This is a genomic window from Paenibacillus sp. B2(2019), from assembly GCF_008370385.1.
In the GTDB taxonomy this organism is placed as follows: Bacteria; Bacillota; Bacilli; order Paenibacillales; family Paenibacillaceae; genus Paenibacillus_AQ.
In genome coordinates, this window is record NZ_VTZR01000011.1 from 1 (window position 1) to 57,671 (window position 57,671).

General features: G+C 46.5%; 49 protein-coding genes and 1 riboswitch (1 of these 50 running past the window's edge). Of the genes, 13 read left to right on the forward strand and 36 right to left on the reverse strand.

Annotated features, from left to right (window positions below):
- Positions 1 to 133 precede the first annotated feature (133 nt).
- From PAENI_RS08400 to PAENI_RS08425, 6 genes are all read right to left on the reverse strand, one after another.
- Entirely contained in the window at positions 134 to 2,086 is a 1,953-nt protein-coding gene (locus tag PAENI_RS08400) for an AraC family transcriptional regulator (RefSeq protein WP_188114506.1), read from the reverse strand.
- A gap of 254 nt (positions 2,087 to 2,340) precedes the next feature.
- Positions 2,341 to 2,757 carry a hypothetical protein gene (locus PAENI_RS08405; protein ID WP_149644954.1) on the reverse strand — a complete coding sequence of 139 codons (417 nt, stop codon included), beginning with the start codon at positions 2,755 to 2,757 and terminating at the stop codon, positions 2,341 to 2,343.
- A 34-nt stretch (positions 2,758 to 2,791) separates the two neighbouring features.
- Positions 2,792 to 4,531: an ABC transporter ATP-binding protein gene (locus PAENI_RS08410; RefSeq protein ID WP_149644955.1), complete on the reverse strand. Its 1,740-nt coding sequence runs from the start codon at positions 4,529 to 4,531 to the stop codon at positions 2,792 to 2,794.
- Entirely contained in the window at positions 4,528 to 6,309 is a 1,782-nt protein-coding gene (locus PAENI_RS08415) for an ABC transporter ATP-binding protein (RefSeq protein WP_149645073.1), read from the reverse strand. The genes PAENI_RS08410 and PAENI_RS08415 overlap by 4 nt, the downstream gene beginning before the upstream one ends.
- A 171-nt stretch (positions 6,310 to 6,480) precedes the next feature.
- On the reverse strand, positions 6,481 to 7,506 hold the full coding sequence (locus tag PAENI_RS08420; protein ID WP_149644956.1) for a helix-turn-helix transcriptional regulator: 1,026 nt from the start codon (positions 7,504 to 7,506) through the stop codon (positions 6,481 to 6,483).
- A gap of 258 nt (positions 7,507 to 7,764) precedes the next feature.
- The gene (locus PAENI_RS08425; protein ID WP_042191434.1) at positions 7,765 to 8,079 is read right to left on the reverse strand and encodes a hypothetical protein; all 315 of its coding nucleotides are present in this window, start codon (positions 8,077 to 8,079) and stop codon (positions 7,765 to 7,767) included.
- 234 nt (positions 8,080 to 8,313) lie between these two features.
- On the opposite strand from PAENI_RS08425, the gene PAENI_RS08430 reads away from it, so the two are divergent.
- Positions 8,314 to 8,634 carry a hypothetical protein gene (locus PAENI_RS08430; RefSeq protein WP_042191436.1) on the forward strand — a complete coding sequence of 107 codons (321 nt, stop codon included), beginning with the start codon at positions 8,314 to 8,316 and terminating at the stop codon, positions 8,632 to 8,634.
- A 258-nt stretch (positions 8,635 to 8,892) separates the two neighbouring features.
- Here the strand turns inward: PAENI_RS08430 and PAENI_RS08435 are convergent, their stop codons facing one another.
- The 8 genes from PAENI_RS08435 to PAENI_RS08470 all read right to left on the reverse strand — a co-directional run bounded on the left by PAENI_RS08435 (position 8,893) and on the right by PAENI_RS08470 (position 18,107).
- Positions 8,893 to 10,626 carry a family 10 glycosylhydrolase gene (locus tag PAENI_RS08435; protein ID WP_188114507.1) on the reverse strand — a complete coding sequence of 578 codons (1,734 nt, stop codon included), beginning with the start codon at positions 10,624 to 10,626 and terminating at the stop codon, positions 8,893 to 8,895.
- A gap of 37 nt (positions 10,627 to 10,663) precedes the next feature.
- Positions 10,664 to 12,310: an extracellular solute-binding protein gene (locus PAENI_RS08440; RefSeq protein ID WP_149644958.1), complete on the reverse strand. Its 1,647-nt coding sequence runs from the start codon at positions 12,308 to 12,310 to the stop codon at positions 10,664 to 10,666.
- Positions 12,311 to 12,344: 34 nt separating this feature from the next.
- Positions 12,345 to 13,235 (reverse strand): carbohydrate ABC transporter permease, encoded by an 891-nt coding sequence (locus PAENI_RS08445; RefSeq protein WP_076285991.1) that lies wholly within the window; start codon positions 13,233 to 13,235, stop codon positions 12,345 to 12,347.
- 95 nt (positions 13,236 to 13,330) lie between these two features.
- Positions 13,331 to 14,257, reverse strand: coding sequence for an ABC transporter permease (locus tag PAENI_RS08450; protein ID WP_042191444.1), 927 nt, complete (start codon positions 14,255 to 14,257; stop codon positions 13,331 to 13,333).
- A gap of 24 nt (positions 14,258 to 14,281) precedes the next feature.
- Positions 14,282 to 15,580, reverse strand: a complete 1,299-nt coding sequence (locus PAENI_RS08455) for a 6-phospho-beta-glucosidase (RefSeq protein WP_149644959.1) — start codon at positions 15,578 to 15,580, stop codon at positions 14,282 to 14,284.
- Positions 15,577 to 16,554, reverse strand: coding sequence for an N-acetylglucosamine kinase (locus PAENI_RS08460; protein WP_149644960.1), 978 nt, complete (start codon positions 16,552 to 16,554; stop codon positions 15,577 to 15,579). Before PAENI_RS08460 ends, PAENI_RS08455 begins: the two co-directional genes overlap by 4 nt.
- A 21-nt stretch (positions 16,555 to 16,575) precedes the next feature.
- Positions 16,576 to 17,565 (reverse strand): LacI family DNA-binding transcriptional regulator, encoded by a 990-nt coding sequence (locus PAENI_RS08465; RefSeq protein WP_149644961.1) that lies wholly within the window; start codon positions 17,563 to 17,565, stop codon positions 16,576 to 16,578.
- A gap of 317 nt (positions 17,566 to 17,882) precedes the next feature.
- Entirely contained in the window at positions 17,883 to 18,107 is a 225-nt protein-coding gene (locus tag PAENI_RS08470) for a helix-turn-helix domain-containing protein (RefSeq protein WP_019908812.1), read from the reverse strand.
- 246 nt (positions 18,108 to 18,353) lie between these two features.
- Here PAENI_RS08470 and PAENI_RS31780 point away from each other — a divergent pair, with 246 nt between their 5' ends.
- The 8 genes from PAENI_RS31780 (at position 18,354) to nagA (ending at position 27,468) form a co-directional block, all read left to right on the forward strand.
- Positions 18,354 to 18,521 (forward strand): hypothetical protein, encoded by a 168-nt coding sequence (locus PAENI_RS31780; RefSeq protein ID WP_179085837.1) that lies wholly within the window; start codon positions 18,354 to 18,356, stop codon positions 18,519 to 18,521.
- A 566-nt stretch (positions 18,522 to 19,087) separates the two neighbouring features.
- Positions 19,088 to 19,987, forward strand: a complete 900-nt coding sequence (gene efeO, locus PAENI_RS08475) for an iron uptake system protein EfeO (RefSeq protein WP_094872648.1) — start codon at positions 19,088 to 19,090, stop codon at positions 19,985 to 19,987.
- Between the two features lie 5 nt (positions 19,988 to 19,992).
- Entirely contained in the window at positions 19,993 to 21,324 is a 1,332-nt protein-coding gene (gene efeB / locus PAENI_RS08480; RefSeq protein WP_149644962.1) for an iron uptake transporter deferrochelatase/peroxidase subunit, read from the forward strand.
- A gap of 58 nt (positions 21,325 to 21,382) precedes the next feature.
- Positions 21,383 to 23,182, forward strand: a complete 1,800-nt coding sequence (locus tag PAENI_RS08485; protein WP_149644963.1) for an FTR1 family iron permease — start codon at positions 21,383 to 21,385, stop codon at positions 23,180 to 23,182.
- Between the two features lie 290 nt (positions 23,183 to 23,472).
- Positions 23,473 to 24,450: a LacI family DNA-binding transcriptional regulator gene (locus PAENI_RS08490; RefSeq protein WP_149644964.1), complete on the forward strand. Its 978-nt coding sequence runs from the start codon at positions 23,473 to 23,475 to the stop codon at positions 24,448 to 24,450.
- Positions 24,451 to 24,686: 236 nt separating this feature from the next.
- A complete protein-coding gene (locus PAENI_RS08495; protein WP_042191459.1) occupies positions 24,687 to 25,565 on the forward strand; it encodes a MurR/RpiR family transcriptional regulator in 879 nt (292 codons plus the stop codon).
- A complete protein-coding gene (gene nagB / locus PAENI_RS08500) occupies positions 25,565 to 26,293 on the forward strand; it encodes a glucosamine-6-phosphate deaminase (protein ID WP_076119467.1) in 729 nt (242 codons plus the stop codon). The genes PAENI_RS08495 and nagB overlap by 1 nt, the downstream gene beginning before the upstream one ends.
- The gene (nagA, locus tag PAENI_RS08505) at positions 26,281 to 27,468 is read left to right on the forward strand and encodes an N-acetylglucosamine-6-phosphate deacetylase (RefSeq protein WP_149644965.1); all 1,188 of its coding nucleotides are present in this window, start codon (positions 26,281 to 26,283) and stop codon (positions 27,466 to 27,468) included. Before nagB ends, nagA begins: the two co-directional genes overlap by 13 nt.
- Positions 27,469 to 27,557: 89 nt before the next feature.
- Here the strand turns inward: nagA and PAENI_RS08510 are convergent, their stop codons facing one another.
- The gene (locus PAENI_RS08510; RefSeq protein ID WP_188114508.1) at positions 27,558 to 28,661 is read right to left on the reverse strand and encodes a YhcN/YlaJ family sporulation lipoprotein; all 1,104 of its coding nucleotides are present in this window, start codon (positions 28,659 to 28,661) and stop codon (positions 27,558 to 27,560) included.
- A 201-nt stretch (positions 28,662 to 28,862) separates the two neighbouring features.
- Here PAENI_RS08510 and PAENI_RS08515 point away from each other — a divergent pair, with 201 nt between their 5' ends.
- Entirely contained in the window at positions 28,863 to 29,933 is a 1,071-nt protein-coding gene (locus PAENI_RS08515) for a glycosyltransferase family 4 protein (RefSeq protein ID WP_149644967.1), read from the forward strand.
- Between the two features lie 64 nt (positions 29,934 to 29,997).
- Here the strand turns inward: PAENI_RS08515 and PAENI_RS08520 are convergent, their stop codons facing one another.
- The 11 genes from PAENI_RS08520 to PAENI_RS08570 all read right to left on the reverse strand — a co-directional run bounded on the left by PAENI_RS08520 (position 29,998) and on the right by PAENI_RS08570 (position 41,213).
- On the reverse strand, positions 29,998 to 31,038 hold the full coding sequence (locus PAENI_RS08520) for a glycosyltransferase family 4 protein (protein WP_149644968.1): 1,041 nt from the start codon (positions 31,036 to 31,038) through the stop codon (positions 29,998 to 30,000).
- Positions 31,035 to 31,757, reverse strand: coding sequence for a glycosyltransferase (locus tag PAENI_RS08525; RefSeq protein ID WP_188114509.1), 723 nt, complete (start codon positions 31,755 to 31,757; stop codon positions 31,035 to 31,037). The genes PAENI_RS08520 and PAENI_RS08525 overlap by 4 nt, the downstream gene beginning before the upstream one ends.
- Before the next feature lie 31 nt (positions 31,758 to 31,788).
- Positions 31,789 to 32,364, reverse strand: coding sequence for a class I SAM-dependent methyltransferase (locus PAENI_RS08530; RefSeq protein ID WP_149644970.1), 576 nt, complete (start codon positions 32,362 to 32,364; stop codon positions 31,789 to 31,791).
- 6 nt (positions 32,365 to 32,370) lie between these two features.
- The gene (locus tag PAENI_RS08535) at positions 32,371 to 33,087 is read right to left on the reverse strand and encodes a glycosyltransferase (RefSeq protein WP_149644971.1); all 717 of its coding nucleotides are present in this window, start codon (positions 33,085 to 33,087) and stop codon (positions 32,371 to 32,373) included.
- Positions 33,084 to 34,067 (reverse strand): SDR family oxidoreductase, encoded by a 984-nt coding sequence (locus tag PAENI_RS08540; RefSeq protein WP_149644972.1) that lies wholly within the window; start codon positions 34,065 to 34,067, stop codon positions 33,084 to 33,086. The genes PAENI_RS08535 and PAENI_RS08540 overlap by 4 nt, the downstream gene beginning before the upstream one ends.
- The gene (locus tag PAENI_RS08545) at positions 34,064 to 34,903 is read right to left on the reverse strand and encodes a dTDP-4-dehydrorhamnose reductase family protein (RefSeq protein WP_149644973.1); all 840 of its coding nucleotides are present in this window, start codon (positions 34,901 to 34,903) and stop codon (positions 34,064 to 34,066) included. The genes PAENI_RS08540 and PAENI_RS08545 overlap by 4 nt, the downstream gene beginning before the upstream one ends.
- Complete coding sequence (locus PAENI_RS08550) at positions 34,900 to 35,886, reverse strand: polysaccharide biosynthesis protein (RefSeq protein ID WP_042191479.1); 987 nt, start codon at positions 35,884 to 35,886, stop codon at positions 34,900 to 34,902. The genes PAENI_RS08545 and PAENI_RS08550 overlap by 4 nt, the downstream gene beginning before the upstream one ends.
- Positions 35,876 to 36,970 (reverse strand): non-hydrolyzing UDP-N-acetylglucosamine 2-epimerase, encoded by a 1,095-nt coding sequence (wecB, locus tag PAENI_RS08555; RefSeq protein WP_076285976.1) that lies wholly within the window; start codon positions 36,968 to 36,970, stop codon positions 35,876 to 35,878. Before wecB ends, PAENI_RS08550 begins: the two co-directional genes overlap by 11 nt.
- Before the next feature lie 280 nt (positions 36,971 to 37,250).
- On the reverse strand, positions 37,251 to 38,714 hold the full coding sequence (locus tag PAENI_RS08560) for a glycosyltransferase family 4 protein (RefSeq protein ID WP_149644974.1): 1,464 nt from the start codon (positions 38,712 to 38,714) through the stop codon (positions 37,251 to 37,253).
- A 315-nt stretch (positions 38,715 to 39,029) separates the two neighbouring features.
- Complete coding sequence (locus PAENI_RS08565; RefSeq protein WP_149645074.1) at positions 39,030 to 40,145, reverse strand: CgeB family protein; 1,116 nt, start codon at positions 40,143 to 40,145, stop codon at positions 39,030 to 39,032.
- A 51-nt stretch (positions 40,146 to 40,196) separates the two neighbouring features.
- The gene (locus PAENI_RS08570; protein WP_081383023.1) at positions 40,197 to 41,213 is read right to left on the reverse strand and encodes a CgeB family protein; all 1,017 of its coding nucleotides are present in this window, start codon (positions 41,211 to 41,213) and stop codon (positions 40,197 to 40,199) included.
- Positions 41,214 to 41,544: 331 nt separating this feature from the next.
- Between PAENI_RS08570 and PAENI_RS08575 the strand changes: the two genes are divergently transcribed.
- Positions 41,545 to 42,306: an AAA family ATPase gene (locus PAENI_RS08575; RefSeq protein WP_149644975.1), complete on the forward strand. Its 762-nt coding sequence runs from the start codon at positions 41,545 to 41,547 to the stop codon at positions 42,304 to 42,306.
- Between the two features lie 147 nt (positions 42,307 to 42,453).
- Here PAENI_RS08575 and wsfD read toward each other — a convergent pair whose 3' ends face one another.
- The 3 genes from wsfD to PAENI_RS08590 form a co-directional block, all read right to left on the reverse strand.
- Entirely contained in the window at positions 42,454 to 43,869 is a 1,416-nt protein-coding gene (wsfD, locus tag PAENI_RS08580; protein ID WP_149644976.1) for a glycan biosynthesis hexose transferase WsfD, read from the reverse strand.
- A gap of 8 nt (positions 43,870 to 43,877) precedes the next feature.
- Positions 43,878 to 45,770 carry an LTA synthase family protein gene (locus tag PAENI_RS08585; RefSeq protein WP_149644977.1) on the reverse strand — a complete coding sequence of 631 codons (1,893 nt, stop codon included), beginning with the start codon at positions 45,768 to 45,770 and terminating at the stop codon, positions 43,878 to 43,880.
- A gap of 198 nt (positions 45,771 to 45,968) precedes the next feature.
- A complete protein-coding gene (locus PAENI_RS08590; protein WP_149644978.1) occupies positions 45,969 to 47,306 on the reverse strand; it encodes a 5'-deoxyadenosine deaminase in 1,338 nt (445 codons plus the stop codon).
- A gap of 67 nt (positions 47,307 to 47,373) precedes the next feature.
- Positions 47,374 to 47,472, reverse strand: a riboswitch (purine riboswitch).
- A 258-nt stretch (positions 47,473 to 47,730) separates the two neighbouring features.
- Here PAENI_RS08590 and PAENI_RS08595 point away from each other — a divergent pair.
- The gene (locus tag PAENI_RS08595; protein ID WP_076285969.1) at positions 47,731 to 48,210 is read left to right on the forward strand and encodes a DL-endopeptidase inhibitor IseA family protein; all 480 of its coding nucleotides are present in this window, start codon (positions 47,731 to 47,733) and stop codon (positions 48,208 to 48,210) included.
- Positions 48,211 to 48,271: 61 nt separating this feature from the next.
- Here PAENI_RS08595 and PAENI_RS08600 read toward each other — a convergent pair whose 3' ends face one another.
- The 6 genes from PAENI_RS08600 to PAENI_RS08625 form a co-directional block, all read right to left on the reverse strand.
- Positions 48,272 to 48,799, reverse strand: coding sequence for a GNAT family N-acetyltransferase (locus PAENI_RS08600; protein ID WP_042191497.1), 528 nt, complete (start codon positions 48,797 to 48,799; stop codon positions 48,272 to 48,274).
- Between the two features lie 206 nt (positions 48,800 to 49,005).
- Entirely contained in the window at positions 49,006 to 49,422 is a 417-nt protein-coding gene (locus tag PAENI_RS08605) for a FliH/SctL family protein (protein WP_076285968.1), read from the reverse strand.
- Positions 49,423 to 49,426: 4 nt separating this feature from the next.
- On the reverse strand, positions 49,427 to 49,729 hold the full coding sequence (locus PAENI_RS08610; RefSeq protein ID WP_042130853.1) for a hypothetical protein: 303 nt from the start codon (positions 49,727 to 49,729) through the stop codon (positions 49,427 to 49,429).
- The gene (locus PAENI_RS08615; protein WP_042191502.1) at positions 49,726 to 50,070 is read right to left on the reverse strand and encodes an alpha-helical endospore appendage domain-containing protein; all 345 of its coding nucleotides are present in this window, start codon (positions 50,068 to 50,070) and stop codon (positions 49,726 to 49,728) included. The genes PAENI_RS08610 and PAENI_RS08615 overlap by 4 nt, the downstream gene beginning before the upstream one ends.
- A 24-nt stretch (positions 50,071 to 50,094) precedes the next feature.
- Positions 50,095 to 50,382, reverse strand: a complete 288-nt coding sequence (locus PAENI_RS08620) for a hypothetical protein (protein WP_042191504.1) — start codon at positions 50,380 to 50,382, stop codon at positions 50,095 to 50,097.
- 203 nt (positions 50,383 to 50,585) lie between these two features.
- Positions 50,586 to 55,745, reverse strand: coding sequence for a glycosyl hydrolase family 8 (locus PAENI_RS08625; RefSeq protein WP_262495558.1), 5,160 nt, complete (start codon positions 55,743 to 55,745; stop codon positions 50,586 to 50,588).
- Between the two features lie 270 nt (positions 55,746 to 56,015).
- Between PAENI_RS08625 and PAENI_RS08630 the strand changes: the two genes are divergently transcribed.
- Positions 56,016 to 56,894 carry an AraC family transcriptional regulator gene (locus PAENI_RS08630; protein WP_262495566.1) on the forward strand — a complete coding sequence of 293 codons (879 nt, stop codon included), beginning with the start codon at positions 56,016 to 56,018 and terminating at the stop codon, positions 56,892 to 56,894.
- Between the two features lie 177 nt (positions 56,895 to 57,071).
- Here PAENI_RS08630 and PAENI_RS08635 read toward each other — a convergent pair whose 3' ends face one another.
- Positions 57,072 to 57,671, reverse strand: partial view of a sugar phosphate nucleotidyltransferase gene (locus PAENI_RS08635; protein ID WP_042191506.1) — the 3' portion only. Its footprint extends 132 nt past the window's final position; only the last 600 of its 732 coding nucleotides appear in the window; its start codon lies off the right edge, out of view — the gene reads right to left on this strand; the stop codon is at positions 57,072 to 57,074.

Consider the following 57,671-nt stretch of genomic DNA (forward strand, 5'->3'; position numbering starts at 1 on the left):
CCCTGTTCAATACAGAGATCATCTTCTTCAATCTGCCTAGACTTTTTTTAAATGTCCTTTACATAGGGTACAGTTTAATTCTGGCTTCGTCTTTTTATTTAAATGACTTCAGTTAGATTCAATTTCAATAAGGTTATTTAGATGAAGCCAGCTTCGATAATTTGTCGGCAATATCTTCAGCTTGTAACAAGGAGGAGTACGAATCTGCTGCAAAATATTTTTCCATATCAATCTCAATCACTCGATTGTTTTTGACTGCATCCAACATCTTCCATGTTGCTGGCAACTTAGGCGGTTCTTTGTCCTTTACTGTAAGGACAATAACATAGTCACCTACATAATCATTTACCGTTTCCCAAGAAACTTCAACACGGCTCATTTCCTTATCAATTATTTCACTTTGAACTTTTGGAGCGGGATTCAGACCCAAAATATCGTAAGTAGCTCTACCGCCTCTCTCACCCTGATTACCAATGACCATTAAAAATTTCTCTACCGTGATATAATCTACGATAGAAATAGTTGCATCTTTTGCAATTACATTATTAATTTTTTCGCGGGCAGCTATTTTACGTTTTTCGAAATCTGCCACAAACTGTTTAGCCTCTTCTTCTCGATCAAGGATTTCTCCCATAGCTGTAATCTCTTCTTGAATCGTTGCGTATTTACTTGTATCAAATAATACGGTCGGTGCGATCTTAGAATAGTTACTATAAGCATCTTTATTCCAGGTTATGATGACGTCTGGCGCTAGCTCTAATACTTTCTCAAAAGAAATACTTCCTTCTGCCCCTATATCTTGTACCGTCTCATCTAAGAAAGGTTTGAGAAACTGAGAATACTCCAGTTGGGTATTTGATGCTCCAACCGGTGTTACCCCAACGGCCAAGACTGGCCCCAAATCCCAATCAACTACAACACGTTGGGGATTGGCTGGAACATTAACATCCCCCATGACCGTTGCTATTTTCCGCAAACCCGTTTTTTCAATGGCCTGATTGGAAGGTTTACTTTGTGTTGGTTCTGCTCCCGCATTGCTATTACGGCTAGTGTTCCCATTTCCGCAAGCTGCAAGTAACAGTGTAAGCACAAGCATTAACATTAATCCTTTTTTCGTTTCGATCCCCTTTAACATCTGTTTATCCCCTTCAAGTTTTAATTGATAATGATTATCATCATCAATATAACAAGCAGAAGAATATTTGCCCATGGAGGATAAGAACTCTTGCCATGGACTATCTGAAACGCTCAAACCTGTCTTCACCTTATTTTTGTATTGAACTGGCGTCGTCCCAACCTGCTTCTTAAACAGACGGGTAAAATAAAAGACATCACTATAACCTACGTTTACAGCAATTTCCTGTACGGTGGCATCGGTTTGAATCAGTAATTCCTTCGCTTTAGCCATCCTCGTCTGAATTACATATTCAATGGGACTTCTCCCTGTCCGGCGTTTGAACTGCCTCGATAAATATTGAATGCTATAATTCCAAACTTCTGCCATAGATTCAAGTGAGATAGGTTCATAATAATGTTTGTGAATGTATTGAATGATCTGTTCCACTAAATCTATTTCTTTGGGGGCAACTCCTTGAAGCTGTAACTGCTGTACAAGTGTATATACGAACTGATAGAAATGGATTTTCGCTTGGAACCGTTCCATAGCCGGTCTGCGATTCCATTCCTCATACATCGATTCCGCATGACGATATAAAACAACCGGAGAAATAGGTTTACATGCGTATTGCAGATGAAAAGGGTTATTTATATGATAGGATTTCAATATTGTTTTACTAGCTTTAGTAGAAATAGTACCTCTATATAAAATGTAATAGTAAGTGACATCCTCATGTCCAACCTCGAACTTGATGCTACTTCCTTTTCCCGCATGTAAGACAAAGAATCGTTCTAATGAATGCCGATTACCATCCAACCAGATCGCACCTTGCCCTCGCACGACAAATATAAAACAACTAGCTGGGAGTATATGTTGCTGCTTACTCTGTCTACGTATCACATGTTGGCGAATATCCACCAGTTGAATCCATGAAGTGTCCCATATCTGGATGTATTCTTCCCAATTCACTGTTAATCCTCCCAATTCCAATAGCATGCTAATCCTTTGCAGCTGCAAATCCCTATACAAGCCAAAATCGTAAACGATAACCATTATCATTGTCAAATGATAGGTGACTAGTCAAACCAATTTTAATAGATCAAATCTGACGCTCCCGGTCGCTTAGCATAGAGGAAAATAACGAAACTCGTTGAAAAAGCCCTCTCCACCCTAAAGGGTGAAGAGGGCTTAAACTTGCCGCTTCGAAGATATAGCCGACTATATTAAATTTTCGCACCCGATAATGCTTGAGCCAGTAGCTCCTCCAGCCATTTTATAGCCTCAACCTCTTTCGCGAAGGCGCCTCCGGGACAGCCGTAGGTTCTTTTAGTAGACACTGCCGTAACCGGCTTGTAAAGAGCGAGCAATTTGGCGTTCTGCATTACAACCGCGATGCCTGAGCAATATTGAGCGATTTCATGTTTGTTCCTCTTGCACCAGTTCATATACAGCTGTGTGACTGCACGCTCCGGACGTGCGTTTTTCTCTGAAGAATGCAGCATGATCAGACCAAAGGGGGATTGACGGGAGAGCAATTCTTCCCAATAAGTGGTATATTCCTCTACCGTTTCCTGATCAAAATTTTCTCCCAGACTTAGGCTTATAATCGGCCAGTTAGATTCATCCTTTGTGATAGCCATACGTTTGCCCTCCTAAAAGCGTGAATGACGTTCCCTATGACGTGATGCGGAATCCGACGGATTGCTGCTGCAACTTCCAGAGACGGTCGTACAATCCGCCTCGTAGTAGTAAAGCTTCATGTCGTCCCTGCTCCACCAGTCGGCCATCTTCCAGCACAATAATGTTGTCTGCACCTCGTATGGTTTTCAGCCGATGCGCGATAACAATAACGGTTCTGCCCGTAATCAGCGCATCAATTCCCTTCTGGATTTCGGCTTCATTCTGCGGGTCAAGCGATGCAGTAGCCTCATCCAGCAATACAATAGGAGCGTTCTTAAGAATCGCACGAGCAATGGAGATCCGCTGCTTCTCCCCTCCGGAAAGCGTACTGCCACCCTCGCCTACCGGCGTGTCATAACCTAGCGGTAATTTCAAAATGAAATCATGGCAACGGGCCATTTCTGCTGCTTGTTGAATATCCTGCTGCGACGCGCCCGGCCGCCCAAAGGCAATGTTGTTTCCAATGGTATCTTGGAACAGGTACACATCCTGAAACACAACCGACACAGACCCTAGCAAATGTTCTGGATCAATATCTTTAATATTGCGTCCGCCTAGCAGAACACTTCCCTCGTCAGGATCATAGAAACGCGAGATCAAACGCAGCACTGTACTCTTTCCGCTGCCGGAGGGACCCACGATTGCAGTCAATGAACCTTGCGGCATTTCTATGCTTAATTGTTTGAGAACAGGCTCACCTCCATAGCTGAAGGTAACATTGTCAAAGCGAATGGTACTGCTATCGGGAAGTGGAGCTGTAGTCCCTGTCATTACCGGCTGGCGAAGCAGGTCTACGATGCGTTCACCCGCTTGTTCGTTGTACCGGAATTCAGCATAGTTGGCGAGCGCCGTCGTCAGTGGATCATAGATGCGTGTGCCGACAATAAGGAATACCGCCAGCTGCAAAATACCGAGCTCCCCGCCTAACAATAGATGCACACCTACGTATACCATTAAGGTCAGACCCGCACGAAGAAGAGCCATAGCCGTTAGAATGACCGGTCCGAATATCCCTTCAAGCTTCACACTTTCCTTCATCAAAGTTCGAAAAGAGCTATCCAGACGGACAAAGCGTTCTCCCGTCAGGTTGTAGGCTTTCATCACCCGAATACCATTCAAATACTCCTGTAGCCGATTCGCGGCGTTCAGTTTCGCTTTCATATGATTCGTCCCTAATCTGCGCCGCAGTCTGCCTGACAGGTACATAATTAGGAGGGCAACCGGCAGTGCCACGAACATGGAAAGCGCCATCCGCCAGTCGAGGAATAGTAAACCCGCAAGTGCGAATATCGGCAGTACAAAAGCCCCTGCAAGCTGTGGCAGCAGATGTGAAATTCCTGTCTCAACCAGCGTGAAATCGCCCATCATCATATTGGCCAAATCACCAGGATCCCGGCGCGTCAGGTAGCCTAGCGGAAGCTTACGCAGATGTTCTGCTAATTCCGCCCGTCCCTGTGCCGCAACATTGTAAGCCCCGCGGTATGCAGTGCGGTATGCGGGGATCTCACTCAGGAACATCAGCACCATAACAGCGGCTAGTCCCGCGCAAATCCACCAAAGCCGTTCTATCTGAAGCTCTGCACCCACCGTAATATAAGGAGCAAAAATCAACCGCACCGCCTCAATTACAAGCGCAAACGGAAGCACACTAACTATGTTAGCCAGTAAGGAAAAAAGTACAGGCTTCAGCAGCTGCTGCGGTTTGCCAGCAGTAATATTGTGCAATACCTTCATAGCTGTTCCCCTCCTTTTTCCAAATGCCAATCTCCAGCGTCACTGTAGGCATGCCACATTTGAGTGTAAAGTCCATCGAGATCAATCAAACGATCGTGATCTCCGCGCTCCACGATTTGCCCATCTCGCAGTACCAGAATTTGTGCGGCTTCACGAATAGAGGAGAGTCTGTGAGCAATAACAATTACCGTCTTCCCGCGCATAAGCTCCGTTAGTGCCAGCTGCATGTGATGCTCATTTTCCGGGTCGGCAAAAGCAGTCGCTTCGTCGAGTACAAGTACCGGTGCATTTTTGAGGATAGCCCTGGCTACCGCAATACGCTGCTCTTCACCACCGGAGAGATAGACGCCACCTTCACCAATTAAGGTATCGTATCCCTGCGGAAGCCGAGAGATGAACTCGTCGCATTGCGCAGCTCTTGCTGCAGCCTGGACTTCATCCAGCGTGGCTCCCGGTTTGCCGACGGCAATATTCTCATACAAAGTGTCATAGAACAGGAAGGTCTCCTGAAATACAAAGGCAACTGTATTCATCAGTTCATGAATCGCCATATGACGGATATCCACTCCACCGATACGGATCACACCCTCCTGCGGATCCCAGAACCGCGGCACCAAGCTGGCCACCGTCGATTTACCTGAACCTGACGGTCCAACCAACGCTGTAACCTTCCCTTGTTCTGCCCGGAAAGAGACCTCGCTGAGCGCAGCCGCAGCCCCCTCTTCTTCACTGTAGGAGAAGGTTACGTCCATAAATTCAACGTCGAAAACTTGCGGTGATAGCGGCTTTGCTATTTCTGGTACAGGCTGCTGTGCCAAAAGACGATCCATCCGCTCTACGCCTTCGCCGATATCCCGAGTGCTCGAAGCCAGCATAAGTAGCTTATAGAGCGGAGATGATACGCCTGGTGCCATAATTAGAAAGAACAGCAACACAAGCGCAAAGGACATGGAATTCGGCTGACCGCTTAGCATAAAGACACCCACCGGTAAAATAAAGGTAAACGAGGAGGCCAGCAATGTTTTGAACAGAACATAACCTGACTGATAACGGTCCGTAAACTCCAGACAATAATCACGGTATCTGGTCATATCACTGTAGAACTTTCGGAAGGAATGCACCGTCTGCCCGAACACCTTCACCGCTGGCATCCCCCGTACATACTGCACCGCCGAAGCATTGATCTGCTCCAAAGAATCATGATACTGCTTCACACTGGTTTTTCCCTTACCGCTCATCATAAGTGCTGACTGCACAACCATTCCTATGAGGATCGGCAGAAGACAGGCAACAGCTAACGGCGGACTCAGCCAGAACATCGCCACAATCATCAGCACCGTAGACGCCAGCGCGCTGACCAAATCTGGGAGCTGATGTGCTACGAAATTTTCCACCTTGTCGACATTCTGTTCCAGCGTCTTCTTCACTGCGCCGGTCGAAGTTCCATTCAGGAAGCCGAGCGGCAATCTGCCTAGATGTTCGGTCATTCGCACACGCAGATTATACTGAATACGAAAAGCCGCAATATGCGAACACATAATACCGCAATATGAGGTCACCAACCCTCCAACCAAGCCGCCGAGTGCAATCCATCCCCAGCGGATCATTGCATCACCGTCAACCTGTCCAGGAGATGCTGCATGCCGCAGTAGCTCGGCCAAGATGAAATAAACTGACAAAAATGGTACCAGCATTAGCACGGCGCTGACAGATGACAATACACCAGACAGGATCAGCAGGCCTCGCTTCTCTCCGGCAATCTCCAACAGTCTCGACATGCCATTTTTGGTTTTACTCACAGCTGTTCCCCCACTCTTTATAATTACGCACAAAAAAAGTGCACTGAGAATGATTCTCTGTGAACTAGTGTATAGGAACGCTCTTCCTGGTTGCTACCGTTTCCGGGATTATAATCAACCAAATCAGGAGCATCTGTTTTCGATGCGAGCTTACATCCTTGTTCCTAAAGAACGCTGTCTACCACTGATCAGATACTCTCCAGGACGCACACCGAATTTTTTACGAAAGGCTGCTGAGAAATGGCTGACATTCACGTATCCGACTCTGGATGCTGCTTCACTTACCGTCATATTTCCATGTTCTAGCAGCTGCTGTGCCCTTTGCATCCGTTGTTCGATCACATAGGCATGGACAGTATAACCGAATATTTCCTTAAAGCCCTTCTTCAATTTGAACTCATTGAGGCAAATAATGCGAGAGAGCCCTGCTAGCGTCGGTGGATGTAAATAATCACGTTGCAGAATTTCCTTGGCTAGTCGCAGGCTCTCCATATCATCTCTAGATAGCTTGACTGTGTGGGAAATCCGATCAGCTTCAAATAAAGATTCATTGAGATAGACAGCCATTAGCTCCAGCATTTTCCCCTCCAGATAGAGTTCCCGCATACCCTGACTATAGGAACAATCCGCAATTTGAGACAGAATCAGTCGGATAGATGGTGTGATAGCGTTTTTGCCAAAAAACAACCCAGCTCCTCCTCCGGCTTGGAGCCGTGTATCCTCGGTCAGTCCGCTGGTCATCCGCTCAAATTGTGCCGGACTCATATCTATGCTGAGGAATCTGTAGCCCGCTCCGCTAAGGTATATACAATTTTCACTTCTTACTCCGCCGTGAAGCAACACACTTTCTCCTGTATCTATGGCAAAATAGTCCTGCTTCAGCGAGGTCCCCCATTCAATTCCATGTCCCATACAGAATATCAGCTCCGTACGAGGTGTTCTAAACTCGCCCTTCGCTTCGATATCCCGATTAAATTGGAGATCAAAATCCGTCATCTGAAGATAACGCTGAGTAAGCAGGCTCCGGCAGCTGCCCTCCCCTAACTCGACCGGTGGTTTTATCTCAAAGTGGCTTCCGTCCAACTGGTAAGTAATACTAAACCCTTCGCATCTAAGCGTCTTATGGGCATCAATCGTTTCCGCTTCATTCAGACCATCGCTACGCTTCATGCTCATCCCTACTTCCCCTTACTTTGGATTAATTATATATGTATTGAGAATGATTATCAATTGAATGTTATTTTAGCAAATATGCATAAACAACAAAAAACCTTCCCACCCCTAAAGGTGAAGAAGGTTTAAACGCGTCACTTCTGAAGACATGGCCAGCTATATTTTCGGCTCCATAACCACCTGTGAACGGCCTTTATCGTTTAGTTTTTACATTACATTGGTGGTGGGGGGAAGGTGAGATGCATCCGATTGTTCACCAATTTAAATTGCTAATCCCTCCAATCGTTCAATTAGCAATGGAATCGCTACTTCAATCCAAAACTCCAGACAAACATGCCCACTGGACATACCACCATGACTGTATTTCTCACAATAGATTTGTTTATCTAAATCACCTAAGCTACTTCCTGTTAATTCCTCAAATGCGTATTTGAATATCTCTGCAAACTCCTCACCTGTACATGGATAATTCACTTCCTGAAAGTACCTCTCTAGCTCATCCCAAAGATATGGATCCCCTCTTAATCCCCACCTTTTTGGTCGCTCATTAAAAATAACTGATACTGTCTTTAGCATCCCCAGCCTCCGCCGCTTTCGAATTGGTCAACTATAACTTAACTCTATGAAACAAGTTAGAATTTCCGATATATCGTACTCACTTAATCTGTGTAAACAGTACTACTGTATCATTTTTAACCGCCAATTGTTCCAAATCCAATTATAATGTTTCTGACTATAATTAGATGATTTCAGACTGGCCAATTACTTAAAACTATTTAAAAATTCGATTAATATAGGGAGAAGATATAAATGATATTTTTTTCAGAAAATTCAAAAATACCAGATAAATATGCAGACTTTTTGAATAAGATTGCAACTTTCTTTGGGGAAGAAGAGAATTTCAAAGGTATAGTAAACGACACTATGGAAATCTTAAGACTGTCGTTTAAGGATGATATTTCCGATGCAGAATTGTTAAAGCGCGCAAGTCTTAATGGTATCATTAATGATCCGGATGTCTTTATGGAAATGATAAGTGACAATCCTGATAAAACCAAAATAAAAACAGTTTATATGGAAGAACTTAATGCTTTGTATTACACGATAAATGACATTTTCAGAACACTATGAGCAAAGAAAGAAGACATTCACCCGTATTTCGGAGATGAATGTCTTCTAACCCAATCTGCTTTGCACTGTGTTCTGCCGATTATATTACATCCTCAGATTCCAAAGTCAGCCGGTATCCGTTCTTTCTCTCCCTGACAGCAAATCCCCAGGCTTCGGGTGCTTTCCAGGAGGTCTAAATACAAATCAAGCCTCTGATATCTTTGCTTTGCCCATAGAAAATAAAGCGAATGATGATGTATAGTTGTAATTGTATTAGACTTAATCCGTAATTTTCACATTTCCAAATACGGCCTTATTTCTCGAATCATCCCCCGGATTGCTGAGCGCTATGCCAATATACACCTTGCGATTCATCGGGATCTGAACAGTTCCAACCGTCTGCCAGTTATTCCCGTTCGTCGAAATAGCCCCTTTGAAGGTATTTCCGCTTCTGGTCAGCTTTAGCCATCTTGGAGCCGAGGCAGCCGCAGTATGGTCGACCATATTGCCCGCGGTCTCTGCACGATACTGGAAGGTTGCCCCATTCTCGGGGGTAAGCATCATATCTGCGTGCTTCGAATTATGACCCAGCGACTCCCGAATCATAATGCCGGCCTTGGCCCAGCCGTCCAATCGGCTAGTGGACTGCACTTTAACAATAATCTCCGCATTGCCGCTCACGGATTGGTATATATAATTCAGTTGATCTCCATTTCCCCAAATATCCGTAGAGCTGCTGCTGAGTGTATATTGCTTATTGGATGAATTGTAGGTAACGTTCCCCGGCATGGAACCGATATTTCGTGCCTTCCATCCTGCTGGTAATTGAGCCGGATAGTCTTGTTCTACCGGAGGCGTCCAGCCTGGCGTCGGCCAGGTTTCACGTTCTTTGATATTAGCTAGCTCATCTGCTGGCCAGGCCCCGTAAGCAAAGAACGACAGACGCTTCACACCTGGATAATTCTCGCGGATTCCCTTGTAAATCTCCTGATATTGATCATCTGTCCAGTCATTATCCAGTGTGGCTACAATCTCCACGTCACTACCACTGATCCGGTCGCTCGTATCCTTCAGGATGCCGTAGGAAGTGCTGTATACCCAATCACTATTGAACTCCCAGTCATCAAAGTACGCCATCGGTGCGACAAAGTCGATATCATCTTTGAATTTGGCTACATTCTGTCCAACCTCTGTAAATTCCGGCGGCAAAATATACACACCGAGCTGCACATCCGGATTTGAGGATTCGGAAATATCCTCACGAATATCGCCTACATACTGTCCAATTTGTTCAGTTCTCCATTCATTCCACTGCTCACGCTGAGGCGAATCCGTATCGAAGTCAATGCTGAGCGGGGAATACCCAAACTGAGCCTGGTACTTCGCAACCGTGTAATCACTGACGTCCATGTTGTAATTGTCGAAGCGGATCCAGTCTAGCACAACACCGTCAACAGCATAATTCTCGATCACTTCCTGAATGATGGAACGCTCATACTGCTGCACTTCGTGGTGAATCGGATTGACGAAGTATTCGTTGCCGTTAGAACCTGTGAACGGAGTCTGAACCCCGTTAACCAGCGCTTGCATCTGCCATTCATCGTGAGCAAGGAAGGCTTGCTGATCATGGAACTGGGGAATCCAGGCATGAACCTTAATTCCTGCAGCATGGGCTGCTGTAATGACAGCCTGCAGGGCATCGAAATTCTCGTAGCCTTGCGCGATCGGAGCGATATCACTCTGATAAAATACACTTCCAGACGGAACCTCATCATCTTCATCCTGCTTCACGTTCATGCTGATGACATCGACACCGTAGCTTGTGGACAGCTGGATGAAATTATGGACATCCGCCGTGTTCTTAAACTGGTTTACGGTCCGTACAATAACTTCCGTTTCAAAAGGGGGATTACTCTCCTCATCGGCCTTAGCCGGCATGGAACCACCTACTATCGAAGAAACCAATACGAAGCTTAACATTGCTATGCATCTCGATCTCAGAGCAAATGCCATAATATCGCCTCCACAAGTATAAGATTTTATAAAAGTCTTATTTCGTCGCGTTGATTTTCTTGACATTCTCCTGCCATTTTTCGGTTCTGAACTCAAGCAGCTTATCCAGCCCCGCTTTTTGAGTGTTCTTTTTGGCTGTCTCCAGTGCCGACAATACCTCTTCATCAGACTTCGCCTGAACCATTTGTGCGTAAGCAAGGGTATAAATATCCCCTACATTCTGTGCGATGATGCCAATCTCCGTATCCGGAAGCGGATCGGTATTCACAAATTCCGTAATGTCCAGCGCGGTTTTCCAGGTCACCGTGGACTGCGCCACTGTCTCCCATGATTTCTGGTTCGCGGAAAGCAGCGCCTCTAAGCTCATTTTCGCCGTATCAATAAAGGTCGTATTACCCGCCCAGTTAAAGTCCTCGAATTTTCTCATCGTTTCGGTACGCTCGTTAGCAGGAGTCGTCTTGTATTTCTCGTTCGGAATTGGTGCTCCGTCTGCGTCCTCCTCATCCCAGTACAAGCCTTTAGGACCGAAGAAAAGCACCTTCTGTCCCTCCGGACCCGTAATCCAGTCAAAGTAAGCGAAAATGGCCTCCGGATCCTTGGCCTTTTTTGTAATGACACTGACGTTCCAACCCAGCGTCTCGAAACCGCTTACAAATACTTGTGTTTTGTCTAGTCCGGCTTTATGAATCGGCCAAATAATTTCATAACCGCTGTCCGGATTGTTCGCAGTCAGTGCACGGTGTCCCTCGGCTCCATACGTAGTGATATTGGATTCGACCATGACCGCTACCCGGCTGGTATTGACCTTTTCTTTGACCGCGTCCTGGGTTTGCTGCAGTGCATCCTGCGTAATCAGCCGTTCACGATACAGCTTATTGATATACAGCACCATCTCCTCGTAAGCGGGATCGTCCAAGATAGATGACAGCTTATCGCCTTCCGGGTATCCCATGAGTGAAATGAACTTACTGGTGGAGTTCTCCTTAAAACCGCCATACATAATTTCCAGACCTGCCCCCTTCTCGCCAACCTCCAGAGGTACAACATCCGGATACTTCTCTTGCACCAAGCGTAAATATTGATACAAATCATCAAAGGTCTCCAGCGCCGGTCTGCCGAGCTCATTATAAATATCTTTATTCACCATCCATCCTCCGTTGCCGAATTGCCCGGATGTATACCAGTTGGGGATTTGATAGATTTTTCCGTCATCTGAACGGAGCAAATTCAGGGTGGATTCCTTCACATATTTTTTGAAGTTCGGATACTTGTCATAGTAATCATCCAGCGCAATAAGTTGCCCTGCCTGCACCAGCCGTTCCACTGAGGATCCCCGGTCAGTAAAAATGACATCCGGTAAATCACCACCGACGATCATCGTGTTGAGTTTTTCTCCGGCCGCACCTCCCGATTGAATCGGTTCAACATTAACCTTACGGTTCTCCTGAATCCATTTTGTCGCCTCATTATCCCCCCATGGTGAAGTCGTAAGCCAGTCGTAATTTCCATAAAAGCTGAAGGTGACGGGCTTAATCCCGCTGCCGTCATCAGTGGTGACCTCGGTATTCAGATTTTTCTCGCTTGTGTTTGGTGAAGTGTTAGAATTCCCCCCTCCGCTACAGGCAGCGAGAAGAAGCACCAGCGAAGTCAGCAGAAGCGATACCCATTTCATACGATTGCCCATTCTTTTCCCTTCTTTCTACATAATATGGAGACTGCTATTCTTTCAATGAACCGATCATTACGCCCTTAACAAAGTACTTTTGGAGAAAAGGGTACGTCAGGATAATCGGAATAGTAGCGATCATCATCGTAGCCATGGTCAGTGACTTCGTAGTAATCGTCCGATTTCGGTTCATATGATCCAGCGCGATGGCATTCGATGAACCAATTTGGGTCATAATGTTGGAGTTCATAACCTGCCGCAGCAGGGTCTGTATAGGAAGCAGTTCGTCTTTCGTAATATAGATCGCTCCCGTAAACCAGTCGTTCCAGTAACCGACCGCAGTAAATAAAGCAATCGTGGCCAGCACCGGGCCGGAGACGGGAATAACGATTCGGAAGAAAATGCCGTAGTTACTGCAACCGTCGATTTTGGCCGATTCCTCCAACCCATCCGGCAAAGCGTTGAAAAAGGTGCGGATGACAATCATGTTCCAGACGCTGATGATGCCGGGGATAATCAGAACCCAAAAGGTGTCCAGCATACCCAAAGAGCGAACTAGTAAATAACTAGGGATGAGCCCTCCACTGAAGAACATCGTAATCATGAAGAACACCATATATTGTTTTCGAAAAAGCAATGTTTTCTTGGACATTCCGTAAGCTAACAGGGCCGTGAAGAAGACGGACAATGCCGTGCCGCCGAGCGTTCTAAGAATGGTGATCAGAAAAGAATTCAGCAGGCGATGATCCTGAAACACAATATAATAATTTTCCAGGGTAAATGCTCTCGGCAACAAGGTTACACCGCCGAGCGCCGTATCGCTCCCTAGATTAAAGGAAATGACCAGCGCGTTCCAAAATGGGTACAGCATAAGTAGCGCCAGCAGCGTCAAAAGGATATAAATAGTCCGCTGCATGATTTTGTCGCCTAGGCTTAGTCTCATTGTTCACCTCTCCTAAAAGGTTTATGGAGCATTACTTACAGTAGATACATCCCAATAAAACTTGCATCGGAAGCATTCGCTATGAGTAGTAGTACCTACCAGAGACTAACATCTGCCCGGCGCGCGATTTTGTTGGCCATCACCAGCAGAATGACACTGATCACCGCTTTGAAAAGCCCTACCGCTGTCGCATAAGAGAATCTGGCATTTAATATCCCCACACGGTACACATAGGTGTCGATAACATCGGAGTAGGGTCGCAGGATTGGATTGGTTGCAAGCAGCAAAATGTCCTCGAAGCCCGCACTAAGCAGACTGCCGATGGCAAGAATCATAAAGATGATGATAATGGGGGTAATACTGGGGAGTGTAATCAAGTGAATTTGCTTAAATCGGCTTGCTCCGTCTATGGAAGCGGCTTCATATAAAGTCGGATCAATGCCTGCAATCGCGGCCAGATAGACAATGCTCCCAAATCCGACCTCCTTCCACACATTTACACTTACTAGAATAGACCAGAAGTATTTGGGTAATGCCAGGAAGTTAACTGGCTCCCCTACCAGATTGAATCGCTCCAGCACATAGTTCACCGTTCCGTTGTCAACAGATAACAACGAAAATACAAAACCGGATACAATAACCCAGGACAGGAAATACGGTAAATAGCTGACGGTCTGGATAACGCGTTTAAAGCCCATATTACCGATCTCATTCAGCATCAGTGCAAGAAGAATCGGTGCTGGAAAAGAGATAATCAATTTAAGCAAACTAATCACAATGGTATTTCGCATCACATTCCAGAACTCCGGCGCCTCGAAGAACATTCTGAAATGCATAAATCCAACCCAGGGGCTCTTCATAATGCCGCCAAAAATATCGTATTGCTGGAACGCCATAACCACGCCATACATCGGAATGTAGCTAAAAATGAATACAAAGATAATTCCCGGCCAAACCATGGACTGTAAATCCAATTGACTGGTGAATTTCTTCCATCTACTTGGTTTCTCGGCCGTGTTCATCCGTTTTTCCTCCTCTGGACGATTCTAGTGAAACAACGGCAAAAACGCTTTGTTCTTCTCCAGCATTTCATCCAGCAGCTGTTCAGCTACGGTGACCGAAGGCACGAGCGGATGATGAACCATAGCCTGCAGGGCCATATCCCGGTCTCCATGCACAGCCGCCTCGATGGTGAGGCTCTCGTATTGCTTGACCGCGGCCAGCAGGCCTTTGACGGGCTGCGGAATTTTGCGCAGCGGAATCGGCAGCGGACCTTGTTTGGTTACCAAACAGTTCACCTCAATGGAGGCATCGTCCGGCAAGAAGTCAATCATTCCGTTATTCCTTACATTCAACGTCTGGATATCACGGGAGTCATTATAAATGGAGCGCATCAGCAGCACTGCCGCCTCCGAGTAATAGGCTCCACCACGCTGCTCCAGCTGCTTTGGCTTCTCCTTTAGCTCTACGTTCCGGTACAGCTCAAACAGCTCTTCCTCCACCTTCTTCACTACCTCAGCGCGCGATCCGGTCGTTGCTGCTGCTTCCTTCTGTTCCGCAAGCATCGCGTCCGTCATGTAGTAATAGCTCAGGTAATAAGAAGGGATGGCTTTCAAAGCATTCAGAAACCGGTGGTCCCAGGAATCAAACGGCACATTACTCGCCTTGTAGTTCTGGGGGTAATCAATGAGCTCCTGTAGCTTGCTTTTACCGTCAATTACGATATCGGATACCCAGTGCAGATGGTTGATGCCGACAAACTCCGCGTAGATCTTCTCCATAGGAAGTCCGAAGAACTCAGAGAGCCACTTTTGAAAACCGATCGGTGAGTTGCACAGGCCTACGCTTTTTACCGATGAATATTTGTGAACAGCTTCAGTTACCATACCGGCCGGATTCGTAAAATTCAGCAACCAGGCATCCGGAGCTAGCTCCTCGATGTCCTTGCAAATATCCAGAATAACCGGAATGGTCCGCAGGCCTTTCATCATCCCTCCGGGACCCGTCGTCTCCTGACCGATGACATCGTATTGAAGCGGAATTAATTCGTCCCATTTTCGCGCTTCCAGCATACCAACCCGGATTTGAGTGCAGATAAAGTCTGCTCCGGCGATGGCCTCCCTGCGCTCAAGCGTCTGGGTCACGGTAATCGGCAGTCCGGACTCAGCAATCATACGCTTGCTTAATTCCGCAATCGTATGCAGCTTCTCCCTTCCCGCCTCAATATCCACCAGCCATACTTCGCGGACGGGAAGCTCTTTATGATGCATGATGATGCCTTCAATAAGCTCAGGCGTATATGATGAACCCGCTCCGATGACAACGAGCTTCAAAGTCTCCTTCATAATAATAGCCCCTCCTTACCCAGTGATAGACGATCAAGAACCTCCTGATTCACACGCACACCGCTGCTTTCCATTGCCAAAACGACCGCGCCTACAACCGGTTCCCGGGTTAGAATCCTTAAAGTGCCATTTGGAGCCGAATGCTTCACTCTCTGTTCAATAGCCCGCCGGATGATGCCTGAGCGATCCCCCTTGGTCAATAGGCTGCCTGCAAGTACGATGTCAAAGGAATCCTCCACCATAGCCAAATGGCGGATTGTCGATACCGCTGCCAAACCGAGCTCATCCCCTTGCTTGGTTAGCAGTCCGATGGCAACCTGGTCTCCTTCATCTGCCGCTTGAAACAGCAGCTCAGCAATCTGGGGAGGCAAGTCTCTGGAATGATCCAGGTAATCCTCCCTTAACTCCGAAACACTGGAATAGCCCAGCAAATGAATTAAGCGTTCGCTTATGACAGTCTCTTTCTCTCTTCCATCATCCGCCCGAAGAACGCTACGGAATACCTCAATACTTAGATCATAGCCGCCGCCGTAATCACCGAACCGATATCCAAATCCACCACATTGGTATGTAACGCCTCGCGGATTTTTACCGGCGCAGTTCACTCCCGAGCCGCAGATCAGCACGATCCCATAATTACTCTCTGTACCTGATCGCAAGGCAATCCAGGTATCGCAGGAAATCTCAGTTCGGGGAAGGCCAAGTCTGCTGATGATTGGTCGTAAAATTCGAAAATCGGATTCTCTGTCCGCTCCAGCCAGACCGAACCAGGAATACTCCATCTGATCCTTTGTCAGCCCCGACGCAATAATCGCTCCCGATACAGCCTGTTGCAAACTGTTCTCCGCCTGCTCACGATTGTTTTGATGATTCCCGTTCCCTCCCTTGCCTACACCGATGACCGTTCCCTGTTCATTTGCAATCATTGCATAAGTTTTGCTGCCCCCTGCATCGACTCCCAAAAAGTACTTCACAGTTCGTTTCACTCCTAATATTTAGGTTAACCTTACAGATGCGGTGGATTCACGCACGAGAAGCTGAGGAGCGAGCTTCGTTACAACAGCTGGCATCACCTCCCCATTGATTAATTTCATCAGCAAATCAACACCAATGCTGCCCATTTGCGCCTCAGGCTGTCTGACTGTCGTCAATCGGGGATAAAATTCACCTACGAACTGCTGATCATCAAAGCCAACCACTGAGATATCCTGAGGTACCAGAATCCCCTCCTCACGCAGGGCTTGAACAACACCTAAAGCAATAAAATCGTCTCCTGAAAAAATGGCTGTCGGCAGCTTATCTTCACGGATCCATCTCTTGGCCACCTCATAACCGCTACTTACCGTAAATCCGCAATATTCCGTGCCGAAAGGCGTTAGTCCCGCTTCATCCAGCGCCTGTACATAACCCCGCTTGCGCTCCGCTACACTCAGGAATACCGAAGGGCCACCGATATAGGCGATCTGGGTGTGTCCAAGACCAATCAAGTGCTTGGTAGCTTCATACCCCCCTTGATAGTTATCGACGACGACACTGGGAACATCCTCATGCTGGAGCTGGTTATCCAGCAAGACAAACGGAATATTTTTTCTTTTCAGCTCCTCCACATATTCTTTTTCCTCAAGCGGAGATAACAGGATAATCCCGTCAACGCGGTCCTTCTGAAACAGGAAGTTAACGCCTTCATCCTCATTCTCGGCTATGGACAGGGCCAAGAAGTAACCTTGTTCTGCCAGCTTCCGGTTCACCACGCGAATCACGCGGTCATAGAAAGAGTCGTTAAAGTTGGTAATCGACATACCGATGACTCCCGTCTTGCCGCGCACGAGACTCCGCGCCGCCGAATTGGGCTGATAATTTAATTCCTCCATAGCACTCAGCACTTTCCGCCTATTGCCTTCACGTACAGAAGGTGAATTGTTAAGAACTCTGGATACGGTCACTACAGAGAGCCCCGACCTTTTGGCTACATCATGAATGTTCATCTAAGCTTCTATGCCTCCAAGTTCAATAGTTTAAACGTTATAACTTTTAGGGAAATAAAAAAGGACTAACTCTTCTCGCCACAACTACACCCTGACTGGAAATCGATCATTTAATGTCAGTTTCACCTTTATCGAAAGTATCAAATTGATTTTAAAAGTTTAAAGGTTTTAACTTTAACATGATTTTACAACCATTCCCAATATCCGTCAATCCATAAAATGTAGTCAAATTTAATATTCCGGACACTACAAAAAACCTTCCCTCACCCCTAGAGGTGGAGAAGGCTTAAACGCGTCACTTCCGAAGACATGGCCAGCTATATTTTCAGCTCCCCAAGCTTGATCAGCTCGACAACCGCTTGTGAACGGCCTTTAACGTTTAGTTTTTGCATTACATTGGAGATGTGGTTCCGAACTGTTTTTTCGCTGATAAATAATAAACCAGCGATATCACGAGTCGTTTTGTCCTGCACGAGAAGCTCGAAAACTTCGCGCTCACGATGAGTCAACAGAAATTTGCTGTGGTGTTCGTTCCCCTTCAATGGTGTCACCCCTCCTTGCCCTGGGTTTGTTTGGTATAACAAGGTAAAGGGATACAGTCAAAACATATTATGTATTGATGAAGTTAATGGTGCTGTCATAACTACAAAATGGGCTTAACCATCCGAAGCTTATTACACCGCTTTAGTAAGGACATTCACCCGCAAAACTTGAAATCTCTTGGATAGAATCATCTCCTTACAGGGCAAACTACAACTTGTTGTTTCTTATTAAAAGGAGGTGTAAGTATGAGCAACTCGAAAAATAATCAACCTACTAAGGCAGAGGTACAAACTACGAAATTAAACAAATTGCCACTAGTCGGTAAATTCGAACCGGAATTTTCTGCTGAGGAAGCCGCAGAAGTATTCAAAAATCATCCCACTACGGAACATGAATCCCATAATGAACAATAAAATAAAGACGACACAGAATGGGGATGTCGAATAAGTAGTTTTTTCCTATAAATGAGACGGCCCGGTTAATTATAAAAACTGTAAGCAACACATAGCAGCGATTCATCCATTATTGGAGAATCGCTGTTTTGTGTTGTTGGTCGTTGACTACCCGCTTCAACAGTGTATTCATCATCTCCTTCAGAGGGTTACGGACCCAGATGACGTTATTAGTATATTTTTCGCCTTTTGAGCTAGGTTTCGGACTCCAGTGCAGCTATTCCTCAGAAAGAGATCAATATTTGGTATTTTTTAGGACAATAGAGACTATGAGGTCCGATAGCTGCTGCGTTCGCGCAAATAAATGATCAAATCAAACGAAGTGTTAACTTGCTAATTCCCGGATGTAATTAGATATATTTCTACAAACTCAACTCCCAGTCCCGGGAGTTTTTTTATCTTGCAAAATATAACTATGAAATACATCACAATTTTATATTGACAGTAAATGTATACGGACTTATGATAAGTCCAGCATAAATGATAACGATTATCATTTACATATAAAAAAAGGGGTGCTTCATTCAATGAAATTCACATATGCCGTGCCTGCAGGTCTACTTGCAGCCTCCATACTATTTACCGGGTGTGCCAGTAACAACAATAACAGTAATAGCAACACTAGCAATAATAACTCTGCAAATGCTGCTGCTAACAGTACCAAGGCAACAAATACATCTGATACTACTACAGCAACTACTGCCGACTTTACATCAGCGGTTGAACAATATCGTACATATGTCATCGAGCAATGTGATGAATTTGTAAAGCAAACAGAAAATTTCACGAACGCAGTTAAAGAAGCAAAGATTGAGGATGCAAAGGCACTTTATGCACCAGCCCGCATGTATTACGAGCGAATTGAGCCGATTGCAGAAGCACTTGGTGATTTGGATCCGAATATTGATGCCCGTGAGAATGACGTAGATGCTGCTGAATGGCGCGGCTTCCACAAGCTTGAGAAGGCACTATGGCAGGATAACACAACCAAAGATATGACCGAAGTTGCTGACCAATTATTGAAAGATGCCCAGCTTCTACGTGCAAAAGTAGAGACCGTAGAGATCGATGCCAATCTGCTCGTTACTGGTGCTGTAGAACTGCTTAATGAGGTTTCTTCTTCTAAAGTAACAGGTGAGGAAGAACGTTACTCCCACACGGATCTGTACGATTTCGTCGCTAATGTTGAAGGCGCCCAAAAGATATACGAGCTGTTAAAGCCAGAACTGGCGAAAAAAGATGCTGAGCTGGAAAAAACGATTGGTGAACGGTTTGCAGCCTTGCAAGCTGAGCTTGCTCCTTTCAAATCTGGAGATGGATATGTTTCCTATGAAGAGCTGAAGGAAGAAGATGTGCGTAAGTTGAGTCAGAATTTGGATGCCTTGGCTGAGCCATTGTCCAACATGGGAACTATTCTAGGAGTGTGATCATCATGAATAAGCAAAATAGATCTACCGGTTTACCAGCGAATGCAGAGGGTTCCCCTCTCAATGAAGAATCCAAGAGCAATCTTATATTAGATAAAAAACTAAGCCGCCGCGATATGCTGCGGCTTACTGGCGCCACTAGCCTTGGTCTATTATTAGGTGGTGGAGGTGTTGGTGGAATTATGGCTGCGCGCAATGCCGTAGCTGAGCCAACAGTAGCCTCCGATGCTGATTCCATTCCTTTTTACGGGAGTCATCAGGCCGGCATTCTAACCCCTGCGCAAAATTTTATTTACTTCGCAGCTTTTGATCTGACCACAACGAAGCTATCCGATGTAAAAAAGCTAATGCAAGCATGGACAACTGCCGCAGCTTCTCTTACTACTGGCAGCCTCATTGGCGACGTCAATGACAACCCTAATCTCCCACCCTCCGATACAGGTGAAGTGGATGGTTTAAACCCTTCACGCTGTACGCTTACCTTTGGCGTCGGCCCTTCTTTTTTTGACAACAGATTCGGTTTATCTTCCAAGCGTCCAACCCTGTTAGCCGATCTTCCAGCATTTACGGGAGACAACCTGGATCCTAAGTGGTGTGGTGGAGATATTTGTGTCCAAGCATGTGCTGATGATCTGCAGGTAGCCTTCCATGCCATCCGAAATCTGGCACGTATCGCCCGTGGCACAGCCGTACTCCGCTGGACACAGGAAGGCTTCCAGCGCACAGGAACAGCAGATCCTAAGGGAGCGACGCCGCGTAATCTTCTAGGTTTTAAAGACGGCACAGGAAATCCAGATACTACGAACGATGCAGAAATGAACGAAGTGGTCTGGAACAGCAGCAGTGACGGTCCTTCATGGATGAGCGGCGGCACTTATATGGCAGTTCGCCGTGTACGTTTCCGAATTGAGGTCTGGGACCGTTCCTCTCTGAGCGATCAAGAAGCCACCTTTGGCCGTTATCGTCATAGCGGAGCACCTATCGGTGCAAAGGATGAATTCGATGATCTGAATCTGAAAGCGGCTGATGCTTCCGGGAAGCCCGTCATTCCGCCGGATTCACATTCAGCCTTAGCGCATGGTGACGGCACAGTCAAAATGCTGCGCCGCTCTTACTCCATTTCCAGCGGATTAGATATCGCAACAGGTCAACTCGATGCAGGATTATTATTCATCAGCTTTCAACGGGATTTAATGAAGCAATTTGTTGCGATCCAGCAGCGCCTCTCGAAAAGTGATCGGCTAAACGAATATATGACGCATACAGGCAGTGCGGTATTTGCCTGCTTCCCAGGTATTCGCCAAGGCGGCTACATCGGGGAAACACTTTTAGGCTAAGCCTGCCCTAATTTTCCAATCGAATATTCCTGTCCATTATTGAAAGGGGATTATCCCGATGTACTCTCTTAATAAACGGCTGCTATCGAAGGCAGCCGTACTGATTCTGTTTAGCATCATATGTATACTGATGCTATCTAACCCGGCGGGGGCGGAGGGTGATGGCTCGGTCGACGAGCTGCTGCCGCCAGTCGGCAGCGCGCTCGTCGAAGCCGGCCAGAGCCGCTGGGACGCGGCCGCCGCCGATGTAGAAGCGTTCGCTGCGCTGTGGCGCACCGCGAACGCGAACACGCCGGACCCGGCACTTGCCGGTCCGGCTGCCGCTGTTGACGCCGCGCTTGCAGACGCGGCGGCGGCCCTTGCGGCGGGCGATGGTGCGCCCGCCAAAACGGCACTGTCCACGCTCGCAAGAAGCGTGGATGCGTATGTCACCGCCGCCTCCGGCACGGACGGCGGTGATACTGGAGCCGCCGGCCAGGAGACGGCGGCGAAGCTGTTGCCCGCGGCGGAGCGCACGCGGGATGCGGTGCGCAGCGCCGACTGGAGCGCGGCAGCGGCAGCGTACCGCGACATCGTCAGCGGATGGAAGCCGGCAGAGCGCAACATCCGGGCCGACAACTCCGCCGTCTACAGCTTGCTGGAGACGAAGATCAGCCTGCTGCGCATTGCGCTGCAGGCAGAACCGCTCCGCGAGGAGTCGGCGAAATCAGAAGCAGAAGCCTTATATCAGCTGCTTGCTGATTACAGTGAAGGCAAAGCAATAGATGCTGGGGATACTTCCGGTAAACCAGCATCTATTGAAGGACTGATCAGCCATCTCAACAAAGCTTCTTCCACCGCCAAAGCAGGCAACAGCGCAGAAGCAGCTAATATCATGGAGCAATTCATCGTAGATTGGCCCTCTGCTGAAGGACAAGTACAGATCGCATCTCCAGCGGTCTATACCAATATTGAGAACGAAAGTGCAGCAGTCACTGGCTATCTGCTCTCTAATCCACCTAAGCTAGATCAAGCCTTAAAGATCATGGATAATATGGTCACTGAGCTGACTCCTTTGGCTGGTGAGACAACCTATAACGCTTGGGATGCTGCGCTAATTCTTCTGCGTGAAGGACTGGAGGCGATCCTCGTATTGTCTGCCCTTCTGGCCTACCTGAAACGTGATGGCAACACAAAAGCACAGAAGTGGATTTGGTCTGGCGCAGCTGTAGGACTTGTAGCGAGTATCGGATTAGCCGTTCTACTCACCTATACCATTTCCCGCGCCGCATCTGGTGGAGCACGCGAGATGATTGAAGGCATCACAGGTCTTGTAGCCGTCATTATGATGCTTACCATTGGACGCTGGCTGCATAGCAAATCAAATACCGCAAATTGGAACAACTATGTTGGACGGCAAGTGGATGGAGCATTAGCCAAGGGCAATCTCTGGTCTTTGTCCTCCGTAGCAGCGCTTGCGATTTTACGTGAAGGAGCAGAAACCACCATTTTTTATGTAGGGATGGCCCCTTCCATTAAAGTGTCTCAATTGCTGCTAGGGATCGGTAGTGCTCTAGTCATTCTAGCAATTGTAGGTTACGCAATTATTGCCTTAAGTGCGAAATTGCCGATTGCTGCCTTCTTCCGTACAGCTACACTTCTTATTTACTATTTAGTATTCCGCTTTCTTGGAGAGAGCATTCACTCCCTTCAAGTCGCAGGGAAACTACCCGCACATGTACAGGATGGATTACCTTCTATTAGCTGGCTCGGGATGTATCCAACTTGGGAAACTTTAGTGCCTCAGCTGCTTGTCCTTGCGTTCATTGTGTGGGAGATGCTGCGCAATAGAGCACCAAAAGCGTCACAAACTGTATAGCTACAAAGAAAAAAACGGTTGTCATCTTTTAACGATGACAACCGTTTTTTGTAGATTTTAAATGAAGCCGATCCTCGGACCTTTACATTAGAAATGAAACTAGATGTACCGGTCCGTCACGCCCGTTAGGTTACGCCGGTTTAGTCCGGTAATCCCTTGCAACTACAGTCTAATTTATGAAATGGATTCCATAGCAAGCTTTTTATTTGCAAAGTAATTTACGGACGATATGATAGAATAAAAAGACTAGACACTACACACAAGCACCAAAGGGAGGCTGTTGTTCTCGAATGGCTAATATAAAAGAAATCGCCCGTATGGCTGGTGTTTCCGTGACAACGGTCTCGCGAGTACTCAATAATCATCCTTATGTAAGTGAAACCAAACGAACCGCTGTTTTAAATACGATTGAAAAGTTAAACTACACGCGTAATATGAATGCCGTGCATCTAATTACCGGCCGTACCCACGCCATTGCCGTTATTATCCCTAATATCAACCTTTTTTATTTCTCTGTAATTATTGAAGGCTTAGCCCAAGAAGCGTTGCTAGCGCAATACCGCTTGATTCTGTGCCAGACCGATTATCGTCATGAAGAAGAACTCAAGGTACTGGAGATGCTGCGCAACAAAGAAATTGACGGCGTGGTAATTGTATCTACGAGAATGAGCTCAGAAGTCATTGATGAATATACAGCATATGGCCCGATAGTCATCTGCCAAGATAGAGGTGAACGCCGCTTCTCTTCTGTGTATATCGAACATTATTCCGCTTTTCGCTCCGGCCTACAGTACTTGCATGATAAGGGGTATGAACAGATAGGTTACTGTGAAGGCAGACAACATGGCAGCAGTAGTTCTATCCGGCAAATTGCCTTTAGTGACTTTCTAGCCGCTACAGGCCAGCCTTTCCAGGAAGAATGGATGATGTATAACTGTATGAATGAAGAGGACGGTGGACGTGTACTGCACCAACTGCTGAAAATGAAGAACCGGCCTAATGCCCTAATTATTTCAGGCGATCATGTGGCAGCCGGTCTAATCATCGAAGCGTGGAAGAACGGTATCCGTATTCCTGAGGATCTGGCCGTCATCGGATTTGACGACCAGCCGATCGGACGACTTTTAGGTCTAACCACCATAGATAACCAGTTACCCGAAATGGGCGTTACAGCTTTTCGGATCATCTATGATCAGATCCAAAATAATGATAGTCATCCTGTACACCGTAAGCTTGAGTATCGCATTATTGAACGTTCTACGGTATAGCACGTTTCAGGTATTGTTCAAAAACGGTCCACCTCGCAGTCTTCTGTGAGTGGGCCGTTTTTATTTAAATAGAAGAGAGACTAATAATTCTCGCATATTATCCTTATTGTATTCATTTTTACCCCTTGCATCCGGATAGATTTTGTTTTATTCTGAGTATGAAAATAATTTTCTTATTTCAAGAAGTAATTTTAAAAATAATTTTAAAAAGCTACATTAGAAGTCGAGGTGGATTGATGTCCCCAATTTTATATGCACTTGAGCATGAAAAGTCCAAGCTGTCTCAAATGGAGCGCAAGCTGGCGGAACGGATCCTGTCATCACCAGGTGAAATCGTTCATATGGGCATCACAGAACTCGCGGAGCAATGCGGTATTAGTCCTGCTACTATCACACGTTTTTGTAAGGTTCTACATTTTAAAGGCTTCCCAGATTTCAAAGTAAAGCTGGCGGCTGAAATTGCTCATAGCGATGCAGCGCCTCAGGATGGTGGTTCTTCTTATCAGGATATCGTCGCAGGTAACCCGCTTTCCGTAATTGTGGAAGCGATGCAAACGAACCACCTGACATCCATTCGGGATACTACTTCACTCCTAGATCTGGAACGATTACAAGCAGCCGTTAATTTATTGTGCCAAGCACGGCGAGTGGATCTTTACGGGATGGCGACTTCCTCCATTGTCGCACAAGATTTCTATCAGAAGCTGATCCGCATTGGCGTGAATTGCACCGCTTTCGCTGATTCCCATATGCAGATTACATCTGCCTCTTCGCTATCTGAAGGCGATGTCGTATTCGCAGTATCGTATTCCGGAGAAACCCCAGAGACTATTGATGCTTTAACTTGTGCCAAAGCCAGCGGAGCAAGCACCATCGCTCTAACCTCTTACGGCAGCAGCACCTTGGCAACTCTGGCTGATATTCCACTCTTCTCCTCTTCTCTGGAAAAAGGAATGCGCCGAGGAGATATGGCTTCACGTATTGCCCAGCTACACATCATTGATATTTTGTTTACTGGAATGGTCAGCACCCGTTTTGGGGATTTTATTCCTAGACTGGAGCAATCTTATTTGAATGTCCAACATTACCGAAACAAACGAGGAGGTCAATCTTAATGAATATTCTTAAGTTCAATAGTGATGAAGATTTTGTACAAACGGGTGCGAATCTTATCGCCAGCCTGCTTCAAAGCAATCCAAAAGCGGTGCTCGGTCTAGCGACCGGAAGTTCCCCAGTTGGTGTTTATGCCAAATTGGTTGAAATGCACCAAAAAGGACTTGTAAGCTTCTCGAAAGCCACTTCCTTCAATCTTGATGAGTATATCGGATTGCCTGTTGATCACCCGCAGAGCTATCGCAGTTTCATGAACGAGCAATTATTCAATCATATTGATATTGACCCAGGACAGACACATATCCCTAACGGCAATGCAGCAGATATGGAAGCGGAGTGCCTCGCATACGACAAAATGCTGGAAGAGAACGGACCGGTTGACTTGCAGATCCTCGGGATTGGAAGCAACGGCCATATCGGGTTCAATGAACCAGATGCCAATCTGAGCAGCAAAACCCATGTCGTTGATTTGCTTGAAGACACACGGGAAGCAAATGCCAGATTCTTCGACTCTTTGGACGATGTACCGCGGCAAGCAATAACCATGGGCATCGGCGGCATTCTGAAAGCTCGCCAGATTCTATTGTTAGTACGCGGTGCCGGCAAAGCTGAAGCCATCCGAAATGCCGTTGAAGGTCCGATTACTACCCAGTGCCCTGCATCTTTACTGCAGAGCCATCCGAATGTAATCGTCCTTGTAGATGAAGGAGCAGGAAAATGGCTGAAATAAATAAAGAACCAGGAAAATTACTGTTTGGTAAAGTGCTGACTCCCCAAGGATTAATTGAGCATGGCGTGATTGCCGTATCGGGTGAGCAAATTCATTATGCCGGCGAGGCAGCATGGCTTCCAGAGGCTTATGCGCACTGGCCAGCTGATGGTCAAGCTTCGGAAGACCTGCTCATCCCTGGATTTGTAGATGTGCATGTACACGGTGGAGCTGGCCACGACTTTATGTATAGTGATGCTGAATCTTTAAATACCATCACTAAATTTCACAGCTCCCAAGGCACAACTACCATGCTGGCTACGACTATGACTGCCTCTAAGCCAGCCATTGACCAAGTATTTGCCGAAATAAACGCATATCGCGCCACTGAGATGCCATACACACAAATCGCGGGCATGCATTTGGAAGGACCGTTCATCAGCCCAAAATGGTCCGGTGCACAAAACCCTGAGCATATTGTACTTGCCAATATTGAGTGGCTGGAACAATGGGAGAATGATTATCCGGGCATGATCCGGCAAGTCACCTTGGCTCCCGAACGCGAAGGTGCACTAGAAGCTATCCTCTGGCTTCGTAAGCATGGTATTACCGCTGCTCTCGGTCACACCGATGCTTCCTTTGAAGAGGTTATTGCCGCGGCAGATGCCGGATTAAATCAAGCCGTGCATATGTTTAATGCAATGACACCGCTACATCACCGCAAGCCTGGAGCTGCTGGTGCTATACTGTTCGATAAACGCATACGTGCGGAGATCATCGCCGATGGCATACATGTTCATCCTGCAGCGATTTCTCTAGTGGCTAATCTAAAAAAAGATAACAATTTGTTATTAATTACAGATGCCATGTCTGCAACTGGCCTAAGTGATGGTGAATATACAATCGGTGATTTACCTGTGCTGGTTCAAGATGGCATCGCCACACTTAAAGATAACCCTGCCGCTTTAGCGGGTAGTACACTTACCATGATTCGTGGCTTCCGTTATCTCATACAAGAAGTAGGGCTCAGCTTAGAAGAAGCCTCCCGTGCTGCAAGCCTTACTCCGGCGATATCCATTGGAATGGAGCGTTCCATCGGTACCTTGGAAGCCGGAAAACGTGGTGATATCCTGCGTCTTGACGCTGAATTGAATTTGCAAGGCGTATGGATTGGCGGTCGCCCAATTACCATTTAATAAGGTGGTTATATAATAAAAAAGCAACAATTCTCGCCACAAAGGTGAGGACTGTTGCTTTTTTTTGGTTTATAAAATCGAACTATTGATTAATAATTACGTGTTGGGAAAATTCGCTCAACCATCGTTCGGAATTCATCCACAAAACCCTTGATTGGATGACCCGCACGGGCCTCTTCTGCATAAACGTTAACACGCTCAACAAAGTCTGGGTTTGCTGATACATATACATCCTTAATCGTTGCATCATGTTTTTTAACTTCAGCAGCGATTTTCGCTTTAATTTCTTTAGTTACTGTATCTGTTTCTTTCATATTCATTGTGTTATTTGTATTGTTCATGTGAGTCGAATGAGTACTGTTCATGTGAGTCGAATTACTTCTGTAATTCGTACCATGCGTACTATTGGTGTAGTTTGGAGTGGTACTGCGAATACCCATTCCAGTCCCTAAGCCATCTGTCATTCCTGTCCCGGTTCCGGTTGCATTTCTGGTTCCCAGGCCCATTCCGTTACCAATACCCATCCCCATATTGACATCACGTTTCGAACCGTTGCTATTCAGCAGAGGTCCATTATTATAAGTATGGGTTCTTGTCCCAGTCGTCCCTGTACCTGTTCCCAGACTTCCCATTCCGGTTGTTCCATTTCTGTGAGTACCCATGCCAAGTGTTGCAGGTCCAGTGCTTGTTGTACCAGGGGCTGTATTCACAGTGCCTCTCAGAGCTCCGTTCGTTCCATTCGTTACGGCCCCTGTACCATTCATCCCATCGCGTCCAATCTTCACGCTTCCTGTACCCGACATTACTCCAGTCGGTCCATAATTGTGAGGAACTGTAGACGATTTGGCTCGATAAGATGTAGTACCTTTGGCTCGAAGACCAGTAGTTGTATCATGTAACGTTACAGCGACATACGCATTTTTACCTGCCAGCATTACGTTCGCAGTGCGAACTTCAGGCATAGCAGCAATACGATCAGCAAGCTCCTGACTGACCTCCATTTTTGTAATATTATGCGTACCCATTGTTCCTCCGCGCACGGAGTTTACACCGATACGTCCGTCATTTACCCCCCGGACACTATTAGTTTGCACATTAGTCTTTCCTGCCGTGTTCGTCCCACACCCTGTAATACTCACCAAGCCTAGAAGTAATGCGGCTGAGACTGACATGCTGATCTTGGATCGCATCATGAATTCATCCTCCATCTCTATTGTTGTATGTGTGCAGCGTAACAGTCGTTAGCATGACCTTCCGAAGAACAAGCTATCCTGAAAGGATTTGGAACTATGTCTGTTTACCGTCACCTGCGAATGCACATCGGCGTATCTTATAAACAGTAAGCCGTATTTCAACGAGTCGGTATTGCTCCGCAAAAGTCAGGAGGCACGTGCATGAAAGTTTTATTCACGTTTTATATACCGAGTGGCGGGGTGGAGACTTTAAATAAGCTGCGGTGCGAGAGTCTCCAGCGTAATGGGATCGAATGTCATGTTTTATATCTAATGCCTGGTTCAGGAAGCCAGAATAAGGCTAACTTTCCGGTCTTCATTTCCTCTATAGATGAGGAGATTAAAGAAGTACTTGAGACACATAACTATGATGCCATTATTGTTACATCCGATTATTTATTGCTTAAGCGTCTGCGTGAGCTCGGTTATGGCGGTATTTTGATATACGAATCTCAAGGACTTGGAAAACGGAGTCATGCGGAAGATCTAATCAAAGACGCTATTCCTTATTTCCGCTCCTACTGTAACGCTGTCTTAATCCCACCAACGGATCATTTACTGGAGCTGTTTATTGAAATCTGTCCATGGCTACATCGGTATGTCATTTCCAATATTGTTGATGTTCAGTCCTTTCAGCACATCCCTGCTGAGCCTCCCGCTGATCCGGTCATCGCTTGGGTCGGGCGTCTGGAAAGCAACAAAAATTGGCGCGAATATTTGAGAATTGCCCATCAAATTCGCCTTCACAAACCAAACCTTCATTTATGGATGTTTCATGATCCTGAATTAGCCACAGAGGATCAAAAGCAGCTCTTCCAAGAAGAATTGCAAACCTTAGGTCTGAATGACCGTCTGAGTACCTTTACCAATATTCCAAATCATGTGATGCCGATTTATTATTCCTCGATAGCCAATTCGGGTGGGTTTCTGTTATCCACCTCTGTAACAGAGGGATTTGGATATGCCGTTGCGGAAGCCATTTGCTGCACTTGTCCCGTACTTAGCACGGATTCCGACGGCGTTAGATCTTTTATTGTGCATAATATTTCAGGTAAATTTTATCCTCTTGGCAACATCCAAACGGCCGTCAATGAAGGGCTAGAGCTAATGAACAATATGCCAATGCGAAATGCACTCCGCCAGCAGGGAAGAAATTATATGGTTTCACGTTACGGTACGGAAAAATATGCGCAGTCTTTTCGTGAAATGATGAACTCCTTTGCCATCTTCTAACTGCAAAAAAACCTTCAAACCACTTTTTGTGGATTTGAAGGTTCTTTTATAATTTTGGGACATACTAAGATGGATTTCTTGATACAATCTCAAATAACATATTTTGAAATATTCGTGTACTTTTTTCCCATGTGAAATCCTGTGAAACCTCTTCACCCTTACGAGCCAATCGTAGGCGTAAAGACGGGTCTCTGATTAAGGTTATAATGTCATCTGCAAGCCGATTCTGAAACCGATAGGACATTAAACAGTTATGACCATGTGTACAATATTCCTTATTCCCACCGGCGTATACCGTAACGAGCGCTGCACCACAACGCATAGCCTCGATCCCTGGTAACGAACCTGTATCATACGTACTCGAACTTACAAAAATGTCGCTCTCACTATAGTGGAAACAGAGTTCTGTATCATTCGCTGGAGTTCTTATTTGGTAACGTTCGTCGTTCACTAGGGCTTGTAGCGTTGCAGACTCCGCTTGTTCTCCGGGATGAGAAATTAAATATATTTCAACCTCTGGATGGTGGGCTTTAACCTTATTTAATTGCTGAAGTAAATAATCCTGCTCACGGTGAGCTGAGAATCCGCCCTCTGGTTTGCGCATAATCGCGGAAATTACCAGCCTTTTATTACGATCACGGATTTTCGTATTTTTAAAAACAGGACCTACCCCGATCGGTACGATTCTCCCTTTAATCCCATGGTTCATCTGGACAATTCCTTGTTGCCAGTGTGATAGAACCAGTAGGTTGGATGCAATATTATACGATGAAAAAGAACGGCTATTGTCAGGTAAAAAGGTAGGCTCATAACAAAGCGCCAATCGAACATGAATGCCTTTCCCCTCTTCACTTGCCCGCTGTGATACCTCGACTGTGGTATAGAAGTTGGAGATAATCACATCTCCTGCAGGAAAATCGCTTGCTGCCAGTTCTCCTTCTTTTGCATAGATCAGTTTACATTTCATCTCGTATTCTACGACACCATCACTGGGTAAGAGGATCGTCACTTCATGACCCATTTCTGTCAGACGATTAGCCAGTTCCGTGAGCATACGCTGCGCCCCGCCCCTAGTTAGAGTTAGAACAGGAAATATTAATTTCATTTCCCTCTCTCCTTTTGCAACAAGCGTGATAGAACCCGGCGATGTCTTGCTTGTACCTGCTCAATCTCCTTTTTCTGCTCCTCTTTGTGAATCACTGAGCCCATTTCGTTATGAACTCGGTAATCAAGCAGCGGTTCCTCTATATAAGACCATGTATAATACGGCAAAATACGCAGCCATAGATCATAATCTTGTGTATACAACAATTTCTCATTAAATTTCCCTACTGTGCGGAAGATATCCATATGGAGAAGAACCGTACTTCCATTCACCGGACAGCCTAACATCATGGTCTCAATAAACTGGGCCCTGCTGTCAAAAATCATACTTATCGTCTCTGAAATCCGCCCACCCTGCTCGTTTACATAATAATAGGCTGTATAATTAAACAAAGTATCTGTGCTCTTGAGCATTTGCATCTGGTGATTGATTTTATTCGGATGAAATAAATCGTCAGCACTTAGCCAGGCAAAATAAGTTCCTGCGGCCATTCCTATCCCTTTGTTTAGCGCGGAGGCCGTTCCTCCATTGCTTTTTCGTATATAAATAATCTTATCCCTGAAGGGCTCAAGCTTCTCCATCCAAAGAGTAGATCCATCATCGATTACAATGATCTCTATGTTCGAATAACTTTGTTCCAAGACGCTTTGGATGGCGAGATCCACATATGGACAGTTATAAAAAGGAATGATCACCGACACTTTAGGTTCTTCACTCATGCGCTCACCTCCTTCACCTGAAGCTCGCTCTTTATACTGTTTTGCAAGCCAATAAGGCATCTACCGGAGCATGCCCTTCACCAAACGCCTCACGAAATGATGGATTTTGAGCATGATGAAAGCCTTTAAGTACAGTTACAGCATATCCCAGCTCCATAAAGTCCTCCGGCTCCCATCCGCTCCGATGCTTTTGATAATGTTCTCCTTGCAAGTGATAATGGTCCGTTCCCTCCTGCGGAAAAAAACCCCGAGGTGTAAACACGACTACACGATTATAGGCGATTCTCTCGGCCATCCCGAGTAATCTCTGTCCTTCCTTCCTTTCAAAATGTTCTATGGAATCGATAAAAGTGACTGCCGAGAACGTCTTAGGAAGAAATAATTTATCCATATGACTGGCATCCCCATGCACTGGAATAATGTGAGGTGATTTATACTCACGATGCAGTAGGTAAGGTCTGTGAATTTCTAGTCCTAGGACAACTGCGGCTTCATACCGTTCAAGCAGGGTACCGGTGCCGCTGCCGATATCCAGTATACTTTCACAGAATTTCAACTGGTCCAATAAGATTGGTAGAAAGTCATTCACTTCAATTTCCCGGTACATACCTTCTTACCCCCCCATCGAAGAGATCAAGTGTTGGAGCGGACCCTTGTAGCGAGCGTTGGTTGCAGCTGCCTCTGCCATAATGACATCGTAATACTTAAGCGTCCCCATCCCTTCATGATTACGGTAAGCGGTGAGTGACTGATTCAGCATCACAGGTGCATACCCGTTCAGAATCGCGCGGTACCATAAATCATAGTCATGTGTATAGGGAAGTGATTCATCAAAAAAACCAATCGCTCCAAATACCTCTCGTTTGAACATCACCGTGCAGCCATTAATCGGGTTCCCCTGTAAAAAACAACGTAAATAATCGAGGTGACTAGGAAACAATAGCGAAGCGTTCATCTGAACTAGTTGAGATTGAGCGTTAATAAAATTGAAGTTGGTATAGGAGATGAACAGGTTGTTCTGCTCCATGAACAGCACCTGATTATTGATTTTGTCTCGATAGAATAAGTCATCTGAGCTGAGCCAGGCCACATAGTCTCCGGTTGCATGCAAAATGCCGTGATTCAGTGCGGAGGCAGTCCCTCCGTTACTTTTTCCCAAATAATGAATTCGCGGAAAATACGGTCTAATCAGATCTGTGTGAACGGTCGAGCCGTCATCGACGACGATGATCTCGTATGGCTCCCAAGACTGTGAAAGCACACTTTGCAAGGCATGTTCTATATAAGGGCAGTTATAAAAAGGAATCACTACCGATACTTTCGGTCTCATAACATCCGTCCTTCCCAGTTCACGCGGCAATAGTCCAAAATATCTGTTAAGGACTGACTAAACTCAATTCCCGGCTTCCAGCCCAGTGAAGATACATTGTCTTCAGGTGTTGCAGAGGCATCTGAAGTTATTAGTTTATCCCCTGCCACTCCGTTAACCGGAATAGAGAGAGCAGCTTGTGCTGGTCCCCAGTCCATCGGAATTGAAGCACTGGAGCGGCTTATCAGTTGCTCCGCAATATCCCCAAGTTGCCGTTGTGTCCCTGAGTCGATTTGATAAATGGTTCCATTAGTACCTTCGCGCAATATAAAGTCATAAGCTCTTACAGCATCGCGTACATCCAAAAAATCACGTAATGCATAGCGAGATGAAAGTTTAAAGGGAGGGATTTCTTCGCCTGCATGCACTTCACTACGAACAATATGCTGTGCCAATAAAGAGCAGAAACCAGTAGAAGGACCGGGACCGATTAGGTTGCAGGGCTCAGCCAGCAGAACGGGCTGTTTAAACAGCGTCCCCCAAGCCAGAGACACCAGCTCTTCTATTGTTTTGCTGAGGCTATATGGGTGTGGGGGTCCTGCCACCACACCCGGTTTGAATTTAAGTCGCGAGCCTGCTACAAGAATTCGACTGGTAGGTAGACTTCGCATGGCTTCTAGCAAATATAACGTTGCCATCACATTCGTCTCCATAAAGAGCAAAGGGTTACGCCAAGACTCGGGCACCGAGTTGTTTCCTGCCAAATGAAGGACAGCCTCCGGTGTAGTTTCCTTGATCATCTCAGCTACGGCCTTCCGATTGCTTAAATCACAGTAATAAACCTTCACTCCTTCTGGAAACAAAGCGGAAGGCAGGGCACCCGCTGTGGATGGCGGACGCACCACAGCGGTAACCTCAGCGCCTCCTGCCAAGAACAAATGAACGGCATGTCGACCGGTGAATCCAGCAGCCCCTGTAATTAGTAGTTTTTGACCTTTCATGGGGACATCTCTGACTGTTTCATCCAGTCAGCCAGTTCTTGCAGCATCAATGGGTACGAAGGCAACGGCAAATCAACATCCGTTCTTGTATTCACTAATGTTCGATCTTGAACATGTTCATCCTCAGGGATGATTTCCACATCCTCTTTATGAAAAGCAGCCTGAATATGCTGAAGCAGCTCATACTTACTTACCGGCTTCGGATGCGCTAAATGGATCAGCCCCGATACCGTGGAATCCAGCAGCGTATCCATTGCCTTAGCTAATTGGAGTGTAGTGACTCCGTTCCACATCACCCGGCGGTATCCTGACACTTGACCATGCTGTGCCAAAAACCAATCCATCAAACCAATGCCGTCTGGGCGGATTTCCGGACCAATAATCGAAGTCCGGATCGTAAGATGCCCAGGTTGCCGCACCTCGCCAAGACTTTTCGAAATCGCATAGGCAGAGGTTCCATCAGGAACATCCTCTTCTGTGTACCCCCCGCGTGTTCCTTCAAACACGCAGTCGGTACTAATATGAATAAGTCTTGCATGAACAGCTTCCGCCATCCGCCACAAGTGGTGAGGAAGAAAGCCATTCACGTGGTAAGCCCCTATTTTGTCACGTTCTGCGAATTGATTGAGTACTCCCATCGCATTAATGATGCAATGAGGGGAGACGATATCGACCAGCTTCTCTACTCCGGCTATATCGTTCGCATCTACATACAGCCCGCCAAGATCGCTCTTATCCCGGGTTGTATGGAAGACGTGATGCTTGCCCTGGCGGCGGAAATAATCCGCCAGCATATGCCCCGCCATACCGTTTCCACCAAGGATAAGCAGCTTCATTGCAGGAAACCTCCTCGAATCAAGATGCTTTTGATCTCTTCCTGATCCATTAGATTCGTCTCGGAGCTGAAACTATTAAAAGAGACATGAGGATAAGCGCTATAATGTGCCTTTAACTCTGGCATGTTCAGCGTTGGGAGAATCACTAGATACTGTTCATCGTAGACAACGGTTGTTAAGCTTTCGAAATCGCTCATTAGAATCTCGTGTATTTTCTCCCCCGGACGAATTCCGGTCTCGATAATACTTACATTCGGCTCTCCAGAGGCCTCGATTAACACCTCAGCCAGGTCGATAATCCGGCAAGTAGGCATGGTCATGACAAAGATTTCTCCACCTAAGCTAACCTCAGAAGCTTTAAATAACAACGTAATCGCATCGCGTAGTGTGAAAAAGAAGCGGGTCATTTTCATATCGGTAATACGTACCTGTCCCTTGTCCTTGATCTGCTTCATGAACAAATGTACTACGCTGCCGTTCGTTCCGAGCACATTACCTCCACGTACGGTTACAAAACGGGTGTTTGAGCCAATTAGATTGGCATAGACGAACAATTTTTCCCCAATCGCTTTGGTCATTCCATAGAAGTTCGACGGGTTTGCAGCCTTATCCGTAGAAATGTAAATGGCTTTCTCAACGCCATTCACAATGGCTGCTTCGATCACATTCTGAGTGCCTACAACATTGGTTTTGAGCGCTTCATAGGGCTGATCTTCACAGACCGGAACATGTTTGAGTGCCGCCAAATGGAAAATATAATCAACGCCACGGCAGGCGGCGATCAGCGCATCCTTGTCGCGGATATCACCAATGATAAAGCTGAGACGTTGATCCTCGAACTCCCGGCTCATCGCCACCTGAGCGGACTCACTGCGGGAGAATACGATGATTTCCTTAGGATTTTGCGGCAGAAGTTGCCTAATCAGTTCATGCCCCCAGGAACCGGTGCCGCCTGTGACCACAATCCGTTTATTATTGAACATGCAGGTTCCCTCCAAGCAAAAATTTAACTACCTTTACCGAAACATCCGGAGTCAAGTAACCTTCCGGAGCCTCCCAATCCCGACGGAGCGCCGCCATCAGCTTGACGCTACGTAGAATACTTTTCTGGTCAACACCTGACACCACGTTACTTCCGCAATCTACCGTTTCGGGACGCTCCGTTGTTCTGCGAATCGTAACGGTTGGTACTTTCATCAAGCAGCATTCCTCCTGTACGGTCCCACTGTCGGTGATGGCACACAAGGCGTGCTGTTCCAAATAAACAAAATCAAAAAATCCGAAGGGCTCATGAAATTCAACGAGAGGGTTCATTGGAAGAGAAAATTGCTCAGTTAGTTTGGAGCGAGTGCGAGGATGAATGCTGCATATTAAACGAATTCCAAAATGCTCAGCCACTGCGTTAAGACCTGACATAATTTGTACAAGGGACTCTGGATCATCTACATTCTCTGCACGATGTGCTGTTACAAGGAAATACTGCCCTGAGGTAAGATTCAGCTGCTCCAGAATGCTGCTAGCCTGGATTTTCGGTTCAAAATGAGTCATGACCTCATGAATCGGATTTCCTGTTAACACAATACGTCTGCTTGGGAAGCCTTCGCTGATTAGATGTCTTTTGCTCTGCTGTGTATATGGCATATTAATGGTCGAAACGGCATCTATGACACGGCGGTTTTTCTCTTCGGGCACTTTTAGGTCATAGCAACGGTTGCCTGCCTCCATATGCACCACCGGAATACCCATTCGTTCGGCCAAAATCGCGCATAACGCGCTATTCGTATCCCCCAGAAGTAAGACACGGTCTGGTTGTTCTTTCTGTAAAATGCTCTCTAGCCCTCCGAACATGGCGGCAAGCTGGCCGCCGAGTCCTGCTTGCTTATCCTGCAGCACATAATCCGGCGCCCGCAGTCCCAGCTCTGCAAAGAAAATGCCGCTGAGACTGGCGGTGAAGTTCTGGCCGGTATGCACCAGGATGTGCCGCTCAGCATGTTCGTCGAGAAGCGGAATGATAACACTGAGGCGGATGATTTCAGGCCTCGTGCCTAAAATCGTCATGATCTTCATGAGTTCACTCCCCTGCCTGTTTGATGATGGTCTGACTTGGCTCAGTCGGGTGGACTGAGACTGCTAGAAGCGCGGTTTGGGCTTTTAGCAGGATTGGTAGAATAGTAGATTGAGACAATTTGCGGGATTTATACCGATCATTTGGCGGTTCCGGCTCGAATCGCGTCAATTTACGGGATTTATACCCCTCTTTTCGCTCTTTTAGCCGAATTCGCGATAATCTGGAGCATAAATGCCCCTCTTTCCGCTCAGCTTGCCTCCTTCGCGGCAAGCGAGGCACTTACCCTGCGCGCCGCCGCCCACCCCGGCGGGCTCGGCGGCGCTTGCCCCCGGCGGTGCTACGCCGCCGGGCAGAGCCCTTACGCCGCTTACGAGCAGCGCGGCGTAAAACCAACGGGCGCCCGCTTCGCCGGCGCGCCCGGGCTTTGCCGCGTCGCTTGCGGGCGACGCGGCTCGGCAGGCCCTTGCTTCGCGGCAAAGCCGGCGACGCAGCGGGCAATTCAGGCAGGATAGCGGGTGGTTCCACCACGCTGTCAGCCTCGCGCACCGGCGGTGCGCTGCAATAGCGGAGGCTCCACATCTCCGCAAGACCCTGCAGGCGGCTCCGATAAGCCGCCGGACCATAAACGGCGTCGACGCGCTCCCGCGCTTGGGCGCCTATGGTTATCGCCAGTCCCGGCTGCGCCAGCATAACGTTGACTCTTTCGGCCAGCGCGGAAATGTCCGACGCGGGCACGAGATTTTCGCCGCAGCCTGCTGAGTGCAGGATTTCCCGCAAGCCCCCGGAGTCGTAAGCGACCACAGGCTTTCCAAAAGCCATTCCTTCCAAAGCGGTCATTCCAAAGCCTTCGCGGATCAGGCTGGGAACAACCAGCACATCCATAGCGCAATAAGCAGATGGAAGGCATTCAGCATAACCAACAAATTTAAATCGGGTATACAGACCCTCGAGCTTTACCTTGCGGACACACCGATCATAGTAGCTTTTGTCACCAGCTGAACCTATGACAACAAATTTCGCACTAGGATGGACCGCGTACACAAGCACAGCCATTTTCACAAAATGTTCCAATCCTTTTTCCTTATTAATAAAGGAAGAAATATAACCGACCAGCTGCTCCTGCGGTTTAATCTTTAGCTCTCGCCGTCGTTCGCCCCGAAGCTTGCTCCAAGCCTCAATCATCATCTCTTTGTCATTCCAAGAAGGGGGAAGCTGAATCACTTTCTCCGCTCTTACTTCCTCTGGAAAGCAAGCTGCTGCCGTTTGTGAAATAGCCAGAATCTCATCACTATTCCGATGAATCAGCCCTACACTAATGGGTGTAAATTCATTGTCTGTTATCGTCTCTGATATTTTCCATACCACCGGAATGCCCAGTGAATTGGCAGCCATTGCTGGCAAAGCATGGACACAGGTACTTGTAATAATAAACGCCGGGCGCAGAGAGGTCAGCCAGTCTGTTAACTCGTGGTACTCCCTGCTTTCCTGGAATTTACGAGCATCTGCCTCGAGCCCTGCATAAGGAGTGTACATTCCGTATAAAAGAGGAATTGAGAGCAGTTGTACACTTATTCCGAAGCTTCGAGCCTGAGCAGTCAGCTTGCCGTCCTGTGGTGCAACGAGAATACAATTAAAGTACGGAGAAAGCTCCTGAGCGAAAAACAACAACAGCTTCTCCGCTCCGGTAATACTGCGTGTATTAGATACATGTGAAAAGAGGACGATTGTAGCTTTATCAGCCATGGCGTTTCGGCGCTCCCTAACGAGGGCCTGGAGCAGCCATTCACCTCCCTAAAAGTTTTACGAAGCGTTGCTCAGTCTCTTACTCCGTAGTAAAACTCGCTTCGGAAGCATTCGCTTAGCCCGAGCCTCGCCCTCTCAGCCCATAACCCACCTTTGCCTCCGTTCAGCTATACAAGCCGCTCCATCAGCTTCTTTTCATCAGGTTACAGGCATACGCTGAGGTCCGGTTCTACAGTATATCGAGGAAAAACAGATGCCGGCACGACACCTGTCCCCTGCTAAGCGCACATTTCCATATCCAGTTTAGGCCTAAGTCTAGCCGTAGATTACTGTTAGCATCTGGTGAATACGTTTTGCGTAAGTGTGATCCTTGAGCGTCCGTTCAAAAGCACGCAACGCGATCGCCCGGCGTTCCTCCTCATGGGTTAAGTAATAACGGATCTTATCCATCATTTCCTGAGGACTCGCAAAGGTCACAATTTCTTCATCCGGTTTGTAGAAAGATCCCATATCATCTCTAGCATCTACTAATTGCAACGTGCCCGTTGCTGCAATTTCAAAGGTACGTGGATTAGGAGAAACGGCAGGAATCGAAAGCGTATTGTTATTAACCACTTCATCAATGTGCGAGCGGTGGAGGTTAATGACGATTTTGGAGCCGCTGTAAGCTACTGACGTCTCTTGTGGGGACATCCATTTGCCAATTTCAATACGGTCACCGTAGAGCGGAGCCTCAGGCAGACGATCCCACCAGATTCCGTTAATCACCGTGTTATAGTTCATCAAATCAGGAAGAATCTCACGGAAGAAGTTCACCCGGTTCCAATAGGCGGAGCCAATAAAACTAACTTCCCGATTCACTGACGAACGTGTTGTAGTAGGACGGTAATGTTCCAGGTGAGCAGCAAAGGGGAGATAATGGACCTCTGGGCAACCAAGTCCCCGATAGAACTCAATACAATTACGTTCAAGTGTGAATACAAAATCGTAGTGAGCCACAATCTTGACCGTAAAGTCAGTGTAATAAGGATCATCAGTAAGCCAAATAGCTGTCCGAATGCCACTAGTGCGTATTGCATCGATCTGCTCAAGAGGTAAATCCATCCCGTCTAGCACCAATACTAGATCCGGTCTTTGCACTGCAGCCAGTTCTACTAGATTTTGACGCACATCCGTAATTGTGACTTGAGCTGTTAATTTTTGTAGTGCGCAAAGAACCGCATCATCTAAAGGAGAGTAAGGGTAGCCTTTGCCAGAAGCGACATACATGACATGAATATTCCGCACAGGAAATACTTCTTCAGATCGACCATTCAGGATCGCAAGACGCCCCCGTAAATAGCCCTCATCATACCCCCCCTTGAAACCACTCAGACGACCACGCAGCTTTTCTTCCTCCGGAGGTGTCAGAGGTAATGGGGGGGTAGGCATAATAAATTCATTATTGTTCATAATCCTCGCTCCTTTATCCCGTTATAGATTTCATACACGTGAAGCAATTACATTCAGCAAATGAGGCAAACGCGCAGTGAATGTATGGTTTCGCATGGTAGTCCGTAATCCCCGTAAAGCATAGATTCGCCGCTCTTTTTCATGCTTCAAATAGTACTCAATCTTCTGCTGCAGTTCCTTAGCGGAGCCAAAAGTATCCAGATCATAACCAGGCCGATAATAATTGCCCAAATCCTCACGAACATCCGTAAGCTGCATAGTACCGCAGGCGCTGATCTCATAGGTGCGCGGATTAATGGAGCGTGAAGGAAGGCGGTAGCTATTCCGGTTATCCTGACCCTCTTCCCACGGGCGGTGAATATTAATGACTATTTTTGCTCCACTGTAGTAGTTCGCTGTCTCCTCAGGCGGGATAAAGCCATTGCTGATAAAAGGTGTAAGTTGATCATAGGTTGCGAGGCGTTCCCAGAACCCCCCAGCGATAAGCACTTTTTTTCCCTTAAGATAAGGTGCCAGTTCGTCAAACAGCTCTGTCCGATTACGAAATGCATTACCAATAAATACAATGTCATACTGATATTGCGGGCCGGTACGCCGTGGGTAGAACATCTTTGGATTGACACATAGTGGCAAATAATGAACCGATGACACCCCAAGGGATTGATAAAACTCTACGCAACCCAGCTCATGTGTAAATACGTGATCATAATGCTTGCAAATGACTGAAGTGTCCTCTGTAAAATAAGGATCATCCACAAACCAAATGGCGGTTGGGATGCCTAGCTTTCTTATCTCCGAAATCTGTTCTAAATGATTTTCCGGGAATACATGAAGCCCATTCATCACTAGCACTGCCCCAGGCATTTCCCGTGCCGCGGTTTCCAACATCGTTTCAGGAGTACTTATTACAAGCTCACTTACAAGCTGCTGCAGCGCCTCCGTTACGCCAGTGTCGATCGCCTGAAATCCTTGAGGAACATACATTAACTTAAATGGTCGGCAGGCTTCGACCCCTGGAGTATTCAGACGCTGCACAGCCTCACACATGCCAAGACGATATCCTTCGTGATAACCGTCGCGATATTCTCGCGGATGCTTGTGTTTTTTTCTCTTTCTCGCTTTCACGGCCTTCACCCTGCCCCGTCGTATTCTCAAGACAGTATAACTATATGCGGAGTCAGCACTCGCCTCATGGACATCTGTCTTTACTAGAACTAAATTGGCAGATGTCCCCTGTCTTTTGCCCGGCTTGCCCGAACCTTAGAAGATTTCGTCCACTCACAGGATGCTGGTATACTATAAAGGTCTAGCTTGAGACTTACATCTCGTCATATCTGAGCGGAAATGATTATTTATGGCATTCACAAGGGGGGGCACTATGAATAACACCACATTGTACTTGCGCCATGCAGAACTGCTTCGTGATCAGGTTCCATCATTCCAAACCTATCCATTTCATCTGCCAGCCGTAAGAACACTGGATCGGCTTATTTTTCAAAAACCAGTAACCTTTCTTGTCGGGGAGAATGGCACAGGGAAATCTACCTTGCTAGAGGGAATTGCTGCTGCGTGGGGCTTTAATCCTGAAGGTGGAACACTTAACTTCTCTTTTAACACTCGTTCCTCGCATTCGAGTCTCTATGAGTATTTTAGAATTGCTAGAGGGGTTAGACGTCCGAAGGACGGCTTTTTTCTACGCGCGGAGAGCTATTATAATGTGGCTTCCTACATTGATGAATTAGATGAACAGCCTAGTTTTGGTCCACCAATCAAGAACTCCTATGGAGGCAAGTCTCTGCACGAGCAGTCTCACGGAGAGTCTTTTTTCGCAGCGTTCGTTCATCGTTTTGGAGGGCGTGGTCTTTATATTCTCGATGAACCTGAAGCGGCTCTATCTCCTCTACGGCAAATGTCTCTGCTGGTGCGTATGCATGAGCTAGTGCAACAGGATTCACAGTTTATTATCGCGACCCATTCTCCCATTCTAATGTCCTATCCGGGAGCTGAGATTTTTCTTCTAGAAGGTGAGGGCATAAGGTCTGTCGCCTTGGAGGAAACAGAGCACTATACCGTGACCAAAGCATTTATGAATGACCGCCAGGGTATGCTGCGTGAGCTATTAGAGGATGAACAAGCATAAACACCTTCGACGTCCCTATAAGGACGGTAAGCGTTTAAGCGAGAAATATAAGGATAATTTACAACATGGAACATATAAATTCTTATATTTTAATAAAAACAGCAAGTCTCCATAATCGGAAACTTGCTGTTTGATTTGTTCCATAAATTAACGTCTTACAATTCCCACTACCTTGTGTACAACCCATCCGAACATGACTACAACCATCATATCGAAGCACACATTAAACAAGAATAAATGCTTACCGATGTCAGCCCTTCCGTCCCCAAGAATCGGAACCAGGAAGGAGAAAATCCCTATCAGTCCCAATAACATCAGCAGTTCACCAGCAACTCTTCCCCGAACATCCCGACTACGGAAATATTGGAACACCGCCCCGGCAAAATACACCAGATAGAATATAGTGAGAAATCCGAGCGTATGCGGAATATGCTTGTTCTTGAATTCGCTCCACCCGCTGTAAGTGTACGATAATGCACCTGCTGGCTTATTTTCACTCTTCTCATAGTTCCCTAGATAATAAGGACGAATCGCCATACTGTTACTCGCAGCATATTCCATATTATCTATTAACCGTCCTGGATGTTTTAAGTAGAAGAACAATACATCCTTATGGGATACCCGGTCGTAGAAATCCGGTACCAGCGAAGGATCATCCTGTTTGATCACTGTATCGGTCTGAAAATAATTCGTGCCCGCAAGTACCTCCAACCGCTCCGGCAATCCGAGATCCTGCAAATCTCCCTTCACATCCGGTGATTCGTTTAATATCCCAAAAAACACAGTCTGATACAGGTTAATATGCTTCAGCTCTTTTGGCGCCGTCACGTACATAACGATGGATACCAGAAATATCGCAATCGAAAAGCGTAAGGCCAGCTTTCTCCATTTTCGCTCACCATCAAGCGTCATAAACCGCAGGAAGATCAATGCAAAGGCAATCCCAATCGGCGCATTCTGAATTTTGGAGGTGACCAGAAACAGTATCGCAATAAAAAATAAGGTTAACCCCTTAGTCGTAGGTTTTTCTTGGCTAGTGAGTCTTAACCCCAGTGCAAAGGTCAACAGCATAAACACCATCGATACCGGTTCTCCAAACAAGGAGTTAAAGTATGCCAAATACCCAATATCATAGAATACAAACAAAATAGCTGCACCTAGCAGCAGCCCCGTAACATAAGAGCCGCGAGCATTGTACTTCACCAGCAGCCAGGTCGCCACCAGTAAAAGAAGACCGTAAACTGCACCGAGCAATCTAACATCAAAAAAGCTGCCATGGATGAGCCCGCCGATCAACCTCGGTACAAGCACAATCAAAATCTGTGAAGAAGGATAGAAGCCCCTAAACAAATTCTCATACGCAAAACGAGAATGGCTAAAATTAAAAAACTGGTCGGTATACGATGCTGCAGTATCATAGTAGTTCAGACCGATGGTATTCATCATACGCAGGAAATCTCCATTATCAGCAACCCCAATAAAAGGTCCTACGAATAGCAGATAAATAATGAGACCGCAGCCGGCAAGGCTTACGAGATACTCCGGTTTCCAGAACTTTTTCATGATTCCCCCTATCTCTGTGGTAACAGCTTCACATATTCGTCGGACAAATTCATTAGCTTCAATACATACTCATAATCGCTCTGATATTTCGAGAAGTCCGTTACCGGCTTGAGCGTATCCAGCGACACAGCTTCACCATCTGCAAATCCTTTTCCAGGGACATAGAGAATGTCATCATTAAAGAAGGAGCCGGAAGGCAAATAATATCTCATCCCTAACACATTACGATCAATGTTGAGCAGGTCATGACCAAAGGCTGTATAACCTTCTTGTTGTAGTGAAACACCCATTAAATTAGCTATCGTAGGAAGGATATCTAGTTGTCCTCCCGTACGCTCTACTACCTTCCCTTGCTCCATTCCCGGCACACGCACAATGAGTGGAATATTAAAGCGGCTGATCCGGGAATCATATGGAACACCAAGTGCACTTTCCACTTGCTCTGGCGGAACGTCCTGAGGCTGCAGGCCAAAGTGGTCGCCATACATGACCAGAACAGTGTCATCCCACAATCCATTTTCTTTCAAACCTTCTATTAAAGTACCTATGGCATAATCAGTATAGTTTATAGCAGTCAAATAATCACCAAGCATCGTATCCTTCAAATTATCAGGCACAGTGATTTTCTTAAAGGAATCTGGGATTTTGAAAGGATGATGACTGGATGCTGTCACCATCTGTGCGTAGAAGGGAGTTCCCTTCTTCTTCAGCTCTGTCAATTTCTCGACACCCGTAATATACAGTTGTTCATCGGAAGCACCAAACGCATTAAAATGATCATTCGTAAAATAATCTTTGTCATAATAACCATTAAACCCAAGTGCCGGATATAGCTCATTCCGATTCCAAAACCCTACTTTATTCACATGAAAGGTGTATGCCTCATACCCTTTATCTCTTAGCAGTCGTGGTAAGCTTGGCAATTCTCTGTCCCCGAATCCGGTAGACATGGCCAAAGTACCAATCGGATAAATAGACGTATTGCTCATGAATTCAGCGTCAGATGTATTCCCTGGACCAATCTGCTGGTAAACATGAGGAAAATAAAAGCCCTCATCCGCTAACTTATTCATGACTGGCGTCAATTCTTGACCATCCAAGGATTGATGTAGTGGGAAATTCTGAAAAGCTTCTAATTGTAGCACAATTACATTTTTACCCTTTTGTGAGCCAAAATAATCAGGAGTCGTACCCGCTGGCTTGTCACTATAAGGATAGGAAGATTGCAGGGCGTCAACCTTCGCAATCGTATCCTTAATATCACCCGTTCCAATGAGATTGTTATCTTCATTAATCTTAATCGCAGCAACGACTTCATAATTTAGAAATCCGGCAGTTTCCGCCTGTACAAGCTCATTTGTAATCCCCCGTGCAGAGTGGACAGAATATGCCGATAAAGAAAAGCCTCCAATAATGGATACCAGAATCACCACCACATGCACGAATCCTGTCTTCCGGGAACTAAAGCGTTCACGCGGGTAGGTCTTTCCTTGTTTCCATCTGCGAATCAAACCATAGATAGCGAAGATGACAAAATCCACGAAGAATAAGTAATCAATACTCTTTATGGTAGATTCTACGCTTGCCTTCACTTGAAATACCTGATTGATTTCAGATAAGGCCAGGTAGGTTGGAACAGAACCAAAGTGATTAAAATATACAGCGGCTGCGAACAGCAACAGCGATAAAAAGCCGTTAAATATCCAATAGACGGTTGTTCTCACCCTAGATGGCGTAATCACCGTTAAAATCCCCATAATAAAAAGGACTGGCGCTACATCCGCTGCAATCCATTCCCAAGCAATTCTATCAAAGAACAACACTCTCAGAAGCAACAGCTTTAACCATAACAATATAACAACGATAAAAAAATGGGCGCGATCCGGCCCTTGCTTTTTCACTTATAATCCCCTCTTACATGTTCATTTGTTCGAAATATCAAATCTATTCTAGTAATTTGTAAAATATCAGGTTGTTCTAGTATAACAATACTTACTTTTTTTATCAAAATGGTAGAATTATCTTCCACTCAAAAAAAGAGATGCCCCGCTGCTCTTTCGGCATTGGAACATCCCTGTTAACTATGAGTTGATCAATCTTCAGACGATTGAAGTATACTTAAGCAATCTTTTAATAGAACGGTTCGCTTCATTTAACACAACTTCCTTATCTACAGTCTTCAGCAGACCTCTTTCCATCACGATCTCCCCGTCGATAATCGTAGTTTCCACATCTGCCCGGGTAGCTGAATATACAATTCTAGAGATGGGATCTACGTCATAGGAGGGGAAGGTATGGAAATTGAAGAGATTCAGGAGCACTAGGTCTGCTTTTTTACCCACCTCAATACTACCGATCTTATCTTCCATCCCTACCGCTTTTGCCCCACCTATAGTTGCCATACGAAATACACTGCGGGCATCCATCGTCGTAGGTCCATGTTGAGGCTTCTGAATAATTGCCGCGAGCCGCATTTCATTAAACATATCCAGATTGTTATTGCACGGTGCACCGTCAGCACCCAGACTTAGTGACACATGATCTTGGAGCATCCCCGGTGTATCAGCAATTCCAGACGCTAGTTTCAGATTTGAGCCAGGACAATGACTTACATGAACTCCACGATCCCGCAATATGCGCCGCTCCTCAACATCCAGCCATACACAATGCGCCAGTATTAAGCGCTCATTAGCTAATCCTAGATGGTCCAGATAGACGATGTTACGCATCCCGGTCATCGCCTGTACAATCTCAATCTCCCCTAAATTCTCAGAAGCATGGGTGTGCACCTTCACATCATACCTTGCGGAGAGATCTCGTACCTCGGTTAACAAGGGTTCGGTGCAGGATATTACAAAACGCGGAGAGAACGCATATTGAATCCTTCCATTGCCATAGCCATTCCATTTTTCAAGCAAATCCACACTTTCCTGTAAAGAAGAAGCGGTATCCTCCTGCAGTGCTTCAGGCACATCTCCTCCTTTTTGATCCATCATCACCTTACCGGACAAAGCACGTATTCCACTTTTAGCAATGGCCTGAAAAGCATAGTCCGTATGGTGAACAGTCTCCATATCAACAATCGTAGTGGTTCCGCTGGAAATCAGTTCTCCAATACCGAGCATCGCCGAATAATAAAGGGATTCCTCATCATGCGCTGCCTCTAACGGCCAAATCCGTTTACGCAGCCAGTCCATAAGCTCCAGATCATCTCCCTTCCCACGGAATAACGTCTGGCATAAATGAATATGCGTCTGAACAAAACCGGGAATTAACGTACGGTTCGTGGCATCGATGACCTTTTCGTCTCCCTGCGGGATCAGACCAATGCCGATTTCTACGATGATATCATCCTTAATTCGAACATCCCCGACAATAATTTCCTCCTGTTTGTTCATTGTAATGATCTCAGCATCTTTGATCAGAATGCTTCCCATTGTCCTTATCCCCCTCATTGTTCATTCGTTTGCCGTTTCACGGTGTAACACAAAAAGGCCACAAAAATATGCAGTAGCATATTTTCGTAGCCAGAAATTTACGGTTTCCGGTAGAGACCCTTAAACCAATTATTAAGGATATACGAAAAGAGAAGCTATTCTATTCCAAATTTGAATAAATCAATCATAAGACAAAGACAGGTTTAATGTCAACAAAAGTTATTTAAACTAACACAAATTTCTTAATTAGATCTGTTCACAATTAAAAATAATGATTATCTATACAAATATGTAATAAAACCTAACTTCAATTATGATTTCCCACACTACTTATCAATGTTTCTTAAGTTCCGCTTTTATACTCGTCCTATCACCCGAACCGATAGCTTCGCTTTTAATAAAGTAATAGCGAGGAGGAGATCAAATGCCAACAATTTCTCAAACCCCAAATGAGTTGCAAGCATTCATCGCCGCTGCTGAAAAAGTATGGTTCGAGGTCTACGATTCTGCCGATTCTCGTAGAGTGATCCGCGTTGATGGCGCCGATTATTATCGTCTGCCGGTTAGATTCAGCACCAGAGCTAAGGTTATTTCGTATTTTCGAAAGTACTGGGGCATTACAATGAGCAACACCATGTTCTGTAATTTAAAAACCGTTTCTAGAAACAACAGGCTTTATGTAATATCGGGAGATACAGGAACCATTGCTTTTATCCCAAGAAGACTCACCGTTACGGGTCGCACATCAACAAGAATACGCCTTACAGCAGTTCTGTCCATTGATGATATGAGCGATGAAGATATCGTTAACGTTCGTTACCTGATCGGCGTATCCGGTAGAAGGCTTCTTATCCTTAACCGGGATCAAAAAAATACCGATACTCGATATCAGACATGCCGTTAAGGGAATAAAGAAAAAAGGTCCAGAGGTTAACCCTCTGAACCTTTTTTTATGTTAAAGCTTCCTAACTATGTTCCGGTTTCAGCACCTTCTCGAATACTGGAAAGTTCGCCGTGCGGTTCGGAAAACCCACTTCACCTCTATGGTCATAACCAAGGCGAGGATAGATTTCCAATGCTCTAGTATTCTTCGCATAAGTATCCAGCCGAATACTTGTGTAACCATTACGCGCTGCGTAATCCTCCGCGAAAGCAATTAGCCTAGTCGCAATCCCTTTTCCCTGAATATGTGGATGAACTGCTAAACGATGCATAATCAGATGTGGCCCTTGATTTTGCTTCCACTCGATCTTCTTATATTCCTCAGAAGCATTCTCATCCAGTACAAGAATACCCGCGATAGCTTGATCTTCTTCACATACATATAAGGTACCCTGTGCGATATCCAGTTCGATAATCTCTTTATTCGGATAGCTCTCATCCCACTGGTCGCTTCCAGCGGCCTGCATAACTTGTACACATTTTGAGATCAATTCCATGATCTCTTCGATCTCATCCTGTCTAGCTTTTCTGATCCCATTTCCTACTTGCATCCTGCTATCCCCTCTTTCTTATCGACATCTGAAAACCTCTGAATAGATTCTCGTTTTAGAAGTCTATCATATTCGGAGACAAATTCCGATAGTAGGATGATTCCAGAGAGGATGCAATCCCTCTAAGCTGAGGGACACGAAAGATCAGAATAACACGTCGTAGATTAGATCTCCGGGTCCCTTCCTCTTAACTTACCTGCCGCTGCTCAATTAAACTCCAGCTTATGCCCGTCCTCGAAGCCCTTGGCGAAACCGGCGTCGAACCCCACGTTGTATGCTTCTGTGTACCCCTGCTGAAAGGCGTCTGCCGGTGGCGTTTCCGGCGAAACGCCAAGGTCCGGGGGGAGCGGAATGACCTGCGGGGCAGGTGGAGCCTCGATAACCGGCACTACATGAACTGGTGCTTGTATAACCCTCACCTTTCGAACAAGCTTGCGGCGGAGTCTTCTTTTCTTTCGTACCAAAAGCCCCTTCTTCGTCTTTCCATAACGAACGACTTTCCGAGAAAGTCCTCTGCGGGGTTTGCGGGCTAGACCTCTACGCACTTTCGTTTTCCGCGAGAGCAGTAGTGTGCGTCTGCGGGTTCTGCCTGAACGTAATGTTCTAAGGCTCTTTTTCTTCATGCTTCTATTCCTCCTGTGCTCCATGATCTCTGGAGGTTCCTACGGCGTATGCCTTGCTCAGCCATGGCGCAGCAGGAATTCCCCGTTTCGGTTGATGTAGTGAAATCCCGGACATCATCCGGCACATCGCGCTCTGATACCCACTTAAGATTCTGATATTGTCGCTCAATTTGCGGGCCGTCAGCTCAGATTGCCCCGTCAATTCGGCGATGCTCTCCAAGATGGCCGCCAAAGCAGCCTGACTGCGCGAAATGGAGCGGATCATCTCCAGCTTGACGGCATGTTCAGAGAGACGGTCCCCGCTCATTTGCTGTCTTCTCCAAAACTGAATCCATCACCTGACATGTCTCCAAAACCTTCCCCGCCACCATCATCTTCACCACTGCCCAGCACTGCTTTTAAATTGCTGTAGAGTCCATTCTCCAGTTTAGTCAGCCCTTCGACCATTTCCACGATAACTTCGTGAATGGAGAGGGATTCCTTCAGCTGCTCTTCATGAGATTCGAAAGCTCTAGCGTGGATATGATGTTGTGCCCACTGTTTTACCTTTTCAGCTTCAACCGCCTTAGCTTCCAGAATCATTGCAATGTTCCACTGGATAGTGGCGGTCGACTCCAGCATTTGCAGATAAGCCTTTTCTCTGCTCATCATCCGCCTCCTGCTCCTATAGCGTTACTCTTCTTCTTGGCCGTTCAATTCCTTAATTACTCTGCCTACCCCTTCAGCCATCGCTTCTTCCAGATCTGCAAGTGCATTCAAGTAAGCAATAATATTCTTGTTTACTTGAGTTGAGCTTTCGATCATCCCGCTGATACCGTCAAAACCGGGATCTGCATCTGGCAGATCGTGGACAATTTGCGACATACGGACAGCCACGTGGCGCTCGGCATCTAGTATCCGCGCCATCTGTTCGTGCGTATGGGCCATGTGCTGCAGGACTTTTGTTATTTTATTCTGCACCTTCATGTCTCCTTTGCTCAAACGCCCTGCTACAGCATATGCGGCAGAAGCCGGGACGGTGCCGAGGATATAAAGGCAAGTTACGTCTCTAAACAAGCGGATTGGCGGACTCAGGATACTTTAGAAAATTGCAACAGGCCTTGTAAATGGAAAATAAAAGGCCAACAGCCCGGTCCATTGGAACGGGCTGTTGGCCTTTTGGATTAATAATATTTATTGATGATTCTGTAAAAGAGAACCGCCGTTTCGGCGCGGGTTGCAGCTCCCGTTGGATGGAGCAATTTCCCTTCACCAAGGACAATGCCCTCCCTGACCAGTACGGCTGCTGCCTTCACGGCATAATCAGCCACTTTAGAGGCATCCGCAAATTTGCCAAGGTCGGAGATAGAACCGGCCTCTGCTAATTTTCCTGACTTCTGCAATGCTCTTACGATGAATACCATCATATCCTGCCGGGAAATCTCTGCTCCCGGATTGAACCTGTTGCCGCCGACTCCGCTGGCAATGCCCAATTGTTTGGCGATTCCCAGCGCTTCATAATAGTATGCGTCCTGATCGGCATCCGCGAAGCTCACTTCAAAACCAGCCTTTAAATCAAACGCTCTGACCAGAAGCAATATAAAATCCGCTCTTTTCATCTTGGCGCCCGGTTCAAAGAAAGTACTCGACGTTCCCTGAACGATTCCTTTAGCCGCCAGAGCTTCAATAGCCTCTTTGGCCCACAAATGGCTGCCGATATCACTGAAAACAGGTTTCTTTGGCTGCAGTTCCGGTGTTGGTGCCGGTGTTGTCGACGGACCTTCACTTGGCTTCGGAGCTGCCGGCGTTGGCGTTGGAGTCGGGTTACCACCTCCGCCGCTGCCCGAGCTACCGTCCCCGCTGGCCTTTAATGTAGATACGATTCTCACATTGCTTATCTTGGACGTATTTCCTGCTGCATCAACAGCTATAATATAGTATTTGTACTGGGTATCCGCAGATAAACCGCTATCTCTGTATTCTGTTGCCTCCAGGGTCTTGATTTCAACGTCATTGCGGTAAATCCTGTATCCCGTTACTCCCAAATTATCCGTGGAAGGTGTCCATTTTAGATCAATGGCAGAGCTGGATACCGCTTCCGCTCTCTCTATTGTTGGTTCCATGGGAGCCTCAGTATCAACAATGGTTGGTGTCCACCAGTTGCCGGATGCCACAATCATGCTGAGCAGACGCAAATTATTGCCAAAATATAAATCGTCTTCGGTGGAAACAGCCGCATTATAATCCCATAATCTATTCAGCCACTCCTGATTGGATGAATCGATCATGGCGCTGACCATCATCGGTGCGGAGAAGGATGTGTCTGCATAATCATTGATTGCTTCCGTGCCGTCCAGCTTATATCCCGCAAGGATCTTGGCCGGATCATTATCCGCCTTGGCCCGAATCCAGCGGTTCAGTGTGCTGAGCTGCTCTTTAGCCCGGTTATCACCTGTCAGGAGATAATCCGTACTGATCCGCCAGGGAATACGGGAAGAGTTGTAGTTGTAATCCCCGTCATTTTCCGATTCCAGGAAGTATCCATCCGGGGTATCCCATATTTTCTGGCTTACCGGTTTGTATTGCCCATCCGTATCATCCTTGAATACAAAATCCGGCAACAAACCGGCTTTTGGACTGTAATTTTCATACAGACTATTAATGATGTTGTAGGTCTTATCGGTAACACGATCCCAATTGGGGTCTCCGGATACATTTTTAAAATCTTTCAGATGCTGCAGCATAAAATCGGAAGGACGTGTAGCATTGCCGAACATGGAATCATTGTCACTGACCCAATCCGCCAATTTCAATGTCCACTCGGAATGGTTGACATCGCTTTTCATAATAGCGTTGATTACCTTTTTGGCCTGGGACAAGTAGTTAATTTCCCCGCTGCTGCCCCATTGGCTGTCGGCAAGCAGAAGAGCGTAAGCAATATCCATATCGCCGTCGGTTGCCGAATCCACACCATTGATATCAATAATTTTGGTGCCGGTATCCGCTTGCTGCCATGCCATTAAATCGGGATTGATTTCACTTGGATGTGCTCTGAAATAGCGATACATCCCGTCAAAATACTTCTTAGCCTCCGGATCATGACCCGCGAGCAAAGCGGTAATCAGCATTCCGTAGCCATGCGCTTCTGAAACTGTAATCTCGTTATTCTCAAACCAATCTCCGTCGCTATACCACACGTAATACTGGTCTGACTGATATGGATTTTGTTTCAGATATTTTGTTTTCCACTCGTTATATAATCTGCCCACCGTAGCGTCCAGTTGGGCCTGAGTCAAGTGATTCGGCTTAATGGAGCCGGCCACATAAGACGTATGCTGCGGAAATGCCTTATGGACACCCTCTCCAGTGGATGAAGGTTTAGTCTTTACTTGAACGGTATTGCTCGCCAGCGATTCCTTCTCTTCTGCATTATAGGCCTTCACAGTATAGCTATAGGCCGTATCCGGAGTTAACCCGGTATCGCCGTAGGATATTTCCTTCGTCGTGCCGATCTTGCTGCCGTTGCGGTATACGTTGTAGCCCGCTGCCTGAATATTGCCGGCCGATGCCGTCCATTTCAAGTTGATTTGGTAAGGAGAAACCGCAGTTCCTTTTAAATCTGAAGGTGCTGAAGGCGGCTCCGACTCGCTTGGACCTTCGATTGTACTGACTTCGACCGGATCTGAATTGATTCTTGTGCCGACCGCTTTGACGATAAATTCGTATTTTTTCGCAGGATTGATATCATCTACCGTGTAGGTGTATTCCGTTTGACCTTCCGCTGCTGGCACATATATACTCCAGTGTGTCTTCACCTTGTCATTCTTCTCATAAATCCGGAATCCTCTTACAGGTTCTGTACTTGCGGAAGGTGCACTCCAGGTCAGAACCGCCTTGCTGCCGTTCAATTTCACCTTCACCGCTTCCGCCGGGTCCGGCTTGGTGTCCGTTCGCTTGATCCCATACTTGTCATATGCTTTTAGGCCGTCGCCAACGGTGTCCGGCTGATTCTCATCCGCTACGGCTGCGGTATATGCTGTAAAGGAAAGCACCCGGTCTGTGATGGAAACATCCGTAAACATCTTCTTCTCCGGCTGTTCGTCGATGGCTGCAAAGTAATCATCATAAGGAACCGGATTCCCGTTTTCGTCCTGAATCTCGCGGGGTTCTCCATTCTCATCCAGTTCATATTGATTGTTCTTATAATAGAATTTATTTCCGAATGCATTAGACATGAGATAGACCGTGCCTTTGGGGTTGAGCGCATTGCCCTCTCCATCAAATGTCAGCTTCTCCTTGGGAATAACTTCATCATTGTACATTTGGAAGGATCTCATATACATATGATCATGGGCCTCGAACACCATATCGATGCCCATCTCGTCAAAGGCAGGAATCAGGTATTTCTTGTAAAACTGGACGCGATCGTCTTCCCATTGTGCAGAATTGTCGCCTGCTGCATAGGGGCTTTTGTGAAAAGTAACAAACTTCCACTTCTTGTCGCTGCGGGCGACCGTACTCTTCATCCAGGCCACTTGGTCCCAGAATTGGTCATCTGCCCATTCCACATCTTTCCCATTCTCTGCAAGTGCCCCCGAATACTGCGAATTGAAGACAAGATAGAGTGCATCACCGTATTCAAAAGAATACACAGAGCCTTCATGGGTATCCGCAACAACCTGTTTCGGCAAGTTGAAATGGTTGTAGAAGTTGTTATTCGGCGTCGTCTCGTCTCCGTCATAATCCATGACCTCATGACCGCCAAGTACAGGCACATATGGCACTTGCAGCAATTGATTCTGGGCTGCTCCGAGCATCCATTGCCACTGCTCCTCCAAATCACCGTTATCCACCAGATCTCCGGCGCTGATCAGGAATTTAGGGTCGCCTATATAATCAACTGCTTTCCGGAAGGTATCACCCCAAGGCTCAAAGTCAGACTTGCTGGAAGCCTGTGAATCGGAACCGGCGATAAAACGGAAAGGCTGGTGGCCGGCAGCATCGGTAGTGAACGAGCCGATAGAGCTCCAATCACCTGATTTGCCGTTACCTGCCCGAAATTTGTAAGCTGTTCCCGGTTGAAGCTGGTCTGCAATGACTTTATGACTAATAAATTTCGTTTTATGGTTCGTACTTCTGTCGCTTTTACTCATAAAGGTCTCAATTTCTTCGGCCTCTCCCTGATAAGTCAAAGCCCCGTTCTCCGAGAAAATGTTCCCCATAACCTTTGAGGCTTCTACAACCTGTACCACGGTATCCGTCATTGCATCCGTGTACCAGGCCAAAGCAATGCTCGTCTTTGGATCTCCGTTAAATGTCATATTGATGGATTTTGGAGCAAGAGGCGAATCCTGAACGCCAAAACTCCAGGAAACTTCCCGAACTAGCGGCACAAGATCTGCCCCCTTGATAAGCTCCTTGGGTATAGTTACTGTATAAGACTTCCCATAAGTCAACGGAGGATGGTTTATCCGCAAAGTATCTCTGTTTAAGACTTCAAGTGTAACCCCATCAACCGGTTGATCGTTCTCATCGGCAAATCGGACAGCATAACCCGGATCAAGGGCAATGGCCTTGTTAAATTTGATTTCAACGGGAGCTTCGGGAGACACATTTCCAGAACCGTCTGCAGGCTGCTGGACAAGATCTACGGTAGGAATGATAGGTTCTTTCCCCGGGATCGGCTCGCCGGACACCTTGATATTTCGGATTCTACTGGAACCTGAACCCCCTATGCCCTCATCATTCCCCCTGGTGTTGCTATCGGAGCTGACGATCCAGCGAATATATAATATTTCCCGATCATCGCTGTTCGGAAGGGGAGTATTCACCAGTCTGCAGGTATCTCCCGGGCAATCAAAACTGGAGACGGCCATTTTAAGATTCGTATTCGGCACATCCTCCCACGTTTGTCGGTCTACACTCGTCTGCACTTTAAAATCACGCGGACCTGACCCGGATGAATTTTGCTCAGAGGATAAGGTGATCTTCTCAAACCCGGTTGTAGACACGGTAGCAAGCCAATACTTTTTCCCGTTTCCATTGTCCCAGCCCTGATAGCTGATCGCTTTCTTACTTACATCCACATCCTCGAACACACCGCCTACATTGCGAAAAGTAGACGCTGTCTCATAGATACCGTATGTAGCCGAGATTACCCCCACATTTTCAGCGGCCTCATCAAACACCCATTCGGCAATCGTCTTTACACCGGTTATTGAATCTGAACCGACAGCATCTGGTGCAGGTGCAGCATTTGCAATCTGGAATGGCAGTAGTATAAGCACGAGCAACAAAGAAATGGATTGGTGCAGCCTTCTTTTCAAATGACCCTTCTTTTGCACTCTCGTTCCCTCTTTTCGCAGATAATAGTTTAAGCGCTTTAACTTTCACTTGCAGCGGACCCTGATTTTCTTTTCCCCTCCTTAAATACGATTTATATGTAAATATAGCGCATTCATTTCTTTTCAATCTCTGCATATTTTGTTATTGTTAATGATTTTCTACTTTTACCGCTATTTAATTTCTATCCTGTTCAACAGGTCAATGAACGTGATACGATTGATTCAGGTATGGATCATGTTTCTGCGAGGATCATTCCCGCCGGATTGGAGATGACACCCCTGGAAATGAACTTCTATAAGTCTGATCCCTTTCACATTAGCCGAGAGAAAAAAAATGTCTCAAGTATGCCTTCAAATCATTATCACGATGCTTATGAAATTCTCTACTTAGTGTCTGGAGAGCTGTACTATTTTATAGAAGACCGAACCTTTCAAATCGTCAGCGGGGTTTTATTGTTCATTAACGCTAATGACCTGCACAGACTGATTAATGTAAACGGTACGATGTACGAAAGAGTTACTTTATTGTTTAAAAGGGAGTTCCTTCGCGACTTTTTTGCGGACAGCCCTCTTCCATGCGACCTCTTCTCCTGCTTTCACTCCAGATCAAATGCGATCAAGTTAAGCGGCTACGACCAGATCTTTGTCGAGAATCTTTTTAGCAAATTGATTCATGAAGACACCAAGAGACCTCCAGGTTTCGACTACTATCGGAAAATCCTGTTGATGGAACTGCTGATCTTCATCCAACGAAAAAAGCTTCCAGATCAAAACGAGCATTTTGTAGAAACGAACCGGACCCATAAGAAAATTTCCCAAATCATCCATTTCATCAACGGTAACTTCGCTGAGCCTCTGTCTCTGGAATACATATCGGACAGGTTCTCCATAAGCACCTCCCATTTAAGCCGAACGTTCAAGGACACAACCGGTTTTACTTTCAGCGAATATGTAAATAACACCCGCCTGAAAGAAGCCCGCTCTCTGCTACAGGACTCCAAATTAACCGTTTCGGAAATCGCTGAGCGTGCAGGATTTGGTAACCTGACCCATTTTGGAAGAGTATTTAAAACCATGACCGGAACCTCACCGCTCAAATACCGCAAACAGAACCGGGTTGATGAAGATAATATCTCTACGCAAGCTTGAGATCAGGTCCTTCGTCCGGACTGCTGCGCCAATCAAGAAAAAAAACGGGAGCCGTCCATAAGGACGACCCCCGTATCTCATAGAAATATAAGCAAAGTATGAAAAATATACTTTCTTATAGTTTATAAAAAAGGAGTGCCCGACCCAAGGCCGACCACTCCACGTTACCGCTGCCACTTATGGCAGTGCATCCTTCAGCTTCTCTCCCGCCTCCCGCAGAGACTGGAACGTCCCCGCATCGCTCCACCAATCCTTGAGAACATCATAGCTGAGCCTGCGGTTAGCAGCATATATATTATTTACATCGGTAATCTCCAGCTCCCCCCTCTTGGAAGGGGATACTTGGCGGATGATGTCAAACACAGCTTCATCGTACATATAAATACCTGTTACGCAAAATTTGGTCTTGGGATGCTCAGGTTTCTCTTCGATATAAGCAATCCATGCGGAATCTTGACTATCGAACACGGGAACACCGTATCTACGTGCGTCGTCCACCGGCTTCAGCAATACCTTCGCTGTACCTTCAGGCTGCCGGAGATAGCTCTCCACGTAAGGCGTCAGATCATCCATAAACAGATTATCACCAAGCAATACGACAAACCGTTCCCCAGGGAAAATGAATCCTTCTGCTAAATCGAGAGCCTCTGCAATGCCTCCAGCAGCTTCCTGAATCTTATAAGTCAGAGATACACCAAATGCTGCACCGCTGCCTAAAAAATCCGTATACAGACCAGCAGATTGCTTACTGATGACCAGAAGAATGTCGGTAATCCC

Bases quoted from the DNA above. Each gene is read 5' to 3' on its own strand.
- PAENI_RS08405 (WP_149644954.1), bottom strand. From the start codon at position 2,757: ATGGCTATCACAAAGGATGAATCTAACTGGCCGATTATAAGCCTAAGT.
- PAENI_RS08410 (WP_149644955.1), bottom strand. From the start codon at position 4,531: ATGAAGGTATTGCACAATATTACTGCTGGCAAACCGCAGCAGCTGCTG.
- PAENI_RS08415 (WP_149645073.1), bottom strand. From the start codon at position 6,309: ATGTCGAGACTGTTGGAGATTGCCGGAGAGAAGCGAGGCCTGCTGATC.
- PAENI_RS08420 (WP_149644956.1), bottom strand. From the start codon at position 7,506: ATGAGCATGAAGCGTAGCGATGGTCTGAATGAAGCGGAAACGATTGAT.
- PAENI_RS08425 (WP_042191434.1), bottom strand. From the start codon at position 8,079: ATGCTAAAGACAGTATCAGTTATTTTTAATGAGCGACCAAAAAGGTGG.
- PAENI_RS08430 (WP_042191436.1), top strand. From the start codon at position 8,314: ATGATATTTTTTTCAGAAAATTCAAAAATACCAGATAAATATGCAGAC.
- PAENI_RS08435 (WP_188114507.1), bottom strand. From the start codon at position 10,626: ATGGCATTTGCTCTGAGATCGAGATGCATAGCAATGTTAAGCTTCGTA.
- PAENI_RS08440 (WP_149644958.1), bottom strand. From the start codon at position 12,310: ATGGGCAATCGTATGAAATGGGTATCGCTTCTGCTGACTTCGCTGGTG.
- PAENI_RS08445 (WP_076285991.1), bottom strand. From the start codon at position 13,235: ATGAGACTAAGCCTAGGCGACAAAATCATGCAGCGGACTATTTATATC.
- PAENI_RS08450 (WP_042191444.1), bottom strand. From the start codon at position 14,257: ATGAACACGGCCGAGAAACCAAGTAGATGGAAGAAATTCACCAGTCAA.
- PAENI_RS08455 (WP_149644959.1), bottom strand. From the start codon at position 15,580: ATGAAGGAGACTTTGAAGCTCGTTGTCATCGGAGCGGGTTCATCATAT.
- PAENI_RS08465 (WP_149644961.1), bottom strand. From the start codon at position 17,565: ATGAACATTCATGATGTAGCCAAAAGGTCGGGGCTCTCTGTAGTGACC.
- PAENI_RS31780 (WP_179085837.1), top strand. From the start codon at position 18,354: ATGAGCAACTCGAAAAATAATCAACCTACTAAGGCAGAGGTACAAACT.
- efeO (WP_094872648.1), top strand. From the start codon at position 19,088: ATGAAATTCACATATGCCGTGCCTGCAGGTCTACTTGCAGCCTCCATA.
- efeB (WP_149644962.1), top strand. From the start codon at position 19,993: ATGAATAAGCAAAATAGATCTACCGGTTTACCAGCGAATGCAGAGGGT.
- PAENI_RS08485 (WP_149644963.1), top strand. From the start codon at position 21,383: ATGTACTCTCTTAATAAACGGCTGCTATCGAAGGCAGCCGTACTGATT.
- PAENI_RS08490 (WP_149644964.1), top strand. From the start codon at position 23,473: ATGGCTAATATAAAAGAAATCGCCCGTATGGCTGGTGTTTCCGTGACA.
- PAENI_RS08495 (WP_042191459.1), top strand. From the start codon at position 24,687: ATGTCCCCAATTTTATATGCACTTGAGCATGAAAAGTCCAAGCTGTCT.
- nagB (WP_076119467.1), top strand. From the start codon at position 25,565: ATGAATATTCTTAAGTTCAATAGTGATGAAGATTTTGTACAAACGGGT.
- nagA (WP_149644965.1), top strand. From the start codon at position 26,281: ATGGCTGAAATAAATAAAGAACCAGGAAAATTACTGTTTGGTAAAGTG.
- PAENI_RS08510 (WP_188114508.1), bottom strand. From the start codon at position 28,661: ATGATGCGATCCAAGATCAGCATGTCAGTCTCAGCCGCATTACTTCTA.
- PAENI_RS08515 (WP_149644967.1), top strand. From the start codon at position 28,863: ATGAAAGTTTTATTCACGTTTTATATACCGAGTGGCGGGGTGGAGACT.
- PAENI_RS08520 (WP_149644968.1), bottom strand. From the start codon at position 31,038: ATGAAATTAATATTTCCTGTTCTAACTCTAACTAGGGGCGGGGCGCAG.
- PAENI_RS08525 (WP_188114509.1), bottom strand. From the start codon at position 31,757: ATGAGTGAAGAACCTAAAGTGTCGGTGATCATTCCTTTTTATAACTGT.
- PAENI_RS08530 (WP_149644970.1), bottom strand. From the start codon at position 32,364: ATGTACCGGGAAATTGAAGTGAATGACTTTCTACCAATCTTATTGGAC.
- PAENI_RS08535 (WP_149644971.1), bottom strand. From the start codon at position 33,087: ATGAGACCGAAAGTATCGGTAGTGATTCCTTTTTATAACTGCCCTTAT.
- PAENI_RS08540 (WP_149644972.1), bottom strand. From the start codon at position 34,067: ATGAAAGGTCAAAAACTACTAATTACAGGGGCTGCTGGATTCACCGGT.
- PAENI_RS08545 (WP_149644973.1), bottom strand. From the start codon at position 34,903: ATGAAGCTGCTTATCCTTGGTGGAAACGGTATGGCGGGGCATATGCTG.
- PAENI_RS08550 (WP_042191479.1), bottom strand. From the start codon at position 35,886: ATGTTCAATAATAAACGGATTGTGGTCACAGGCGGCACCGGTTCCTGG.
- wecB (WP_076285976.1), bottom strand. From the start codon at position 36,970: ATGAAGATCATGACGATTTTAGGCACGAGGCCTGAAATCATCCGCCTC.
- PAENI_RS08560 (WP_149644974.1), bottom strand. From the start codon at position 38,714: ATGGCTGATAAAGCTACAATCGTCCTCTTTTCACATGTATCTAATACA.
- PAENI_RS08565 (WP_149645074.1), bottom strand. From the start codon at position 40,145: ATGCCTACCCCCCCATTACCTCTGACACCTCCGGAGGAAGAAAAGCTG.
- PAENI_RS08570 (WP_081383023.1), bottom strand. From the start codon at position 41,213: ATGTGTGAGGCTGTGCAGCGTCTGAATACTCCAGGGGTCGAAGCCTGC.
- PAENI_RS08575 (WP_149644975.1), top strand. From the start codon at position 41,545: ATGAATAACACCACATTGTACTTGCGCCATGCAGAACTGCTTCGTGAT.
- wsfD (WP_149644976.1), bottom strand. From the start codon at position 43,869: ATGAAAAAGTTCTGGAAACCGGAGTATCTCGTAAGCCTTGCCGGCTGC.
- PAENI_RS08590 (WP_149644978.1), bottom strand. From the start codon at position 47,306: ATGGGAAGCATTCTGATCAAAGATGCTGAGATCATTACAATGAACAAA.
- PAENI_RS08595 (WP_076285969.1), top strand. From the start codon at position 47,731: ATGCCAACAATTTCTCAAACCCCAAATGAGTTGCAAGCATTCATCGCC.
- PAENI_RS08600 (WP_042191497.1), bottom strand. From the start codon at position 48,799: ATGCAAGTAGGAAATGGGATCAGAAAAGCTAGACAGGATGAGATCGAA.
- PAENI_RS08605 (WP_076285968.1), bottom strand. From the start codon at position 49,422: ATGAAGAAAAAGAGCCTTAGAACATTACGTTCAGGCAGAACCCGCAGA.
- PAENI_RS08610 (WP_042130853.1), bottom strand. From the start codon at position 49,729: ATGAGCGGGGACCGTCTCTCTGAACATGCCGTCAAGCTGGAGATGATC.
- PAENI_RS08615 (WP_042191502.1), bottom strand. From the start codon at position 50,070: ATGAGCAGAGAAAAGGCTTATCTGCAAATGCTGGAGTCGACCGCCACT.
- PAENI_RS08630 (WP_262495566.1), top strand. From the start codon at position 56,016: ATGACACCCCTGGAAATGAACTTCTATAAGTCTGATCCCTTTCACATT.